We start from the raw sequence: 57,671 nt of genomic DNA, 5'->3' as shown, positions 1-57,671 counted from the left end.
TCTCAACAGCTCGGCGTTCAGCGCGGTGTCGCCATGCATTTCACCATCGACTTCCAGCTCCGGCGCCAATTCCTTGATGATACCCAGCGCACTCCGCATTTTCCGCGCAGAAGCGCTGTCGCTGGAACCGAAATTCGAATGCGACAGCAAGGCTGCGCGCGGCTTGATGCCGAAACGCAGCATTTCTTCCGCTGCCAGGATCGTGATTTCCGCCAGTTGCTCGGCAGTCGGATCTTCGTTGACATGGGTATCGACCAGCACCAGCTGGCGGTCGGCCAGGATCAAGGCATTCATCGCGGCGTAGACATTCACTCCTTCGCGGCGGCCCAGCACCTTGTCGATGTAGTTCAAATGCAGGCTGGTGGTGCCGTAAGTACCGCAGATCATGCCGTCGGCATCGCCTTTATGGATTGCCATCGAACCGATCAAAGTATGACGGCGACGCATTTCCAGCTTGGCGTATTGCTCTGTCACGCCCTGGCGCTTGGTCATTGCCAGGAAAGTCTGCCAGTAATCGCGATAACGCGCGTCGAATTCCGGATTGATGACTTCAAAATCGACACCAGCCTTCAGACGCAGGCCGAAACGCTCGATGCGCTGTTGCAGCACGGCTGGACGGCCCACCAGGATCGGCCGCGCCAGGTTTTCATCGACCACCACTTGCACTGCGCGCAGGATGCGTTCTTCTTCGCCTTCAGCGTAGACAATCCGCTTTTTCTCGGCCGCTGTCTTCTTGGCGACCTGGAACAGCGGCCGCATGAAGGTACCGCTGCGATAAACGAATTGCTGCAGCTTGTCGATATAAGCTTCCATATCCTTGATCGGACGGCTGGCGACGCCGGACGCTTCAGCGGCCTTGGCGACTGCCGGTGCAATCTTGATCATTAGACGCGGATCGAACGGCTTTGGAATGATGTATTCAGGTCCGAAAGACAGATTGGTGACGCCGTAGGTCGTGGCGACGATATCCGATTGCTCGGCTTGCGCCAGCTCGGCGATCGCATGCACCACCGCGATTTCCATCTCACGCGTGATAGTGGTGGCGCCGCAATCGAGTGCGCCGCGGAAAATGTAAGGGAAGCACAGAACATTGTTGACCTGGTTCGGATAGTCCGAACGGCCAGTCGCCATGACCGCATCATCGCGTACGGCCTTGACATCTTCCGGCAGGATTTCAGGCGTCGGATTAGCCAGCGCCAGCACCAGCGGCCGCGGCGCCATCGCCTTCACCATGTCTTGCTTGAGTACGCCGCCGGCCGACAGGCCGAGGAAAATGTCAGCGCCCGGGATCAGCTCGGCCAACGTACGCGCATCGGTCTCGCGCGCGAAACGCAGCTTGTCCGGATCCATCAGTTCAGTGCGGCCTTTATAAACCACGCCGGCCAGGTCGGTGACGAAAATGTTTTCAATCGGGAAGCCGAGATCGACGATCAGATCCAGACAGGCCAGCGCCGCGGCGCCAGCGCCGGAGACCACCAGCTTGCAGCTCTTGATGTCTTTGCCGACTACCTTGAGGCCATTCAGAATCGCCGCGCCGACGATGATCGCGGTACCGTGCTGGTCATCGTGGAAGACCGGGATCTTCATGCGGTCGCGCAATTTGCGCTCGATCTCGAAACACTCTGGCGCCTTGATGTCTTCCAGGTTGATACCGCCGAAAGTCGGCTCCAGCGAGGCGATGATGTCGCACAGTTTTTCCGGATCGTGTTCGTTGATTTCGATATCGAAGACATCGATGCCGGCGAATTTCTTGAACAGCACGCCCTTGCCTTCCATCACCGGCTTCGATGCCAGCGGGCCGATATTGCCGAGGCCGAGAACGGCGGTGCCGTTGGTGATAACCGCAACCAGGTTACCGCGCGCCGTGTAGCGGAAGGCGTTAGCCGGGTCGGCCACGATTTCTTCGCAAGCGGCAGCAACGCCCGGCGAGTACGCCAGCGCCAGATCGCGCTGGTTAGTCAACAATTTGGTCGGGGTTACGCTTATTTTCCCGGGGGTTGGAAACTCGTGATACTCAAGCGCCGCTTGACGCAATTGTTGGCGGAGCTCTTCTTTTTTATCGATCATCGAATCCATATGCCTCTGTCCCCAAGTCTAACAAGTGAAAGTCTTTGATTTTATCAGACTGCTCGCCGTCAACCATGCAAATTTCGCATTATGAATGAGGATTTCACGCAACAATTTAAAATAACTATCAATTTAATAAAATCGATTAATTTTAAATTTCAATTAATATGCACTGCAAATTGGAAATTGGAAATGCCCGGGAAATTGATCGAGATCAAGCCCGGCACTACTGATGTTGTAATAAAATTGCACCCCGCACGCATTGCGGCGACTTATCGCTCAATGCAAACAAGATTGAAGACCGCTTTTTCATCGCCGCCAACTCTGCCAATTCAGTTAATTATCGTTCAGGACACTCCATGAAACCCATCATCATCATCGGCGCCGGTATGGCCGCCTACAGTCTGGCGCGCGAAGTGCGCAAGCTGGACAAGACCGCCGAACTGCTGATCATTACGGCCGACGATGGCGGTTTCTATTCCAAGCCGATGCTTTCGAACGCCTTCGCCCAAAAGAAAGTGGCGGCGCAATTGATTTCGCAAAACTCGGCGCAAATGGCGGAACAGATCGGCGCCACTATCCTGACCAAAACCCGGGTCAACGGCATCGACACCGCACGCAAGATAGTTGACACCAGCAGCGGCGCTTTCGAATACCGGCAACTGGTGCTTGCCGTCGGCGCCCAGCCGATCCGGCTGAACCTTGCCGGCGACGCCAGCGACCGCGTGCTGTCCGTCAATCACATCGACGATTACGCCACCTTCCGCGCCAAGTTGCTGCCCGATCTGCAAGCATCGGCCCGCGTCGCCATTCTGGGCGCCGGTTTGATCGGTTGCGAATTTGCCGACGACCTTGCTGCGCACGGCCATACGGTTACGCTGATCGATCCCAATCAGTTGCCATTGGCAGCGCTGGCGCCGCAAGCTTTGTGCCAAGGTTTGCATGCGGCACTGACTGCGCGTGGCATCAACTTGCAACTTGGTACGACTGCCGCCAGCATCGACCATGCCGACAGTGCAATCAAGATTACCCTGTCGAATGGTGAAGTGGTCGTGGCAGATGTCGTCTTGTCGGCCGTCGGCCTGCGTCCCGACCTGGCTCTGGCGCAAGTAGCGCAATTGACCACCGGCCGCGGCATCATGGTCGATAGCCATGGCCGTACCAGCGCGGCCGACGTATATGCGCTCGGCGATTGCGCCGAGTACCGCGTCGACCGGGAGGGCCGCACCAGTCCCCTGCCATACATCGCACCGATTCTTACCGCCGCGCGTGCGATTGCCAAGACATTGACTGGTGAAGATACCGAAATCGATCTGAAACATTCGCCGGTGATCGTCAAGACACCGAGCTATCCGCTCGCGCTGATACCGCCGCCACCGCACACGGTGGCCGCCGGCCGCTGGGAAACCGAACTGGATGGCGCTACCACCATCTGCCGCTTCTTTGATGCGCAAGGTGTGATGGTAGGTTTCGGGGTAGCGCCGCAAGAAGCGAAAATCAGGCAAGCCTTGATGGCGGCTTTGGGGACGACGGCTTAAATGATTTGGCGTAGGGTGGGCATGAATGCCCACGCGTGACCGTGATAGCCGGAGTGCAAACGCACGCGTTACCAAAACAGGCATCTGCCACGAGTGAATTCCGCGTGGGCATTCGTGCCCACCCTACAATTACAGCATCACGCAAACTCGGCAATCAGCTCCACAATTTCTGCGCCATAGGTTTCCAGCTTCTTCTCGCCGACACCGCTGACGCCGCGCAAATCATCCAGAGAAGCTGGTTGCGCCTTGGCGATTTCGCGCATGGTGGCATCGTGGAAGATGACGTAAGCGGGCACGTTGTGTTTGCGCGCAGTCTCGACTCGCCACCAGCGCAATTTCTCGAAAATCGCCTGCTCCAGTGTCGACAGATCCGTTTCGACATAACCCTTCGGCTTGCTGCCGCTGCGTTTCTGCTTGACCGGCTTCTGGTATTCCCGCAACTGCACCGCTTGCTCGCCGCGCAGCACCGGCCGCGCCGCATCAGTCAGTTTGAGCGCGCTGTACGCCTCGTGGTCGACCGTGATCAGGCCAAGCGCAATCGACTGCCGCAAGATGGCCCGCCACTCAGCCTCGCTACGATCGCTGCCGATGCCAAACGTCGAAAGCTGATCGTGACGCCACTGCTTGATCTTGTCGGAATCTATGCCACGCAAGACATCCATCACATGCATCGCACCGAAGCGCTGGTCGACCCGGTAAATCGTCGACAGCAGCTTTTGCACCACCACCGTCGCATCGAATGATACCGGCGGACTCATGCAGGTGTCGCAATTGCCGCAACGCTCGGAGCCCTGACCGAAATAATCCAGCAAGCGCACGCGGCGGCAATGCAGGGTTTCACATAGCCCCAACATGGCATCCAGCTTGACGCCCAGCACCCGCTTGAAAACCTCACCGGCTTCCGACTCGTCGATCATGCGCCGTTGCTGCACCACGTCTTGCAAACCGTACGCCATCCAGGCATTGGCGGGGCCGCCGTCGCGGCCGGCGCGGCCGGTTTCCTGGTAATAACCTTCAATACTCTTGGGTAAATCCAGATGCGCGACAAAGCGCACATCGGGCTTGTCGATCCCCATGCCAAACGCGATGGTGGCCACCATCACGATCCCGTCTTCGCGCAGGAAGCGCCCTTGATTCCTGGTCCGTTGCGCGTAATCCATGCCGGCGTGATAGGGCAAGGCCTGGATCCCCTGCTGCCCCAGGAATTCGGCGGTTTCCTCAACCTTCTTGCGCGACAGGCAATACACAATGCCGGCGTCGCCGCCATGTTCGCTTTGAATAAAGTCGAGCAATTGTTTGCGGCCGTTGGCTTTTTCAACGATCTGATAACGGATGTTGGGACGATCGAAGGAAGAAACGAAACGCGCGCCTTGTTCAAGTTGCAGGCGCAGGGCAATTTCTTCCCGGGTCTGCTGGTCGGCAGTGGCTGTCAGCGCAATCCGCGGTACGTTCGGAAAACGCTCGTGCAGGATCGACAGCTTGATGTACTCGGGCCGGAAATCATGTCCCCATTGCGATACGCAGTGCGCTTCATCAATCGCAAACAAGGCAATCTTGGAGGATTCCAGCAAATCCAGGCAGCGCGGCGTCAGCAAACGTTCCGGCGCCACGTACACCAGATCAAGATCGCCGCTGCGCACGCGGCGTTCGATCTGCGATGCCTCTTCGTAGGTTTGCGTAGAATTCAGGAAAGCGGCGCGCACGCCGACTTCCGCCAGCGCATCGACCTGGTCTTGCATCAACGCGATCAACGGCGACACCACCACCCCGACCCCATCCCGCAGCAATGCCGGAATCTGGTAACACAGCGACTTGCCGCCGCCGGTCGGCATCAGCACCAGCGCATCGCCACCGTTGGCCACATGACTGACAATCTCAGCCTGCTGGCCACGAAAAGATGGATAGCCGAATACCGTTTGCAGTATATGAAGTGCTTGCGGGTCGGAACTGGCGGATGCTTCTGCTGAATCTGACGAATGTGGCGAATGTGGCATTAGTTACTTACGGAATCTTGTATTAGCTTAGAAAGCCGTTATGGACACCGACCAGGAGAAATACTCCCAAGGCGACGCGATAGATGATGAACGGCCAGGTTGAGAATTTCTCCAGGAATTTCATCAAACCCCAGATCGCGCCAAAAGCCGAAATACTGGCCACTACCAGACCGAAGATCAGCAACATCCAGGTCTCCAGCGGCATATGCAAATGGAACAGCACCAGCAACTCTTTCAAGCCGGCCAGCGCAATCGCCGGCAAACCGAGCAAGAAGGAGAAGCGCGCCGCTTCTTCACGCTTGAAATTAAGGAACAAGGCGGCAGTCAGCGTCGAACCGGAACGCGACACCCCCGGAATCAGCGCACCGACTTGCGCCAGGCCGACGATCACCGCATCACGCATACGCATCTCGCCGACGGTGCGGCGATGACGGCAACTGAGTTCGGCAAGCGCCAGCAGCACCCCCATGGCGATACACGCATAGCCAATCACGCTCAGGCTGCGCAACGGCGAGCCGCAGGCGTTCAGCACATGCGACAGCGACAATCCTGCAATTCCGATCGGGATCGTCGCCAGGATGATCGCCATCCCGAGGCGGAATGACGGGCTGCTGAAATTGCGCTCACGCACTGCTGTGATGCTACCGACAGTCACTTCGCGCACATCACGCCAGAAATAACTGACGACGGCCGCCAGCGCCGCCAGCTGCATCGCTGCGGAAAATGCGGAGCCCGGATCATGCCAGCCCAGTATGGCCGGAACGATGCGCATGTGCGCGGTGGAAGAAATAGGCAATAACTCAGAGATTCCCTGAATCACGCCAAGAATCGCAACCTGTAGATAGTCTAACGATGCAAACCCGATATCGGTACCAGCGGAACATACACTTGCCACAGCAATCTCCAGTTCAGGATTGAATGATTACAAATTCCAAAAAAACAATGACTCTTTTTCTGCAGTTCGGACGCGCGCTCAATGTGTCCAGCTCAATGCGTCCAACTAACCCAGCCGGTATATCCGGTCACGATCACCACCAGCCCAAACACAATCCGGTACCACGCAAACAGGGTGAAATCATGGCTGCTGATATAGCGCAGCAACCAGCGCACGCACAGGAATGCCGAGACAAATGCAGCTACGGTCCCGATCGAGAACAGCGGAATATCGGCCGCCGACAACAGCGCGCGATCTTTGTACAGGGAATAAATGGTGGCGGCAAACAGGGTAGGAATTGCCAGGAAAAATGAAAACTCGGTAGCCGCCTTGCGCGACAAGCCAAACATCATGCCGCCGATAATCGTTGCACCCGAACGGCTGGTGCCGGGAATCAGCGCGAACGCCTGGGCAATGCCGATCTTCAGCGCATCCAGCGCGCTCATGTCGTCGACCGATTCGACCCTGGCAACCTGGTCGCCGTTCTTGTTGCGGCGCTCAACCCAGAGGATCACAAAGCCGCCGATAATCAGCGCAATCGCCACCGGCAAAGGCGCGAACAACTTTTCCTTGATCATCTTGCTGAACAACAGCCCCAGTATTGCTGCCGGGATAAAAGCGATGATCAGGTTGATAACCAGCTTGCGTGCCTTGATATCGCTAGGCAGTCCGCGCAGGACCGCGCCGATACGGGCTCGATATTCCCAGCATACGGCGAAAATCGCACCGGCCTGGATGGCGATTTCGAACACTTCGGCTTTTTCACGCGTAATGTCGGCAGTAAAGTCCAGCAAGCTGCCTGCCAGAATCAGGTGGCCGGTCGACGAGATCGGTAAAAACTCGGTGAAACCCTCGACCAGGCCCATGATGAGCACTTTTAACGCGAGAACAATATCCATGTGGTTTGGGAGTAAAAAGAAAGGAAATCAAGCTCCGGGGCGAATGATACCGCCCTGGCCGTTGTAAAGTTGCGGGATATTTCTTAAAAACAGCCGTCTATTTTACCGGCTCGAATGTAACCACGAGGTTTTCGGGCTTGGTGCCGATTCTTGTCGGCATGAAAGCTACGCCGGCATAACGTAAATCTTCCGGCTTGAAGGTATACAACGGCACCCCGGCCAGCAGTTGACGCGCCAGCAAATTACCTATCTGCGTCACTTGCGCAGCGTAGGTATTGTCGAGGCCGTCCAGCATCAGGCTGTCCAGCTTGGGCTCTAGCAATGTCACTGCGTTGTGCGGGTTATCCAGGGTCAGCACACCCGAGATCGCCATCTTGCCGCTCCATGATTTACCTAGCAATGGCATGGCGACTGTCACATCGGTTGCCATCGACAAGCGATTCTGCTCCGGCGGCAAGCTTAGCAGGGCCTTGTTGGCGGTAATCTCGAACAGGCCCAGATAACGCTGCGAAAAAGGCAGACGCTTGTCGACCGATTGCTGCAGTTTAGTCAACGGAAATTCGACATCGCGCGGCCCGATAAGCGCGGCACAGGACGATAAGAGCAGCGTAGTACATAGCGCCAACAACGCCGGCATGACCTTGCTGGAAGTAAAGTTTCTATATTGCATTCAAATTTTCCCTTTTTCTTTTTGCCGCCAGTCAATAGACTGACCCTACGCTGCGGTCAATCGTTCCAACGTGGCCAGGTAATGCATCGCGTGCGCTTGAGAATTGCCGCACATATCCAACGCCGGCTGCAGGCTGGCGCAGACGGCAGGACGATCCGGGCTGCCGAAAATCCGGCAAAGATTGGCGGGATCCAGCTGAATGCAGCGAACACCCGCCGGCTTGCCGTTCGGCATGCCAGGGATCGGCGACGAGATCGACGGCGCAGTACAGCAGGCGCCGCAATCGGGACGGCAAAAGATGCCTTCCGCTTTCATACCGGTCCCTCGACAATTAGTGTGTATTTTGAAAACATTTTGCGATCTGCGGCATTGCAAATTGAAGCAAAGGCCAGATTCTACTTGCAATCACCTTCCCAACCGGCACCTCGATTGCGTTCAATCGTCGACATCAAGGCAAAAAAATATTTTTCATCGTATGGAATAAGCAGCCTGGATTTACGTTCACGTACATGAAGTTGCAATTTTTGCATCTCATTTAAATGAATCTCCAGGAGCCGTTGATATGAAACATTTAATTCTTACCGCGATCCTTGCCGTCGCATCGGGTTCTTACGGTGTTTTCTTAACTGTAGCCCTCTACCCGTCCGTAGCGGGTGCAACCCAAATACGTACCACTTTTGACGGCAATATCCGCAACAATTCTCTGGCGTTGAGCCCGGACGAAGCCACCGCCGTTGTGTCCAACAGCGAGCGGCCCGAGATTATCGTCTACGATCTTCCCAGCGGCTCGGTGCGGGGCGTGCTAAGTGGCTATGTAACACCGCGCAATATAGTATTCGCGCCTGACGGCAAGGCTTTCTTCATCTCCGATAGCAGTCTCGGTGAGATAGTAAAAGTAGATAGTGCAACGCTAGTGCCGCTTTCACGACTGGCGGCAGGTCCAGGGAGTTTCGGAACAACATTGACCAAGGATGGGAACGCGCTCTATATCAACAACCAGGCCGCGGACACAGTGACACGCTTCGACATCAATAGCGGGTTAGCCCAAACTGTAATCACCGGCTTCGCGCAACCGCGCCAAGGTATTCGCCTGAGCCCGGACAACGCCAAACTCTATGTCACCAACTTCCTTGGCGACAAGGTGACGATTGTCGACACCAAGACCAACAAAATCGATGGCGAAATCACCGGATTCAACAAGCTGCGCGCAATCTCGGTCACCGCCGATGGCAAGGTCATGTTTGCCGCCAACAGCGGCGCCGACAATATCGCTGTAGTCGATATCGCCAAGCGTCAGATTACCGGCACGGTGCCAGTCGGCAAAGAACCATATGGCGCGGCGCTAAGCCCCGACGGCAAATTTGTCTACAGCGGCAACCTGGCCGACGATAGCGTTTCAGTGATTGACGCAAAAACGTTGAAGGTCGTCGCCACCATCAAGGGTTTCAAGGGGCCGCGCCAAGCCATTGCTTTTACGCGGGACAGCAAGTTTGCTTACGTGTTGAACACGGATCTGAGCTTGTTCAAAGTTGATAGCGCCAGTCAGAAAATTGTCGCGGAAATTTCCTTTGAGCATTCAAGTAATGCTCTGATTAAGTAAACACGCGGCCAACTTATTCATGCTGCGCAGGAACCTGATTGTAAGACTTGTGCTTAGGAGTAACACCTGAGAATGAAGAAGGTAAATATCCTGGTTGCAGACGCTCACCCTGTCGTGGCAACTGCTGTAAAAGAACATCTGGGTCGGCATCCTGGCTTTAGTGTGCATCCCTCAGTTGCCAATTCCACCGAATTATTCGATCGATTGAGTTCTCAACAAGTTGATGTTCTTGTGACTGCCTACATCATGCCTGGCGGCGCATTCGGGGACGGTTTGACCATGCTCAAACGCGTGCGCAAGCACTACCCGACAGTTCGCATCATCGTATTTACCAGCCTCGACAGCCCGAGAATCCTCACTGCCCTGAAATCCTTAGGAATCAATTCGATCATTAGCAAACGCGACGCGATAACGGAACTTGTCGTTGCCATTGATCGCGCGCTACGGGGAACTGGATATCATGGCCGATGCATTCATGAAATAGTTGAAAGATCAAACTGCCTGAACATTGGTGGACATGAAGCGCTGTCCGTTCGCGAAGCCGAGGTCCTGCGCATGTATCTTGCTGGTCATTGCATAGCAGAAATCGCAAATTCCCTTAAGCGCAGCGTGAAGACTATCTACAATCAAAGGCGTGCTGCAATGGCGAAACTGTCATGCAAAACTGATGCTGAATTGTTTCAGCTTCAATCGATTCATGGCATCGTCACATAAGAACGTAGCCCAGCATTCCTGGATATCCCATCCTGAAGAAATATCCGCCAGCGGCGATGGCCTCAATGCTGCGCATCGTCAATGGTATCGGTGGTCTGCGACAACAGAAAACCGTCTTTTCCTTACGGCGTTCCTCAAGCGTCAAATTTAGCGAGGGGCCTCGCCTTTCATTGCAGGGCCCCATTTTGGGAATTCTCCCAAAATATCCGGTAACCCGCGCTGCCATAATAAATCCAACATTATGAGAACTCTGAACGTGTCGTACAAACGTATCTGCATCACATAATCCTTCAATTGCAGCAATGCGAAGAAAGTGAAATCTCCATGAGCTCACAAAAATTAGCCGTCGATTCGATTATTGCGTTAGCAGATATACCAAAATTCACTCTACAACTGCTCAGCGGAACGGCAAAAGGGGCAGTAAGGTCAAGCGGGATTTTTACTAAAGAAGACATCACCAGAATCAGAATATATGTCAGGAATGGAAATTCTCTTCCTTTTGATATTAATACAGTGAGAAATCAAATCGGCTATGACATTGGCATAGCTGGCTTGACTCCTGAAGATGTTTTTGAATTATTCAAGAATATCCGGTCTCATGCAATTTCTTGGTACAACGTTGAAACTCATCTTTGGGACCAAAGCCTGGATATGAATTCAACTGCAAAGTATCTGGTTGCAACCGGTGAAGAGATTCTCCGTATTATCAATGCAATGCCTATTCTTGAACGAGTAAAAAAAATAGTGGGCGACGTTTCGGACTTCCAATTATCAGAAATCATTTTGGAACCGGATGATGAAGTACAAATAGTTACTTTGCTGAGTGCTCTGAACAAGATAAAACGCCACATTTCCGAACAACAGGAAAAAAATAAAAAAATGAAAACCGTTGTTTATGATTTTAGAGTAGGAATGGCAGGCGGCCAATTGAGCAATGGAAAAAATACTGTGGGTGTGCAAGCGCAAGTCAAATCCAAATACGATTTGCTGAAAGCACACAAATTACTTGACTCCATCAAGGCTTTACAAGATGAGATAGACGAAAAATATAAGCAGATTGCGCAACTGGAAAAAGAGTATAAAAAATATACCGGATTAGCATTTTCGGGGGCGGCTCTTGGCTTTGTAGGTCTGGCTATCACTGGCGGAATATACGGAGCCAAAGCCGAAGCGGCTCGCAAAGCGAAAAATAAATTAATTAAAGATATACAGCAACTACAAAAGCAGAGTTCAGAGAAAAAGTTGTTGCAGAAATCCATAGAAACCCTATCCCGCAGTTTTAGCGATATCGCCATACGCATGTTAGATGCGGAAATTGGAATTAACAACTTGAATTATATGTGGGAAACCGTGCTCAATAATATAAGCGATTCGGAACTGCAAATGAGCCGTATCAATGATGCGCTCAAACTGACAACTTTCACCGTAAATTTTCGAAAAGTAATTGCGCCCTGGAATGATGTGGAAAATTTAGCATTATTACTTACCGGAGCAATTCTCGACGGCATAAAGGAATCTTTTGAAACTACAGACACACCAATTGCACCTTAAATAATTGAAGTCGGAATTCTTCGCTTCTGCATTCATTCAAGTTTTTAACCGTAGCTCATACATGGAGAATGTCGTTATGTTAGCAACTAAATCACCACCGGATCTCGTCATAGAAACAACAGAGATACCAAAAATGGCCCTGCAACTACTCAGCGGAAAAATGGAAGGAGTTGAAAGAACAGCTGGAATTTTTACGAAAGAAGACCTTATTAACATCAAACTATATGTTAGAGCTGGGCTTGCACTTCCTACCCAGCTTACAACAGTAGAAAGCTATCTTGGTTATAAGAATAGCGGCATTGCTGGATTGGAGCCGATAGATATTCTGCAGCAGTATATCTCTATTAATTCCCACGCCCTTACCTGGAATAATCTTGAAGGCCATGTATTGAAGCAAAGTATCGTACTGGATACCGTTGCCAACAACATTGTTGGAACCGGAAACGAGATCATCGCGATCATCAATCAGATGCCCATTTTGGAGCGCGTGAAACAAACGGTTGGCGACATTTCAGAGGAGGAGTTACGAGAAATTACCTACACGTCTGAAGATAGGGAAGTGGCCGGCGCGTTGCAAGAAATACTAGCTCAGATGAGGATTGACATAGCCAAACAACAGAGCGACACAAACGCAGTCAAAACTGCAGTTTCCGATTTTAGAATAAAAATAGTTGGCGGCACACTAAACAATCGGGAAATCACTCAGGGTCTGGAGCCACAAATCAAATTCAAATATGATTTAATGAGAAAAAGTGGCCTGTTGACTACAATCAAAAATTTGCAAGAGCAAATAGATGAAAAAAATCTGGAAATTGAACAATTAAAAAAAGATTACTCCAAATACGTCGCATTGGCTTTCTCCGGTGTTGCCTTAATTCCTGTAATAATTACCGGCAGTATTTTCGGTGATAAAGCGGAAAAAGCACGCAAGGCTAAAAATAGGCTGATTATCGAAGTGAAGGAATTGCAAAATCAGGTAGCCGAAAAAAAAGCACTGCAAGCGGCTCTGGAAAATCTGACTGGAATTTTCTCTGACCTGGGGATTCGCATGCTTGATGCGGAATCTGCTCTTAATCATTTGGACTATGTATGGGCAAACTTATTAAGCCATATCGATGCCTCAAATCAGGAAATGGAAAACATCAACGATGCCCTCAAATTGACCAGCTTTATCGTCAACTTTAAGAAAGTGATTAATCCCTGGGGGAGCGTTGGCGGCATGGCCCAAGACCTGGTTATTTCCATCAATGAGGCATTAGAAGAGTACAAGCGCCTATATCAATAATTCACAATACAACAGAATCTAAAAAAGGAAAACATGATGGCAACCATTAATTCATTACCGCGTAGTGTCACCTACCCTGAATGCGATATTACAGTTCTAAACCGATCACTAAAGAATATACATGGTTTAGTAGTCAAAAATAGGCTCGAGGGAGTCGTGAAAGAGAAGATCGATCGAGTGAGCTTATACGCGCTCGATCTGGACAAGCTGCTAAGAGAGAATGTGCCAAAATTAAAAAATGTATTAACGAATACAGTCGTTGAGTCCATTTGCGAAATTATCGATGAAATTGATGCAGCCCTGACCGATAAAAACCTGGACACCTCTGCAATCGCGGAGCTGAACACAGCGCGTGCCGAAGTGTTGGCAGGTTTACGAGCCGACATAGACAAGATTCGTTCCCAGTTCCGCATGGCCTCCAATACAGTGGAAAAAAAGACGACAGATCTGCGCAATGTTATTCTAACGGAACGTTTGAGCGAACAGCAGGAAGATGTACAACGGCAGAAAAACCAGTTGGAAAAAGATATTGTGGAACAAGACAAAAAAAAGCAGGAAAAAATTGCTGATCGGACCATCATAATTCAAAGCCAGAATATTATCCGTGAAAGAAATTTGGCGGATATATTCAAAGATTTTATTCCTAACGCCAGTGAACTGGAAAAATTGAATCTAACTAAGCCGGAGATAGCGGCTATTCAGCTGGCAGTAGAGACCTACAAAAAAATACTGGGAAATATCTCTGATGGAATAAAATATTCCAATTTAGCGGACGCCAGAATTCTGCTGAGCAATCAAATTACTCAGATCCTTCAAGAGATCGCCACTCTTAATGCTAAATTGGCATCAATAGAACAGCAGATTATGGATCTGTCAAATGTTGTGGAAATTGATGTGGAACGAGCAATTGCATTGAAAGAAAGTGATAATTTATTCGAGGCCTTGAGTATATTCCTCAATAAATTGACCGCCCTGTTCGAACAAGAAGTAAATACCCGGGATTTGAGTATTCTGTTACAAGAAAAAAAATTGTACTTGGAAAAGCTAGATAGGCAATATCGTCTTTCATGAAATCAAACAGCAACATCCTGTCCTGATCTTGATCTGATCTGATAAATACCTTTCATTTTCACAAAAGATAATTTGAATGAAAGCAAAATATCGATCTTGATCATGCCGTATCGCCAACTCCGGCAACTTGCCGAAGTTGGCGAACTCCAAAAAATAAAACTATTGCACAACGTACATATTGGCGATGGATGACCATGGGCCAAATCGCATTGCCGATAAATGCGGACCACCGGCTTTTGATTCAATATATAAATATTGGCACAATGGTTTTTCTGAAACTTTAAAGGACTGGCAGATGTCCATTCCACAACTCTCTAAAACCTCGTTTGATTGATACCATGCAAGACGCTCGTGCTCAATTGCTTGCCTGTATTCCCCGCCTGCGCCGCTATGCCCGTGCCTTGGTAGGAGGTATGGGTGCCGACGACCTGGTGCAGGATACGATTGAACGTGGCTTGGTAAAACTGCCATTGCGGCCATTTAGTGGCAACATGCGTGCCTGGCTGTTCAGCATCATGCATAACCTGCACATAGACCAAATCCGGAAAGCGCGGTTGCCGACCGAGGTATTTGACGATGACGCACCGGCATTATCCGTCGCAGCCGCACAAACGGATGGACTGGAAATACGTGATCTGGAATCAAGCCTGCGTCTGCTGCCGACCGAGCAGCGTGAAGTTCTGCTTCTGGTGGCATTGGAAGAAATGACTTACGACGAAGTCGCCGCCACCTTGCAAATCCCGCTGGGAACCGTCATGTCGCGACTGTCTCGTGCGCGCGAAAAAATGCGCGCCCTGATGGATGGCCGCACCGTCGTATCGCCATTGAAGGTAGTTAAATGAATCACTTACCTGTTACTGAAGCAGACTTGCATGCCTATGTGGATGGTTTGCTGCCGCAATCCAGAAGAGCGGAGATCGATTCGTATCTGGCGGCGAGGCCGGTCGAAGCAGAACGGATAAATGTCTACCGTGAACAGTCTGCCAGACTGCGCGCGCTGTTCGAACCAGTGCTGGATGAGCCGATACCGCCGCAACTGTCGACACTATCGGCACAGCCTGCGGCAGCGCACAGACAATTATGGCGCCTGCAACGCTACACCGCCGGTCTGGCCATCGCCCTTGCTGGTGGCGCGGCAGGATGGGGGCTGCACGGACAAACGCAATCCAGTCCGATGTTTTTGCCGTCGTCAGCTACGGCGCCGGCACCCGCCAGGAATGTGGCGGCACTGGCGCACCAGGCGGCAATCGCCCATGCCGTCTATAGCCCGGATGTGCGACGTCCGGTAGAGATCAGCGCGGATCAGGAAGAGCAGTTGGTTGCCTGGCTATCGAAACGCATCGGCACCCCGATTCGTCCACCCAGGCTCGGCAAACAGGGATACGAATTAATTGGCGGCCGCCTGTTGCCTGGAGAAAGCGGCCCGGTGGCCCAATTCATGTATCACGACGCCACAGGCCGTCGTCTCACCTTGTACGTCTCCACTGAACAGACCCACAACAAGGACACCGGCTTCCGCTTTGCGCAAGAAGGACCGATCAACGTTTTCTATTGGATTGACAGCAAGTTTGGCTATGCGCTGTCTGCAGGCATGGATAGAGGCGAACTTGCCCGTGTCGCCGGTGCTGTCTATGAACAGCTGGAGAAAACTGAATGAAACGGGTATCGCATGGATCTATGCGCAGGACCGCCTTGACACTCCAAAGGTTGCCGCTTACATTACTGACTCCAAAGTCAGTAAATATCCAGCCTGAGTAGACAATCCTAGCATTCATGAACTGCCCTTTCAGCTCCAAACCCCGTTGGGCCCGACGCAAAGAAGCACGTCCGCAGGAATTGCTGGCGGCCGCGCTGGATTTGTTCGTCGAACGCGGATTTGCCGCCACCCGGCTGGGCGATGTTGCGGCCCGGGCCGGCGTCTCCAAAGGAACGCTGTACCTGTACTTTGAGAACAAGGAAGAATTGTTCAAGGCGGTAGTGCGCGAAAACATGCTGCCGCTGCTGGATGAAGCTGACGACATCATTGGCAGCTACGACGGCTCCAGTGCCGATCTGTTCCGCCACATCATCCTGGTCTGGTGGGAGCGTATCGGCGCCACCAAACTGGCCGGGATTACCAAACTGATGATGGCCGAATCAGGTAATTTCCCCGAGCTGGCGGCCTTTCATCGCGAAGAAATCAGCATGCGCTGCGATGCCATGCTGGTGGGCCTGCTGCAGCGTGGCATCGAGCGTGGCGAATTTCGTGCGATCGATGTCCACCAGACCGCCAATGTACTGGTCGCACCGGTGATCATGCTGATGATGTGGCAGCAACCTCTCAATCCCTGCCACGTCGAAGCAGTCAACCCGGAAACTTATCTGAGCAGTTTTATCGACCTCTGCCTGCATGGCTTGCTGAGCAAGCCAATCCCGCAGCCAACCCGGCCAACACCTGTTCCAGCTGCTCAATGACTATGTCGAGACGCCATAAACGCTGGATCGTCATCGCTGTTGTCGGTATTGCAGCAGTGCTGGGGATGATTCTCATGGCGCAACGCAAGACACCCCCGCCGGCGCCGCAAAAAACCGCAGCAGCCACCCCTAGCCTGGAATTCCTGGAAAGCGATGTGATGCAGGTAGCGCCACACGATCTGCGTGAAGTGTTACCGCTTTCGGGCGCACTGCGCGCTGTCAATCAAGCCCAGGTCAAAGCCAGGGTCAGCGGCGAAGTAAGGGAAGTGCTGGTGAGAGAAGGTGCAAGCGTTACCAGCGGCCAGGTAATCGTCACGATGGACAGCAGCGATTATCAGGCACGTGTCAATCAAGCGCTGGGATCGCAAGTGGCGGCGCAAGGCCAGCTCGACATCGCCAGCAAGACCCGCGCCAACAACAAGATCCTGGTGGAAAAAGGCTTCATTTCGAAAAACGCCTTCGACAATGCCGCCAGCCAGTACGACATCGCCAAAGCCAACGTCGACTCTGCCGCCGGCGCGCTGGATGTAGCGCGCAAGGCGCTCTCGGATACGGTGATCCGGGCGCCGATCAACGGCTTGATCAGCCGCCGTTCGGTGGAGCCCGGCGAGAAGGTATCGCCCGACAACAACCTGCTTGAAATCGTCGATTTGCGGCAAATGGAAATGGCGGCAGCGGTGCCGACTTCGAACATCCTGAGCGTGGCATTGGGCCAGGAAGTCCGGTTGACGCTCGACGGATTGCCTACTCCTGTGATCGGCAAAGTAGCCCGCATCAATCCATCGACTGAAACCGGTTCGCGCTCGATCATGGTGTATATCCAGATCGATAATCCCCGGGGCTTGCTGCGGGCCGGAATGTTTGGCGAAGCGCAGCTGACCTTGTCGCGGAAAAACGGCGTGCTGACTGCACCGCAATCGGCAATCCAGAGCGACGCCAGCGACAACTATGTGTATCTCATAGAAAACGGCAAGGTTCATCGCCGCAGCGTCACTTTAGGGTTGCGCGGCAACGACGGCGATAGCAGCAATGCAGTGGAAATCCTGAGCGGCGTCAGCAATGGCGCCCGCATCGTCAAGGTTAATCTCGGCAACCTGCCGGATGGCGCCAGCGTCAAGGTACTTGCCGCCAAACCCGCCGGCAGCAAAGGCTAGGCCATGTGGTTCACGCGCATCAGCATTGGCAATCCGGTACTGGCCACCATGATGATGATGGCCTTTGTGGTGTTGGGGTTGTTCTCCTACGATCGGCTGCGGGTGGACCAGTTTCCGGATATCACGTTCCCGGTGGTGGTGGTGCAAACCTTGTATCCCGGCGCATCGCCGGAAACGGTGGAATCGGATGTCAGCCGCCCGATTGAAGAAGCGGTCAACACCATCAATGGCATCGACACCCTGACATCGCGCTCTTATGAAGGGCAGTCGGTGGTCATCGTTCAATTCAACCTGAATGTCGATCCGACCCAGGGGGCGCAAGACGTGCGCGAAAAAGTGGCCGCGGTCAAAGCCGCCTTCCGCAAGGAGATCAAGGAGCCGCTGATCACGCGCTACGATCCGGCGGATGCGCCGATTTTTTCGATCTCGGTCACCAACGATCCCAAGGCCAAGCCGCGCGACTTGCGCGAGCTGACCACCATCGCCGATCAAATCGTCAAGAAGCGTCTGGAGAATGTACGTGGCGTCGGTTCGGTGACGCTGGTGGGCGGCGTCAAGCGGCAAATCAATATCTACGTCAAACCGGTGGAGATGGAATCGCTGGGGATCGGGATCAATCAAGTCGAAGATGCCATCCGCAATGAAAACCAGGAACTGCCGACCGGTGCGATCCGCAGCGCCGACAGTGAAAAAGTGGTGCAAGTCCTGGGCAAATTCAAGGACCCGCAGCACTTCAACGATATCGTAGTGGCGATACGCGGCGGCCACAGTGTCAAGCTGTCGCAAATCGCTACCGTGGTCGATGGCCAGGAAGAGCAGGAAAACCTGGCGCTCTACAATGGCCAGCGCACCCTGGCGCTGGATATCCTGAAAGCGCAAGGACAAAACACGATCGAAGTGGCGGACGGCTTGATGCATGCCATGCAAGAGCTGCAAACCACTATCCAGACCCTGCATCCCGGCATCAAGATCCAGGCGATCCACGATGGCTCGCGGCAAATCCGGGTGGGCGTCCACAATGTCCGGCAAACCCTGCTGGAAGGCGCCGCACTGACGATCCTGATCGTATTCCTGTTCCTCAATTCATGGCGCTCGACCATCATCACCGGGCTGACTTTGCCGGTGGCGTTGATCGGCACGTTCCTGTTCATGAACGTGTTCGGCTTCACCATCAACATGATTACGCTGATGGCGCTGTCGCTGTGCGTCGGCTTGCTGATCGACGACGCTATCGTGGTGCGTGAAAATATCGTACGCCATGCGGGCATGAGGCTTGATGGCCACCCTGATGGACGCTTCAAGAGCCACAAACTGGCAGCGCTCGACGGCACCGCTGAAATCGGCCTGGCGGTATTGGCCACCACCTTTTCCATCGTCGCCGTGTTCTTGCCGGTCGGCTTCATGGGCGGCATCATAGGGCGCTTCTTCCACCAGTTCGGCATCACGGTGACGGCGGCGGTCTTGATCTCCATGTTTGTCTCGTTCACGCTGGATCCGATGCTGTCTTCCATCTGGCCCGATCCGGCACTGCATACCGACGAAACCGGCCACAAGCAGCGCCGTGGCATCTACGCCAACACCATCGGCCGTGTGCTGGAAGTGTTCGAGCGCCTGGTGCAATGGCTGTCGGACGGCTACCAGGTGCTGCTCAAGTGGTCTCTCGGGCATCGCAAAATGACGGTAGGCATTGCCATACTGGCCTTCGTCGCCGGCCTGGCGCTGCCGGCTGCCGGACTGGTCGGTACCGAATTTATTCCGAATGCCGATTACTCCGAAAGCGGCGTCACCTTCTATACGCCGGTTGGTTCTTCACTGGAGCTGACTGAGACCAAGGTCCATCAGGTCGAAAGCATCCTGCGCGAATTCCCCGAAGTGCAAGATATCTACACCACCGTCAATACCGGCGTATCGCAAGGTAAGAATTACGCCTCCATCTTTATCCGCCTGACCCCGCGCCAGCAGCGCAAACGCAGTAATGCCGAACTGACGCCGTTGCTGCGCGAGCGCCTGTCGCAGGTGGCCGGTATCACCGTGACCCAGGTTGGATCGCTGGCGGCGGCGGGCGGCGATAGCAAGCAAGTAAGGCTGAGCCTGCTCGGCCACGACCTGAAGGAACTGGAGCGCTTGTCGGCCGAAGCGCAACGCCGCATGCGTGCGGTGCCGGGCCTGGTCGATCTCGACTCCAGCCTGAAAGACAACAAACCCAACATCGCGGTGACGCCGAAACGCGATATCGGCGCCGACCTCGGTATCGGCGTGGCGCAAATCGGCAATGCCTTGCGGCCTTTGCTGGCGGGTGAGGCGGTCAGCAGCTGGCGCGGCCCGGACGATGAAAATTACGACGTCAACGTGCGCCTGGCGCCCTCTGACCGCAATGCCAGCGAGGATTTATCACGCCTGATGCTGGCCAGCACCCAGCTCAACAGCGATGGCTCGGCCAAGATGGTGCCGTTGCGCCAGGTCGCCGACATCACCGCTTCCACCGGTGCCAACCAGATCAACCGGCGCGATCTGAATCGCGAGATCGAGTTGTCGGCTGACGCTGTCGGCCGTTCCGCAGGCCAGGTCAATGCCGATGTCAAAACAGCGCTGGATGGCATGCACTGGCCCGCCGGCTATCGTTACCAGGTCGGAGGCACCACCAAAAGCATGCAAGAATCGTTTAACTACGCGTTGGCTGCCCTGGGGCTGGCGATCATTTTCATCTACATGATCCTGGCTTCGCAATTTGCCAGCTTCTTGCAGCCGCTGGCGATCATGTCGGCGCTGCCGCTGACCTTGATCGGGGTGTTCCTGTCGCTGATGATTTTCCGCTCGACCCTGAACATGTTTTCCATCATCGGTTTCATCATGCTGATGGGCCTGGTGACCAAGAATGCCATCTTGCTGGTCGATTTCGCCAACCAGGCGCGCAGAGCCGGCACCGAACGCGGTGCCGCCCTGCTGGAAGCGGCGCACGTCCGCCTGCGCCCTATCCTGATGACGACCTTGGCGATGGTGTTCGGCATGGTGCCGCTGGCCTTTGGCGTGGCCGAAGGCTCTGAACAGCGCGCCCCGATGGGACAGGCTGTCATCGGCGGAATTATCACTTCGTCACTATTGACGCTGGTGGTAGTGCCGGTGATCTATACCTATCTGGATGATTTTGGCAGTTGGGTCAAACGTAAATGGCGAGGTAATGCCGCAGTAACCGATGTCGATGATGATCAGGATCAGCAGCAGCAGCTGTCATGACACTTGCTTTGAGACCCGCCTTGAAAGCAATTATCGGCTGCGCAGCCTGGGATTGCTGTAGTTGCCGTACCGCGCAATAGGTTTTTGAGGGTGGCCTTTGATAGAATGAGCCCTTTATTTTCACTACCGAGCCTTAACCATGAATATCGAACAAGCCCGCTTCAACATGATCGAACAGCAAATTCGCCCTTGGAATGTGCTGGACCTGGACGTCCTGGAGCTGCTGACGGTAGTACGACGCGAAGAATTCGTCCCTGCCGCCTACAAGAGCCTGGCGTTTTCCGACACTGAAATCCCGTTGCCAGGCGGCGAAAGCATGCTGGCGCCTAAGGTTGAAGCACGTCTGCTGCAGGAAGCTGCCGTAAAGAAACATGAGCAAGTGCTGGAAATCGGCGCCGGCTCCGGTTACATGGCCGCGTTGCTGTGCTACAAGGCTCGCCATGTTACGACGGTTGAAATCGATCCAGAGCTGAAAACATTGGCGGCAAAGAACCTGGCTGCGTACGGCATTACCAATGTCGAGGTTGCACTTGGCAGCGGCGCCCAGGGTTGGGACCAAAGCGAAACCAAGAGCTACGACGTCATCGTGATCTCCGGTTCGCTCTCCACTTTGCCGGACGCTTTCCTGAAGCAGCTCAATGTCGGCGGCCGGATTGTGGCGATCCTCGGCGACGCACCCGTGATGACGGCACAAATCATTACCCGTACTGCGGACAGTAGCTACAGCACGCGCCATCTGTTTGAAACCGATGTCAAGCCGTTGCGTGACGCCGCTGTTCACTCCCATTTCAAGTTCTAAGCCAGCATATGCAACATCTCACAGCCTCAGAACTGGCCGCCTGGATCGCCGATCCGCAACGTCCGACGCCGTTGTTGCTGGACGTGCGCGAACCGTGGGAATACGAGACTTGCCACATAGATGCGGCGCGCCTGATGCCGATGCAAACAGTGCCCGCGCATCTGAATGACCTGGAAGAGGATCAGGCGATCGTCTGCATCTGTCATCACGGTGCGCGCAGCATGCAGGTCGCGGCATTTCTCGAGCGTCACGGATTTTCTGCCGTCAGCAACCTGACCGGCGGCGTCCATGCATGGGCGCAGCAGGTGGACCCGGGCATGCCGACCTACTAAGCATAGAGACATCGCTATCTAGATATATGCATCGACCTGCCGTTTTATTCCGGAGAATGTAATGCGCAATACCCTGATGGTTTCGTTGGCCGCTAGCGCATTGCTGGCCATGAATGCGCACGCAGTCGATCTGGTACAGACGTATCAGCAAGCGTTGGCCAATGATCCCACGTATACCAGCGCGCGCTATGCGCTGAGCGCCAGCAACGAAGCTGGCGTACAGGGGCGCGCCGTCCTGTTGCCGACGGTCGGCTTCGGCGGCAATTACAGCCGCGCCGGAGAATCCTGGAAGACCATCACCAACAATTACAACTTGCAGCTTACCCAGCCGTTGTTTCGTCCGGCCTATTGGCAGCAATACCAGGAAGGCAAATTATCGGTGGCCGCCGGTGAAGTCCGCTTTGCCCAGGCTGAACAGGATTTGATATTGCGTGTCAGCCAGGCTTATTTCGACATCTTGACAGCGCAAGACGTTTTGGCATCTCTGCAAGCCCAGGAAAGTGCGATTGCCGAGCAGCTGGCTTCCGCCAAACGCAATTTCGACGTCGGCACCGCTACCATTACCGATACCAACGAGGCGCAAGCCAGCTACGATCTGGTGATAGCGCAGGAAATCGCGGCCAAAAACAATCTGGAAGTCGCCCGCAACGTGCTGCAACAGATTATCGGCAAGCCGCCGGCGCCGCTGGCGACTTTGCGCCCCGGTGTCCAGCTGAGCACACCGCAACCGGCTGCGATTGAAACCTGGGTCAGCAGCGCCGAGCAACAGAATTTCGGTGTAATCGGCCAGGAAATTGCGCTGGATACCGCGAAGCATGAAATCAAGAAAAGCCGTGCCGGCCATCTGCCTACGGTCGATCTGGTGGCCAGCCGTTCGCACTCCGATGTCAGCGGCAGCCCTGTTCCTTTTTACAATATCTCGCAAATGTCCAACTCGATCGGCGTGCAATGGACCATTCCGTTGTATGCCGGCGGCGCTGTCAACAGTAGTGTGCGGCAGGCGGTGGCATTAGAAAACAAGGCGCGCTCCGATCTTGAAAATGCGCGCAGGACTGCGGCGCTGAATGCGCGCCAGGCCTATGTCGGCGTCAGCAGCGGTTTAGCTCAGATCAAGGCGTTGGAGGCTGCCGAGATTTCCAGCCAGTCATCGCTGGATTCGAATCGGCTGGGTTATCAGGTTGGCGTGCGCATCAATATCGACGTACTGAACGCGCAACAGCAGCTGTATTCCACCCGCAGGGATTTGGCAAAGGCGCGTTACGACACGCTGATGAATAGCCTGAAACTCAAGTCCGCAGTGGGGACATTGAAAGAAGAAGACCTGCAGCAAATCAATGGCATGCTGGTGCCGGCGGTATACTAAGGACAGCTCGAATAACCCTGTTACGTCATTGGCGACCCCGTCTCGGCGACCCCGTCTCGGCGACCCCGTCTCGGCGACCCCGTCTCGGCGACCCCGTCATTCCCGCGAACGCGGGAATCCATTTTAATCACCATGTTCTGCAACATGGATTTCCGCGTTCGCGGGAATGACGGAGTTTTCAGAGCTCGCCTTAAATCAAACTTCGTTGTTTTTGAGCATGAACGGCGAAGTCTTGAACATGTGGATGCAGTTATCGACCACTTTCGAAGCATGTTCCGCGAGATCGAAGCTGTGCGGACTGAAGGTCCAGTTGCTCAATATGCCAACCAGCAGCCCCTGCACCATGACCGCAGCCAGGACCGGGTCCAGTTCGCGCGGCAACTGCCCTTTTGCAACTGCAAATCGCAGCAGACGCTCTACATCGGTACGGCCCTGCAAGAAACATTCGTGCTGACGGATAAAAATAGGATCTTCCGGATCAACCAGTTCGCACTTGTGAAAAACGATCTCAAACACCTTGCGCGACTGCGAATTCAGCGTCGCTTCCTGCAAGGCAAACAAACATCTGTTGCGAAATTGGTTTAAAGGATCGTACGCATTTTCGTCGGCGGCCTTTTCAATCATCGCTTCCATCGGCAAGCGCACCCGCTCGCACATGGCATCGAATAAATCGCTCTTGTTCTTGAAGTGCCAATAGATAGCGCCACGCGTTACGTCAGCGGCAGCGGCAACATCGGCCAGCGTGGTACGCGATACGCCGTTCTGGTGAAACACCTCCGCGGCGGCATCAAGGATGCGGCCACGGGTTTCCAGTGCTTCTTCTTTTGTACTTCTAGCCATTTTGAGCCGACCTCCAAACTGATACGGTGCTGTGCATGTTCGTTGTGCATTCGCAGCAAATAATGAAACAACAACAAAGCGCAACATATGCACGGCACATACATTCGTGCATGTATGTATAATAGCAGCATTCCGGCTGTTCCACCCGCTTTCTGGCAATGCATCCGGTGCAATAAAGCAATTAGTTATATATCCTATGTCAATTCCAGAAGCAGAGTTACCTGTCAGATTTGCAGTCTTTCCCAGACTTTCTTCAATTACCGTGCGAGAATTTTATGAATTCAGTTAGCTCCATCAATCGTCTCACGCGTATCACCCTGGCTATCGCGGTCTTGTCCGCTGTCGCCGCCTGCGGCAAAAAGCCTGACGCCAAAGGCGCGCCTCCGCCAGCCGGTGTTTCCGTCATCACTATCGCGCCAGAACGCCTGGCGCTCACAACTGAATTGCCTGGCCGGCTGGAAGCCACCCGTATCGCCCAGATCGGCGCACGTGCAGCCGGCATCGTGCTCAAGCGTGACTTCCGCGAAGGCAGCGATGTGAAAGCTGGTCAGGTTTTGTATCAGATTGATCCGGCGCCATTGCGAGCCGCTTACGACAGCGCGCAAGCAACATTGGCTAGAGCCGAAGCGAACCTGACTACTGCAACGCTGAAAGCACAACGCTACAAGCCACTGGTGGAAGTCAACGCGGTCAGCAAGCAAGAGTACGACGACACCGTTGCCGCGCAGAAGCAAGCTGCGGCAGATGTTGCATCGGCCAAGGCTGCGCGCCAGACCGCTAGCCTCAATCTCGGTTATGCGACTGTGACCTCGCCAATTTCCGGCCGCATCGGCAAGGCATTGGTTACCGAGGGTGCACTGGTAGGCCAGGGTGAAGTGACTCAACTGGCAGTCGTACAGCAAATCGATCCGATCTACGTCAACCTGACCCAGTCCAGCACTGACATTCTCAAATTGCAGCAAGCGATGAAAAGCGGCCAGTTGCAAAGCGCCGGTCAAGGCCAGGCTAAGGTGACGCTGGTAACCGAAGATGGCCGCCCGTATCCGCAATCGGGCAAATTGCTGTTTTCCGATTTGACGGTCGACCCTACCACCGGTTCTGTTACCCTGCGCGCCGAATTTCCGAATCCCGACCGCAGCCTGTTGCCCGGCATGTATGTACGCGCAAAACTGGAACAAGCAGTGAATACCGCGGCCCTGACAGTACCGCAACAAGCAGTCCAGCGCGACCTCAACGGTTCTTCTGTGTTTGTGGTCGGCGCTGGCAACAAGGTGGAAGTACGGTCGGTAAAAGCCGATACGGCACAGGGTGACAAATGGATCGTTACCGATGGTTTGAAGAGCGGCGATAAAGTGATCGTCGATGGTTTGCAAAAAGTCAAACCGGGCGCGGTGGTTAATCCGTCGCCATGGAATTCGACTGCTGCAGCCGCACCAGCAGCTGCAAGCACCGGCGCCAGCGCCGCCGCAGCTGCCTCAACTGCTAAATAAGGAGCCTATTAATGGGCAAGTTTTTCATCGACCGCCCCGTATTTGCGTGGGTGCTCGCCATCTTCATCCTGCTCGGGGGTGCTTTGGCGATCACGCAATTACCGGTGGCGCAGTATCCTTCGATTGCACCGCCAACGATTGTCGTTAGCGCATCATACCCAGGCGCTACCGCGCAAACTATTGACGATAGCGTTACCAGCCTGATCGAACAGGAAATGAACGGCGCCGACGGCTTGCAATACATCGAGTCGCAAAGCCAGGCCGACGGTTCGGTAGCTATCACCGTTACGTTTACACCGGAAACCAATGCCGACCTGGCAGCGGTGGACGTGCAAAACCGTTTGAAACGGGTTGAGGCACGCCTGCCGGCGGTGGTGACGAAAAACGGTGTGCAAGTCACCAAATCGCGTAGTAACTTCCTGATGTTTATCGGTCTTTCATCGACCGATGGCAAGCTTGATCCGATCGCGCTGGGTGACTATTTGTCACGCAACGTGCTCAATGAAATCAAACGCGTGCCAGGCGTCGGCCAGGCGCAGCTGTTCGGTACTGAACGCGCCATGCGGATCTGGATCGATCCAGTCAAACTGGTTGGCCTCAGCCTGACGCCTGCCGATGTGACGGCGGCAATCACAGCGCAAAATGCACTGGTCGCCGGCGGTACGCTTGGCGATCTGCCTAGCCCCGGGACACAGCAGATTTCTGCAACCGTGGTGGCAACCGGGCAACTGACTACCGTCGAACAGTTCGGCAATATCCAGTTGCGCGCCAATGCGAACGGTTCGATCGTGCGTCTGCGCGACGTCGCTCGTATCGAAATCGGCGGGCAGTCATATGCGACTGCCGGCCGGCTCGACGGCAAACCGACGTCCTTCGTCGGCGTGCAATTGTCGCCAACCGCCAACGCGCTGGGCACTGCTACCGCAGTCCACGCCAAGATGGCAGAACTGTCTAAGTACTTCCCTGCCGGCGTGACATACACCATTCCTTACGATACCTCGAAATTCGTCAAGATTTCGATCGAAGAAGTGGTCAAGACCTTGGTAGAGGCAATCATCCTGGTGTTCCTGGTGATGTACCTGTTCCTGCAAAACATCCGCTATACCTTGATTCCGACGCTGGTCGTACCGGTCGCGCTGATGGGTACTTTCGCCACCTTGCTGCTGTTTGGCTTCTCGATCAACGTGCTGACCATGTTCGGTATGGTGCTGGCGATCGGTATCCTGATTGACGATGCGATCGTGGTGGTGGAAAACGTCGAGCGCATCATGAGCGAAGAAGGCTTGTCGCCGCGCGATGCAACCCGCAAGGCGATGGGCCAGATTACCGGCGCACTGATCGGTATCACCCTGGTGCTGATCGCGGTGTTCATCCCGATGGCATTCTTTAGCGGTGCGGTTGGCGCCATCTATCGTCAGTTCTCGCTGTCGATGGTAGCTTCGATGGTGTTCTCGGTATTGATGGCATTTACGCTGACGCCGGCGCTGTGCGCCACTATCCTGAAACCGGTGGAAGCAGGACATCACCATGAGAAAACAGGGTTCTTCGGCTGGTTCAACCGCAAGTTCAACGCTACCACCAACAGTTATCAAGGCTTTGTCGCCAAGATGCTGACCAAGACCGGGCGCTACCTGTTCATCTATGGCGGGATTCTGGTGTGCGTCGGCTTGCTGTATGCACGCTTGCCAGCATCGTTCCTGCCGGCTGAAGATCAGGGCTACATCATCACCAACGTCCAATTGCCTGCCGGCGCCAGCAGCAACCGTACCCTGGAAGTGATCAAGACGATTGAAGACTATTACGCGAAATTGCCTGGTGTCGCCCACGTGGTTGCCATTACCGGTTTCAGTTTCTCCGGTAACGGTCAGAATGCCGGTCTGGTATTCACACCGCTCAAGGACTGGAGCGAACGTGGTCCGGATCAGTCCGCCGACGCGATTGCAGGCAAGGCATTCGGTGTGTTCTCGCAGATCAAGGACGCCATCGTCTATCCGCTGAACCCGCCGCCGATCCCTGAACTGGGTAACGCCACCGGCTTTACCTTCCGCCTGCAAGACCGTTCGGGGCAAGGACATGCGGCATTGACTGCAGCACGTAACCAATTGCTCGGCATGGCTTCGCAAAGCAAGATCCTGGCTGGTGTCCGACCTGAAGGCCTGGAAGATTCACCGCAGTTGCAACTGGAAATCGACCGCGACAAGGCCGATGCGCTGGGCGTATCGTTTAGCGCCATCAACAGCACGCTGTCGACCGCGCTCGGTTCTTCCTACGTGAATGACTTCCCTAACCAGGGCCGTCAACAACGGGTGATTGTGCAGGCCGACGCACCGCAGCGGCTGCAACCGGAAGACCTGGCCAGGTTGTATGTCAAGAACACCCAAGGAACCATGGTGCCGTTCTCGTCATTCACCACCTCGCGCTGGATCAAAGGCCCGGTACAACTGTCACGTTATAACGGCTATCCGGCGATGAAAATCTCCGGCGGCGCAGCACCTGGCCATAGCACCGGCGAAGCAATGGATGAGATGGAAGCACTGACTGCGAAACTCCCTCCTGGCTTCGGCTTTGAATGGACCGGCCAGTCGCTGGAAGAAAAGACTTCCGGCGCGCAAGCACCGTTGCTCTACGCATTGTCGCTGCTGGCGGTGTTCCTGGTGTTGGCAGCCTTGTACGAAAGTACTTCCATCCCGCTGGCGGTGATGCTGGTGGTGCCGCTGGGTATTCTCGGCGCGTTGCTGGGCGTAACCTTGCGCGGCATGCCTAACGACGTCTACTTCAAGGTGGGGATGATTACCGTGGTCGGTTTGTCGGCGAAGAACGCGATTCTGATTATCGAATTCGCGAAAGACCTGCAGGCGCAAGGCAAGGGTCTGATCGAAGCAACGCTGGAAGCGGTGCATCTGCGGTTCCGACCGATTCTGATGACCTCGTTCGCGTTCATCCTGGGCGTGTTGCCGCTGGCAATCAAGACCGGCGCCGGCTCAGGCAGCCAACGCGCAATCGGTACCGGCGTGATGGGCGGCATGATCACAGCGACAGCCTTGGCGGTATTCCTGGTGCCGGTGTTCTTCGTGGTGGTACGCAAGATCTTCAAAGGCAGCGAACGCCAACGCAAGCTGCATGCGGCCGGTCAGAAAATAGATTTGGAGAATCAGCATGTTTAATATGGCATCTACGGCGACGGCAATTACGGCGTACTTACCCAAGCAACTGACTGGCGCCCTGCTGTTGGCAGGGGTCCTCTCAGGTTGCACCATGGCGCCGACCTACGTACGGCCGGAAGCGCCGGTGGCCGGCAGCTATCCGGCTGCTGCCGGCGGCCAGGCGCAACTGGATGCGGCGGCGCTCGGCTGGCGCCAGTTTTTCCCTGACCAACGCCTGCAGGCGCTGATCGCGTCGGCGCTTGAAAACAACCGCGACCTGCGCACTGCAGCTCTGAACATCGAGCAAGCGCGTGCCCAGTACGACATCACCGCGTCTGATGCACTGCCACACTTGAACGGCAACTTCAGCCGCACTCGCGGTCGTACTGCTGCCGATCAATTGGTTCCAGGCCAGCCTGCTGTCGGCACTGCCTATTCGGTGGGGTTGAACATGACCTCGTTCGAACTGGACTTCTTTGGCCGCGTCCGCAGCTTGAAAGATGCCGCGCTGGCCAGCTACCTGGCGACCGAGGAAGCACGTCAGGCAGCGCAAATCAGCCTGATTTCGCAGGTTGCGCAAGCGTACCTGACCGAGCAGTCGTTCGCCGAACAGCAACGGTTGGCGCAACAAACCCTGGATAGCCGGCTAGACGACTACAAGCGGGACAAGCTGCGCTTTGATGTCGGCGCATCGTCCGAGCTTGATCTGCGCAATTCCGAAACATTGGTGCAAGCGGCCCGCGTGTCGTTGACTACGCTGGTGCGCCAGCGCGGCCAGGCCACCAACGCACTGGAACTGCTGGTGGGCAAGCCATTAGGCGAGCTGCCGGCGCCGAAATCGCTGTCGGATGAACAAATCGTCACTGACATTCCGGCCGGCCTGCCTTCCGATCTGCTGAACCGCCGTCCTGACATCCGTGAAGCAGAACAGCAACTGCGCTCCGCCAATGCCAACATCGGTGCGGCGCGTGCAGCCTTCTTCCCGACTATTTCGCTGACGGCCGGAATCGGCAATTCCAGCACATCGCTCGGCAACCTGTTCTCGGCAGGTAGCCGTACCTGGTCGTTCGTGCCGCAGTTGACCTTGCCGATTTTCGAGGGTGGACGCAACCGCGCCAATCTGTCGCTGAGCGAGATCCGCAAGAATCTGGCGATCGCCAACTACGAGAAAACCATACAGAGCGCATTCAGGGAAGTTTCCGATGCGCTGGTTGCCCGTGGCACGCTGGAAGATCAGCTGGCAGCGCAGGATGCTTTCGTCAAAGCGCAGGAACAACGGGTAAAGCTGACCGATCTGCGTTACAAGAATGGCATCGCCAGTTCCACCGATCGCCTCAACGCGGAGCGTGATCTGTTCTCTGCACAGCAGGCGCTGATCCAGACGCGGCAATTGCGTTTGAATAACGCGATTGATCTGTATCGTTCGTTGGGTGGCGGGTTGAATGAAAATACGGTGACAGCTAAATCGTAATTCCTTATCGCGTCAATCTGAGCAATAAAAACGCCGCACTTGTGCGGTAATGCCGTTCAGTTAAGACGCCAGAGATATCTCCCTCATGCGTCGTTCCCGCGAACGCGGGAATCCATTTTCATTGTTTCACTCGGTAATTTGGATCCCCGCGTTCGCGGGGATGACGGAGCCGCCGTGGCGGCTGGCCACGTCATATCACTTAACTGAACGGCATTGCGCACTTGTGCGGCGTTTTTATTTCCTCACTAGCTTCAAATCACCTCGTAACCGACACAGTGCCAGCTTGTTGAGAATCACCATGGCGAGCCTTGTACCAGAATACTCCCAGCCACTCATGCAAAGCGTACCCGCTACGACGCATGCCCTCGCCCGACGGCAAAAAACTTAACAAGGTAAGCCGGTCCCGGCTAAAAAAAACGGTCGGCGCGATCACCACTTCCAATCCAGTCCGGGCAAACATCATCTGAGATCGCGGCATATGCAAGGCATCGGTCACCAGTATGATTTTCTTCACGCCCGCCTGCGCCAGAATCGCGGCTGAGAATTTTGCATTTTGCTCAGTATCGTCGGAAGCTCCTTCGATCCATTTTACCGGCGTAGAAAAATCCTCGCGTAAGCTGCGAGCCATCACTGCCGCCTCCGACATTTTCGAACCGTCAGGCATGCCGCCTGAAACCAATATGGGCAGCCCGGTCTGGCGATGCATCTTGGCGCCATAACGCAAACGCGCCAGGGTCAAATAACTTGCAACATCTTCGCCGTCATATTCTGGCGCATTTGCCAATTTGCCCATACCCAATATGACAATCGCCTGCGCGCCGTTAGTCGCACCGGCCACATCTACCGCCAGCGGTAACACACGCTGCTCCAGTGGCGCCACCAGCAACAAAGCACCTGCCTTGGTGCTTAACACGGCCAACAGCAACAATGACGTCAGGCTGACGACCATGCCGGTACTTGGATAAGCACGCCGCAGCAGCATGCCGGCGATGCACAACAAGATAAGATTAGCCGGCAAAAGTAATAAGGCGCTCACCACCTTGGTGATAATGAAAGTTGCGTGCATGGTAAAAAATTAAATAAACGGCGCCAGCAGGGCCATGGTCCGCGCGGTAGCGCCACGATGCTGTTGCGCAAATTGGGTGGCTTGCTCGCTCATCACCTGGCGTTGCTGATCCGCCTGCAATAGCTGCTGTGCCATATCCAGCATGGTGTCGACGTCGCTCACTCGTTGCGCAGCGCCGGCGGCAATCGCCTGTTCGGTAATATCTGAAAAATTGAACGTATGCGGTCCGATCAATACCGGCTTGCCAACCGCAAACGCCTCGATCAGGTTTTGCCCGCCCATCGGCAGCAGACTGCCGCCGATGAACGCCACATCGCACATTGCGTAATAGGCGAACATTTCACCCATCGAATCGCCGATCAGCACCTTTACTTGCGGCGGTACCGGCTCATCCGCCAGGCGGGTGCGGCGCAACGGCGGCAATCCCTTTGCTGCCGCCATGTCGGCCACTTCATCGAACCGCTGCGGATGGCGTGGCACAATGATGGTCAACAAATCTGCAAAGGCAGGATCCCGGCCGCGCCTGGACAAAGCATCGAGAATCAACTCTTCTTCGCCATCGCGCGTGCTGGCACACAGCAGCACCGGGCGACTGCCGATCTGCTCCCGCATCGCAGCGCCGACTGCCAATAAGGCAGGAGAAGGCGTAACGTCAAACTTGAGGTTGCCGGTCACGTGCACGTTGTTGCCGCCGAGTTGCTGCAAACGTCCCGCGTCTGCTTCGGTTTGTGCGCCAACGCAGGACATGCCGCTGGCAGCCTCGGTCATCAATGTGGAGAAGCGCTTGCCGCGACGCAGGGAGCGCGCCGACAAACGTGCATTCACCAGCGCCACCGGCACCTTGTAACGCCCGCACTGGACGATCAGGTTCGGCCACACTTCGGTTTCCATCAGCACGCACAGACCAGGTGAGAAATGGCGCAGGAAGCGTCCCACCATCCAGCCGGTATCGTAGGGGAGAAAACATTGCAGCACCCGCGGCGATTTGCCAAACAAAGCCTGTCCGGTAGCGCGCCCGGTCGCCGTCATATGCGTCAACAAAATAGCGTGCTCTGGGTAGGCATCCAGCATGGCTGCAATCAACGGCTCGGCAGCGCGCGTTTCACCAACCGAGACCGCATGCACCCACAAGAATTTGCGCGATGCCAGCGACGGCGCCAGCGGCGGATAAAAGCCGATGCGCTCCGGTACATGCTGGCGGTAACCAGGCTCCTTGCCGCCGCGGCGCCACAAGCGCAGCAATACGAAAGGCATCGCCAGCCACCATACTGCGGAATACAACAAGCGGATGCGCCAGGCGCGCCCTGCATCAAAACCCGATGCAGCGTTCATTCGGTCAGCGCACGGCCGGTCAGGCGACGCAAAATTGCCAGCGGACTGGCGCCCGGATCGTATTGCCTGGCTGCCGGCAGATGCAAGGTTTGCTCCATCATGTACTGGCCCGACATGACGGCATGCGGTGTCTGGTCGGAAAAACAAACCCAAACCGATCCGGCGGCAAATGGCTGCGTCACCTGCGGACCATCTTTTTGATATGCCGGATCTGATTTCATGGCGTCATGCAATTGCAGCATCAGATGATCGTATTCGCTGCGCAAGGACTTGGTGACATGCAAGGCGTTCAATGCCTGCGCCTGCCAGCGCGAGTATGCTTTCACCCTAGGCAAGAACCGTTGCGCCACATCTTCGAACGGTTCGCCAACCCGCCATACGCGCGGCACGCCGTCCGGATTCACATTGGCAAATACGCGCAAGATGCGTTCGCCGTAATTGGGACGCGACGGGAATGCATCAACGTGCAGGCGGCGATCATCGGCACGCCAGGATTGGGCGCGGCTTTCCACCTGCATCGGCCGATAACTGGTCGGCGCCATGCGCAGTTCGCTGCGCGTGTCTGCATAAGCGGGCAGCAAGGAATAAATCAGTTGCTGCGCTTGCGCCCGAAAGCGCCCGATCATGTTGGCCAGTGCCGCCTGATCAGCCGCGTCGCCCAGCGCGCCTTTCAGCTTGCCATTGGCATCCAGGCTGATATTGCGACTCTTGGGATCGCGCACCGCCGGCGTCAGGAAGCGCCGTTCGTCGGCCGTAAACGTAAAGCTGAGATGCGGAAAATACAGGACTTTTCCCGCTTCAAGCGCAGAAATCCACGCCGAATTCGGGGTGCTGATCTGCCAGTCGGCAATATCGATTTCGAGAATTTGTTGTTCCATGGCCGTATTATGCCGCGTTGCGATGATGGCGGGAACAGCGCGATAGATTCGCCTGGCAAATAGTTGCCAATTAGAAAACAAACAAGGCAGTCTGATTTGGTTCTGTTGACAAACAAGAATCCAATCTATAATGAAAACCAGCAGGTTCCTCAAGTGGTTTGGCATGAATACATACAGGGAGGTATCCCCATGGTTCAAATGTCGCGGCGCCAGTTTCTTAAAACGACTGGCGCTACCCTGGCAGGTTCGAGTCTGGCGCTGATGGGATTTTCGCCGGCGCCCGCGCTGGCGGAAGTACGTAGCTATAAATTGACGCGCACCGTCGAAACCCGCAACACCTGCCCCTACTGCTCCGTCAGTTGCGGAGTCCTGATGTACAGCCTCGGCGATGGCGCCAAGAATGCCAAAGCCAGCATCATTCACATCGAGGGCGATCCGGATCACCCGGTCAATCGCGGCACGCTCTGTCCCAAAGGCGCGGCTTTGCTCGATTTCGTACACAGTCCGAGCCGTCTCCAGTTCCCCGAATATCGCGCACCGGGTTCCAAGGAATGGAAACGCATGTCTTGGGACGATGCGCTGAGCCGCATCGCCACCTTGATGAAGCAGGACCGGGATGCGAATTTCGTCGAAAAGACGCCGGAGGGCTTAACCGTCAACCGCTGGCTGACCACCGGCATGCTGGCGGCATCGGCCAGCAGCAATGAAGTCGGCTACCTGACGCATAAAACCATACGCAGTCTTGGCATTCTGGGATTCGATAACCAGGCGCGTGTCTGACACGGTCCGACGGTGGCAGGTCTTGCCCCGACGTTTGGCCGTGGAGCGATGACGAATCATTGGGTCGACATCAAGAATGCGGACGTTATTCTCATCATGGGCGGCAATGCAGCCGAGGCGCACCCGTGCGGCTTCAAATGGGTGACAGAAGCCAAGGCGCATAACAAGGCGAAACTGATCGTGGTAGATCCGCGCTTTACGCGCTCGGCCTCGGTGGCGGATTTCTACGCGCCGATCCGTACCGGCACGGATATCATTTTCCTCGGCGGTGTCATCCGCTACCTGCTGGAGAAGGATAAGATCCAACACGAGTACGTCAAGAATTACACTGACTTCACCTTTATCGTGCGGGAAGATTTCACTTTCGACGACGGGATTTTCTCAGGCTACAACGCGGAAAAGCACAACTACAGCAAGACCACCTGGGACTACGAACTCGGCGACGACGGTTTTGTAAAAACCGATCCAACCCTGGCCCATCCGCGCTGCGTATTCAACCTGATGAAACAGCACTACGATCGCTATACGCCGGAGATGGTGGAGAGCGTGTGCGGCACGCCCAAGGAGAAATTCCTGAAAGTGTGCGAGATGCTGGCATCCACCGCATCGCCGACGCGTGCCGGCACCATCTTGTACGCACTCGGCTGGACCCAGCATTCGATCGGCTCGCAAATCATCCGCACAGGCGCAATGGTGCAACTGCTGCTAGGTAATATCGGGATTGCCGGCGGCGGCATGAATGCCCTGCGCGGCCACTCGAACATTCAGGGGCTGACCGATCTGGGGCTGATGACCAATCTGCTGCCAGGTTATATGACGCTGCCGTCGGAATCCGAGCAAGACTACGGCAAATATATCGCCGCGCGCGCCAGCAAGCCATTGCGCCCCAATCAGCTGAGTTATTGGCAGAACTACGGCAAGTTCCATGTCAGCCTGATGAAATCATGGTGGGGCGATGCCGCCACGGCAGACAACAACTGGGGCTATGACTATCTGCCCAAGCTGGACAAGCCGTACGACATGCTACAAGTGTTCGAGCTGATGAAACAAGGCAAGGTCAACGGCTATATCGCCCAGGGTTTCAATCCGCTGGCGGCGGCGCCGGACAAGGGAAAAATCGGCGCCAGCCTGGCCAATCTGAAGTTCCTGGTCATCATGGATCCGCTGGCCACCGAGACCTCAGAGTTCTGGCAGAACCATGGCGTGTTCAATGACGTCGATCCGAGCAAGATACAAACTGAAGTATTCCGCCTGCCGACCACCTGCTTTGCCGAAGAGGATGGTTCGCTGGTGAATTCCGGCCGCTGGCTGCAATGGCACTGGAAAGGCGCACCGCCTCCGGGCGAGGCGCGCAGCGATCTGGAAATCATGTCGACGCTGTTCCTGAAGATTCGCAAGATGTACGCCGCGGACGGCGGCAAATATCCGGATCCGATCCTCAACCTGTCATGGCCGTACGCTAATCCGGAAAGCCCGACCGCGGAAGAACTGGCCAAGGAATACAACGGCCGCGCGCTCAGCGACCTGGCGGATCCCAAGGATGCTACCAAGATCATCCGCAAGAAAAACGAGCAAGTGGCTGGCTTTGCCGAACTGCGCGATGACGGCAGCACGGCCAGCGGCTGCTGGATTTTCGCCGGCAGCTGGACCGAAGCCGGCAACCAGATGGCGCGGCGCGACAATTCCGATCCGACCGGCATCGGGCAAACCCTGAACTGGGCATGGGCATGGCCGGCCAACCGGCGCATCCTGTATAACCGCGCATCATGCGATCTCAACGGCAAACCGTTCGATCCAAAACGCAAGGTGATCGGCTGGAACGGCCAGAAATGGGGCGGCGTCGATGTACCCGATTTCAAGGTGGACGAAGCGCCTGCCGGCGGCATGGGACCGTTCATCATGAATCCGGAAGGGGTGGCGCGTTTCTTTGCCAGGGCAGGCATGGCCGAAGGACCGTTCCCGGTGCATTACGAACCGTTCGAAACGCCGGTCGGCTATAACCCGTTGTTTCCAAAAAATCCGGCGGCAACCAGCAATCCGGGCGCGCGGGTATTCCCCGACGACCGCGCCATGTTCGGCAAGGCCGATGCATTCCCCCATGTCGGCACCACCTATCGGCTCACCGAACATTTCCATTACTGGACTAAACATGCGCGTCTCAACGCCATTCTCCAACCCGAACAGTTTGTCGAGATTGGCGAAGAGCTGGCGAAGGAAGTCGGCGTGGTCGCCGGTGAGCGCGTCAAGGTCAGTTCCAAGCGCGGTCATATCGTTGCGGTAGCTGTGGTGACCAAACGCATCAAGAAGATGACGATTGAAGGCAAACCGGTGCATCACGTCGGGATCCCGATCCATTGGGGTTTCAAGGGTTTGACCAAACCTGGCTACCTGGCCAACACGCTGACACCTGGCGTGGGCGACGGCAATTCGCAGACGCCGGAATTCAAGTCGTTCCTGGTCAAGGTTGAGAAGGCATAGGAGAAACCATGGCCCTGCAATCACTCGATGTCAAACGCGTTTCCGCCACCACGACGCCGCCGCCCGGTGTACGTGAGCCGGTGACCGGCACTGTCGCCAAGCTGATCGATGTCACCAAATGCATAGGCTGCAAAGCCTGCCAGACCGCTTGCATGGAATGGAACGATCTGCGCGACGAGGTCGGCGTCAACGTCGGCGTGCTGGATAATCCGCCTGACATGACGGAACATTCATGGACCGTCATGCGATTCTCGGAATACGAAAATCCGGACGGTAATCTCGAATGGCTGATCCGCAAGGATGGCTGCATGCACTGCGAAGATCCGGGATGTCTCAAGGCTTGTCCATCCCCCGGCGCAATCGTCCAATACAACAACGGGATTGTCGATTTTCACGAAGAAAACTGCATCGGCTGCGGCTATTGCGTCACCGGTTGCCCGTTCGACGTGCCGCGCATTTCAAAGAAGGACAACAAAGCCTATAAGTGCACGCTCTGCTCAGATCGGGTCGCCGTGGGCCAGGAACCGGCCTGCGTCAAGACTTGCCCTACCGGCGCGATTGTATTTGGCACCAAAGAGGATATGAAGGCGCACGCGGAAGAGCGCATAGTCGATCTCAAGGAGCGCGGCTTCGGACAGGCTGGCCTGTACGACCCGCCGGGTGTCGGCGGCACGCATGTCATGTACGTATTGCATCATGCGGATAAGCCTTCGCTCTATCATGGCCTGCCAGACAACCCGCACATCAGCCCGTTGGTCGGTTTGTGGAAAGGCGCCGCCAAGCCGCTGGCGCTGGCAGGCATCGCGTTGACGGCGCTGGCGGGATTTTTCCACTATATCAAGATCGGACCGAGTGAGGTCTCGGAGGATGACGAGGCGGCAGAGGCGGAGGAATCCAGAACGGCGAAGCGTTCCGCACTACTCACTGCACCGGATGTCAACACGAATGATCCCCACGATCCCAACATCAACGCGCAGGATCTGCCGCCATGAACAACGCCGAACGAGACGTGGAAAAAGACAGCATCGTACGTTACAACGCCAAGGAGCGTATCAACCACTGGCTGGTTGCCATCACGTTTGTGGTGCTGGCGCTATCCGGACTGGCGTTGTTCCATCCAGCGATGTTCTGGCTCACCTTTGTATTGGGCGGCGGTACCTGGACGCGCATCTTGCATCCGTTCATCGGGTTGGTGATGTTTGTCAGTTTTGCGATATTAGCGGTCGGTTTCTGGCGTTACAATCTGATCGAAAAGAATGATGTCGACTGGTTAAAAGATATCCGCGACGTGGTCAGCAATCGCGAAGAAAACCTTCCGCCGGTGGGCCGCTACAACGCTGGCCAGAAGTTGCTGTTCTGGACCATGATCGCCTGTATGATAGGATTGCTGCTGTCCGGCATTGTCATCTGGCGCGCCTGGTTTTCCTGGATGTTCCCGATATTTGTGATCCGGGTTGCGGTTGTGCTGCATGCCTTTTGCGGTTTCGTGCTTATTGTTGGCATCGTCGTGCATATTTATGCTGCCATCTGGATCAAGGGAACGGTAGGCGCCATGACACGCGGCACGGTCAGCCGCGCCTGGGCGCGCAAGCATCATCCGGCCTGGTACCGGAAAATGACAGACGAATGAAGGAATCAACTTGCAACGTATCCTCGAACCGGGTGAAATCGAAGCACTTGATCACAATGCCATTCCACGCATTCGCATGCCGGAGCGCGCCAGCGTATTCAGCAATCGCGCGCAACGCCTGAAACAACTCGCAACGGGAAATGCCATCGGTGGCTACCTGAGCCTGATGGCGGTATTGGCGGAGGCGCAACAGCAAGCATTGAACAAATTGGCCGGCGAGCCGGACAATCATGCCCAGGACCAGGCCCGCATCAACCTGGCACACGCGCATTTGATGCCATTGATTCTGGCTACAGATCAAGTGCGCAGCCCGCATTGGCAAGCTGTCTTGAATCAATTACTCGAACACGTCGCAGAAGCCGCCAATATCCCGGCAGCCGTAACACAACTGGTAACGCGCCTTCAACAAACCGGCGCTAACGAACGTGACAGCCAGGCCGAAGCGATCCTGCGCAACAATCATGAGATTGTCGATCCTGCCAGCGCCCCGTTTTACGCTGCGGCCTTGCAAGTGGTCTGCTGCGATCTTGTGACCCGCTTTAGCGAACGCGACGTACCGCTGCTGGATACGCCAGGCCTGTGCCCATGCTGCGGCTCGCTGCCGGTTGCCAGCGTGGTACGCATGGATGGACAATCGCAGGGGCATCGCTACCTGCAATGCAGCATGTGCGCGGCCGAGTGGCATATGGTACGTATCAAATGCAGCTATTGCGACTCCACTAAAGGCATCGCCTATCAGGCCATAGAGGATGGTTCAGCGGCCATCAAGGCCGAGACCTGCGATGAATGCCACAGCTGGCTGAAAATCTTCTACCAGGAAAAAGATCCTTACCTCGAACCGCTGGCAGACGACCTTGCCAGCGTAGCCTTGGATCTGCTGATGGGAGAAACCGTTTACGCACGCCGCCATGGCAATCCCTTGCTCTGGCAATCCACGGAGAATTGAATGGCTGGTGCAATCACGCAAGCTGAGGCAACCACTACCCCGATCGCCTCTGCCAGTGACATTCCCGCCGTCGACCGTGTTCTGAATCTGACGGAAACCCAGCCGTTGCTGGCGCAATACGGACGCACTCAGCTAACCGCAGCGGTGCGAAAACATCTGGATAAGCTGAGGGTCGATGCTCTTGCCGGCAAACTGGTGCAGGCAGATGTGGATGATTCGCAGCTAATAGATATTCTCGGAAAGCAGCTTGCGGCCGCCAGCCGACTGCACCTGCGCGCATTGTTCAATCTTACCGGCACCGTTCTGCATACCAATCTTGGCCGCGCACTGCTGCCGGATGAAGCGGTGCAAGCGGTCATCAGTGCGCTGACATCTCCCGGCAATCTTGAATTCGATCTCGAAACCGGCGGCCGCGGCGACCGTGACAGCCTAGTTGAAGACGTATTGTGCGAACTCACCGGCGCCGAGGCAGCTACCGTTGTCAACAACAACGCCGCCGCCGTGCTGCTGATGCTTAATTCACTGGCGCAGCGGAAAGAAGTCATCGTCTCGCGCGGCGAACTGGTTGAAATCGGCGGCGCATTCCGCATCCCCGACATCATGCAGCGCGCCGGAGCAAAACTGGTGGAAATCGGCACCACCAACCGTACCCATCCGTCGGATTACGCCAACGCCATCACGCCGCGCAGCGCGATGCTGATGAAGGTTCATTGCAGTAATTACGCCATCAGCGGCTTCACGCGTAGCGTCGACGTCTCCACGCTGGCAGAGCTGGCGCGGCCACAGGGACTGCCTGTTACGGTTGATCTTGGCAGCGGCACGCTGGTCGACCTGACGCAGTGGGGCTTGCCCGGGGAGACCACGGTACGGGAGACCATACGGCAAGGCGCTGATCTGGTGACGTTCAGCGGCGACAAGCTGCTGGGCGGGCCGCAGGCGGGACTTATCGTCGGCCGTGCGGACCTGATACAGCGCATCAAGAAAAATCCGCTGAAGCGCGCACTGCGCGTCGGCAAACTCACCTTGGCCGCGCTGGAGCCGGTGTTAAGACTTTATCTGGCGCCGGAATTTCTGGCGGAACGCCTCACAACCTTGCGCCTGCTCACCCGTAACCAGCTGCAGATACATGCCCAGGCCGAACGCCTGCTGGGCGTATTGCAGACCGCGCTGGGAACCCGCTATACCGTCACCGCAGAGGCAATGTTCAGCCAGATTGGCAGCGGCGCATTGCCAGTTGACCAGCTGCCGAGTTACGGCCTGGTGGTGCGCGCCGGGAACGTCGCCAATGGCGGCAAGCGCCATGGCCGCGCGCTAGATAGACTGGAAAAAGCACTTCGCCAGTTGCCACGCCCAGTCATCGGACGAATCGCCAGCGACGCGCTGTGGCTGGATTGCCGCTGCCTGGAAGAACGCGATGAAACCTTGTTCCGCACTCAGTTGCAGGATCTGTCCCTATGATCGTCGGCACCGCCGGGCATATCGATCACGGCAAGACCACACTCATCAAGGCGCTGACAGGCGTCAATACCGATCGTCTAAAGGAAGAGCAGGTCCGAGGCATTTCGATTGAGCTTGGCTATGCCTACACCCCGCTGCCGAACGGCGAAGTATTGGGATTTATCGACGTGCCGGGACATGAGCACCTGGTGCATACGATGGTGGCGGGCGCTTCCGGCATCGACTTTGCGTTGCTGGTGATTGCTGCCGATGATGGCGTCATGCCGCAAACACGCGAGCATCTGGAAATCCTGCAATGGCTGGGAGTCAATAGCGGCGCCGTGGCACTGACCAAAATCGACCGCGTCGATCAAGCACGTATTGCCGAGGTCACCCGCGAAATTCAACAGCTGTTGGCAAGCACCATGCTGGCAGACGTGCCGATCTTTCCAGTCGCGGCACATGACTTGGAAGATGTTGGAACCGCCGCCCTACAGCAGCATTTACACGAGGTCGCACAGCGCATGCAGCCGCGTCGCGACGACGGGCTATTCAGGCTGGCGATTGACCGCGTGTTCACCCTTGCGGGGCACGGCACAGTGGCGACCGGAACCATTTTCTCCGGCCAGGTCCACGTTGGCGATCACGTCGCGTTGATGCCAGCCGGCGACATGGCGCGGGTACGCAGCCTGCATGTGCAAAATCGCTCTGCCCCCGGTGGCCACGCCGGACAGCGTTGCGCACTCAACCTGACCGGCATCGACAAGGATGCCATCAAGCGCGGCGACTGGCTGGCCGATCCACGCGCGATGACACCGTCGACACGGATTGATGTGGAACTTCAACTATCAGCCAATGCGGGAGTATTGTTACGCAACCGCTCGCCCCTGCATGTACACGTGGGCACCTTGCATCAAGTTGCCCGTGTCACGCTCCTGGAAGGAAACACGCTGTCCCCCGGCTGTCGCAGCAGAGTGCAGCTGCAATTTGAATCACCTGTCTGCACGATTCCAGGTGACCGGCTTATCGTCCGCAATGCGCAGGCAAGCATGACCATCGGCGGCGGTCACGTACTGGACCCGCTAGCTCCTGCACGCAAGCGTCGCACACCGGAACGCCACGCGTGGCTGGGTGCGATCGAACACATGCTGAATGGCGCCGGCATCAGCGCGCTACTGCAAGCCGTTGCGCCTGGCGGCTTGCGCCTCTCCATGCTGATGCAGCTTAGTGGATTGCCATCCGCCGCATTGCAATTGCCGGCAGATGCACAATCCATTGCGACCGGTTCGCACGCGCAAGATACTTTTATCATGCTGCCGGCCCAGTGGCAGTCTCTAAGAACGCTGGCAGTTGCCGCACTTACGGAGTTTCATGCACGCTTTCCTGACGAACAGGGCGTGGATGCCGCACGTCTGCGACGGATGACGTTGCCGGCACTGGACAACGCGCTGTGGTTGGCAGTCGTAGATTCCCTCACTGGCGATGCGACGATTCTGCGCAGCGGACCGTGGCTGCATCTGCCGCAACATACGGTAACACTGTCAGAAGATGAACAGGCGCTGGCGCAACAGCTGTTGTCAACGCTGGCCGCAGCTGGATTCGATCCTCCCTGGGTGCGCGAACTGGCGCAAGCGCACAAGATTCCAGAGGAACCGGTACGGCAGCTGCTGCGTAAATTACTGCGGCAAGGGCTGGTATATCAAATCGAGCGCGACCTGTTTTATCACCATGGCCGCATGCGTGAATTAGCGGTGCTGCTGGCGAGCCTGGCGGCCGAACAAAGGCCAGAGCATGGCTCCGCAGCTGCGGCAGGTGTAAACGCCGCACGCTGGCGCGATGCCACAGGACTGGGCCGCAAGCGCGCCATCCAGATTCTGGAATTTTTTGATCGCATAGGTTATACCCGTCGCGTGCGTGATGCGCACGTATTGCGCGGCGGCGACCTGAACTGGTTCTGATGGCGCGGGAATCGCGAATCAGGATAAGATGGCACACGATAGCGCACGTAGCGCACGATAGCGTACGATAACGCACAATAACGCACCAAGGAAGGCACACGTATCCGGTGATGCGGCCGGGCTTCAAACCCGGTGGGGGGTGCCAGTCACTCCCGGGTAGGTTCGACTCCTGCTGCCTTCCGCCAATCGACTTATGGGCAGCTCGAGTAATCCTGTTACGTCATTGGCGACCCCGTCTCGGCGACCCCAGCTCGGCGCCCCCGTCCTTCCCGCGAACGCGGGAATCTATTTTAAATCAGTAAACTGGATCTCCGCGTTCGCGGGGATGACGGAGTTTTTAGAGGTCGCCTTATGGCGCCAACGTGCTCACCGCTAGCGCGACCTGCTCCACGGTAGGAGCCGCGCCAAGTTCACCCAGGTTGATAATTTGCGATGACCAGTTGCCCTCGGTTTTCCAGCGGGGCGAATCGCAATACAGCTCGATGGTCGGACGGTTGAATGCAGCGGCGATGTGCGTCAGGCCGGTATCGACACCGATCACCAATGCAGCACGCTGGGCCAGCATTACTGCTTCCATCAATGGCAACTTGGGGAGTACCCGCGCATTGCTCATTTGGCTCGCCAACTGCTCTGCAGTGTTTTTCTCAGCATCGCTCCCCCAGGGCAGCAATACCGGCAGGCCGCGTTCAGCGAGCAACGCCGCAATCCGCACCCAACTAGCATTCGGCCACTGCTTGGCAGCGCGCGCCGTGCCATGGAAAAAAACTGCATATGGCGCATCCGGCAGCCATGCGGGCGTCATGGCAGGAGGATGCAGATTGAAATCTGCAACACCATCAACGCTATAGCCGAGCGCCTTTGCCGCTACTTCGCGGGCACGCAATACAGCGTGCGTATGCAAGCCCACCTCGACACTCTTGGTATGAAATATGCGCGACAGCGGCTCATAACCGGAGCCCTCAGTCGCATTCGCCAATCCGACCCGTCGACCACCGGGAGCAAGCCGCGCCATTCGCATGACTACACTGGTTTTCAGCAAGCCTTGCGTATCGAACACGATATCGTAAGCATCCTGGTTGAGCTGCTGTCTGAAATTCGAAATTTCCGCCCGCGTGGCCGCGGACAACAGACTCTTACGCCAGCGGCGCAGCGCAATCGGGATGATGCGGCGCACATCTGGATTCATGCGCACCAGGCCGACGTAGCCCTCTTCCACGACCCAGTCGATATTCGCATCGGGATAATGGTGTCGGATATCCGACACCATCGGCATGTTATGCACCACATCGCCCAAAGAGGAGACGCGGACGATCAGGATGTTCAAATCGCAGCCGTTTCGACAGGTTGATTAGAAAGGCAGCGACGCATCGGGCTTGGCAGCCAGAATCACGCGCTTGAATTCAGACTGGATCCGGGCCAGTGCCTGTTCCGATTCGGCCTCAAAACGCATCACGACAACCGGAGTGGTATTGGATGAACGCGCCAGGCCGAAACCATCTGCATATTCAACACGCAAGCCGTCAATCTTGATAGTTTCGTCAGATCCGGGAAAATTCGCCTCACGCTGCAATTTCTCGATCAGGGCGAAATTCTCTCCTTCTTCCAGCTTCAATTGCAATTCTGGTGTGCTGGAGGATTGCGGTAATGCATTCAATACCGCTGAAGGATCGCTTTCACGGCTCAGCAATTCCAGCAAACGCACGCCGGCGTACAGTCCGTCATCGAAGCCGTACCAGCGGTCTTTGAAGAAAACATGGCCGCTCATTTCACCGCCCAGCGGCGCGCCGGTTTCACGCATCTTGGCCTTGACCAGCGAGTGACCGGTTTTCCACATCAGAGGCTTACCGCCATGCTTGGTAATCCATGGCGCCAGGTGGCGAGTACATTTGACATCGTACAAGATCTCACGGCCTGGATGACGCGTCAGCACATCGGCGGCAAACAGCATCAGTTGCCGGTCGGGATAGATGATCTGGCCATCCTTGGTAACGACACCGAGACGATCGCCGTCGCCGTCGAATGCCAATCCCAGCTCGGCGTCAGAGTTTTGCAAGGCACGAATCACGTCCTGCAGGTTTTCCGGGTGCGCCGGATCGGGATGGTGGTTAGGGAAAGTGCCGTCCACTTCACAAAACAGTTCCTGCACCTCGCACCCTAGTGCGCGATACAACTCGCCGGCAAAAGCGCCAGCCACACCGTTACCGCAATCGACCACGATCTTCATTGGCCGGGCCAGCTTGGTATCGTTTACAATCCGCTGCAGATAGGCATCCTTGATGTCATGCTGACGATAGCTGCCGGCCGGCGCCGACACGGTAGCCTTGACGCTGCCATTCGCGATAGCCTGATACAGCTGCTGGATGGTGTCGCCGTATATCGCCTCGCCGGCCAGCACCATCTTGAAGCCGTTGTAATCGGGTGGATTGTGGCTGCCTGTGACCATAATCCCGGATTGCGCTCCAAGTATATGGGTCGCGAAATACACCATAGGCGTCACGACGATCCCGAGATCCACCACATCCACGCCAGCGTCCTGCAAACCGGTTGCCAGGGCAGCGGTCAGTTCGGGTCCGGATAAACGGCCGTCGCGGCCGATAATCACGGTTTGTTCGCCTTTAGCGCGCGCGGCGACGCCGAATGCCTGGCCGATTTGGCGAGCAATGCCGGCGTCTAACGTGGTGCCGACGACACCGCGGATGTCATAGGCCTTGAATATCGATTTGGAGAGTGGGAGCATGGTTTTATCAAATGAGAATGCGGCGTTCCGTGGCAAGAAAACTGCAGCGGATTCAGGTTCGCATGCCACGACGGGCAAGGATGGAATGTTTAACTGAATCGAAAGACGGGTGCCTGGTGTCGAGCACGCATCTTCGATTCAATCGCCGGTCATCAGGCCGGCGCTATTTTGCGGAAAACAGAAACAACGATGATTGTTATACGCGTATGGCGTCTAGCGACTTACCGGAGGCGACCCAGTCCTGAACCCATTTGGGCTGACGACCACGGCCGGTCCATTGCAACAATGCATCCGATGGGTGGCGATAACGGACCGCTACCTTTGCCTTGGGTGCAGTGCTCTTGCCACGCGACTGGGCGCCTAGTAAATCCTGCAGAGAGATTCCAGCGCTTTGCGCAATAGCTAAAATCTGTTCGCGCGCCTTGACCTGCTCCTGATGTTCGCGATCTTTCAACGCTTGCTTGACTTGATCCTGCAATGCGCGTAATTCAGCTACTGTTAATCCTGACAAATCCATGCTACCCCCGATAAATGAAATTCAATCAAAATATTGTTACGTCAATTAATGCAGCGTCGTATCACCAACCTCAGACAAGCGACGTTTGGCGCGCCATATAAAATCTTCAATTCCACATTGTGGTGCATACTCGGCGACTGTACGCAGCAGTAATTCACGCACTTCCTCATAAGCAAACCTGGAACACGCGTCTTCCAATTTTCCCAACAGCTCTTCCAACAGCACCCACGGTATCTCTACTTCTTGCGCACGCATGATCAGCGGATGTTCTGTGCCTTCGACATTTTCGCCAATTAACAACTCTTCGTATAATTTTTCACCAGGACGTAAACCTACGTGATTGATTTCTATCGTACCGTCTGGCGTTGCATCCGATAATACGTCCAGCCCACTTAGATGCACCATCCGTGTCGCCAGATCGATGATCTTTATCGGATCACCCATGTCCAGGACAAACACATCTCCGCCCTGCCCCATCGCTCCTGCTTGCAGCACCAGTTGCGCCGCTTCGGGAATGGTCATGAAATATCGGGTGATTTCGGGGTGGGTCAAGGTAATCGGTCCACCGGCCATGATCTGCTTACGAAACAAAGGAACAACCGAACCTGATGAGCCGAGTACGTTACCAAAGCGCACCATGCAAAATCTCGTCGTTGACCCACCTTTAACTTGCGCTCGTGAAAATGCTTGCAAAATCAACTCGGCAAATCGTTTGGTTGACCCCATTACATTGGTCGGCCGCACTGCTTTGTCCGTGGAAATCAATACGAATGATTTGACGCCGGCAGCCATGGCAGCTTTGGCTACGCTCAGCGTACCGAACACATTATTCCGGATACCTTCGATCGGATTGTGCTCAACCAGAGGCACGTGTTTGTAAGCGGCAGCGTGGTATACCGTTTCAACTGAAAACGTCCGCATGATACGCGTACATTTTTCGGTTTCCAGTACGGATCCTAGAAATGGCAGTAATTCAATGTTCAGACCAAGACGCCGTTGCAATTCGCTTAGTTCTTGCTCTATCGCGTACAAGCCGAATTCAGACATTTCCAGCAAAATCAGCCGGGAAGGCCGTTGCCGGATAATCTGACGACAAAGCTCTGATCCAATGGAGCCACCTGCACCAGTTACAAGTACTGATTTGTCTACAATACATGCTGAAATCAATTCCGGATTTGGTTCCACCGGATCGCGTCCCAGCAAATCCTCGATTTCGACTTCGCGAATATCCTGCACGCGTAACTCACCGTTAATCAGGCTTTTGATGGGCGGCGTTACCTTGATTTTGACTTTGAGTGGCTCTAATTTATCGAGAATATGTTTCTGCTGAAGCTTACTCAAGGATGGCATTGCCAGCAAAATCTCTTTGAAATTGTAGCGTGCAATCAGGTTAGATAAATCGTCGGCCGAATAGACTTTGATGCCGGCGATGGAAGCCTTGTTCAATTCCTTCTTGTCATCGATGAAAACAACGGGTAAATATTCATGTCCCGCGCGAAGTGCGCTCGCCAACTGTGTACCGGCCTGACCGGCACCATAAATCGCAACTCGCACAGCCCCCTCTATTCCGCTGGCGTGCAGCAGGTATCCTCGCGCCAGGAAGCGGCTTGCGGTCACATATAGGATCGCACTAATCCAGTAAATTCCAAAAACTGCACGTGAATATCCAGCAGTTTGCGTAAAAGTCCCAAGAGCGCCTAACGCAATCACCGATAACGTTACACCAAACACTACAACGTAAACAATCTTATGATCGATAAAGCGAATGACAGCCCTGTACAGTCCTAACTTGATAAAAATAGGGATCGATATCAAAGGCAGCGCCACGATCAATAAACCATATTGATGCAACAACCAGCTATTAAGACCGTCGTGACGTAACCATATCGCCATACAAAACGTTAATGGCAACAGAATGATATCTGCAGAGGCTGCAACTATTTGCTTATGAAGACGCGATAGACTTAAAAAAGGAATCATGTGGATAATTCAGCGATTAGCGACCATAAGAAAATTTAACGACCTTCGGAATAAAATTTTGGACCTTCGCCGACAATCAATGCGTAACTCCATCTCTTCGGACAACTTTCAAAAAGGTGAGAAATATAATTTTCATATCAAGAAAAAAAGATTGTCGCTGCAGATATTCAACATCCAACTTTACTTTTTCCGGAATAGGCAATTCATCCCGCCCATTGATCTGCGCCCATCCCGTCAAGCCTGGCAGTAACTGCTCAATACCGTATGTAGTGCGCAACGCTATCAAGTCATCTTGATTGTACAGTGCGGGCCTTGGGCCAACAAAACTCATATCCCCTTTAATGATGCTCCACAGTTGCGGTAACTCGTCCAGGCTCGATTTACGCAAAAAGGAACCAATTGGAGTCAGAAACTTGCCGGGGTCGACCAGCAAATGAGTCGCCACCGCAGGCGTTTCGACCAGCATTGTGCGAAACTTGGGCATCAAAAAAATAGTGTTATTTCGACCGACCCTATCAGACCAATATAAAATTGGGCCAGTCGATGTTAATTTAACGAAAAAAGCAACAATCAAAAGTGGAAAAGCAAAAATCAACAATAACAGAAGACTTAAAAATAGGTCAAAAATACGCTTCATATGAAATCACTTACCCTTGTCCGAGAAAATGCGATACCGTTTTCTGAATCGCTGCATCTGCACTAATGACAGGCTGCCAATTCAAAGTCTCTTTGGTATGCAAAATATCAACCTGCAACGATCCTAATAATCGATCAGCGACTGCCGATTTACCTAATATACCCGCACACACTTCAATCAAGCGAGAGGGAATTGGCAATAATATTAAATGTTTACCCATGGATTTCGCTATTCGGCCGATCAGGCTGGAAATACTCAAATCGTCGTCGTCGGATACCATAAAAATCTGTCCTGCAGCTTTAGGATGATGTACGCATAAGATCAGTAAATCCACTAAATTATCCAAAGCGACCATGCTTCTACGATTCTGTATATTTCCAAACGGTAGTGGCAAACCAAGTTTTACCAATTGCATTAATCTGAGGAAATTGGCTCGTACACCCGGCCCATAAACCAGAGGTGGCCTAACAATCACCACCTCCATACCGGTCCGCCGCGACAATTCTTGCAATGCTGATTCCGCCTCGAACTTGGATTGCCCATAGGGGTCAACAGGTGCGGGTACATCGAGTGAAGTAAAAGGCCGATCTTTCGTCGCCTCGCCATTAACCTTGACACTGCTAACGAATACAAAACGTTTGATGCCTGATTCAACTGCCTGCCTAGCCAGATTCATTGTGGCATCAACATTGACTTCGCGATAAGCAACAAGAGGATCATTAACTTTATCGCTCATTACATGAACACGGGCTGCCAAATGGATAATTGCGTCGCATCCGGACAGCGCATCTGACCAATCCATCGTTCCCGTCAAATTTCCGACTTGAAATTGAGATTGCATCGCATTTTTCCGGACAGATCCGACAAATGGTATTTCACGATCAGTTAATACATCGCATAACGCCGACCCGACAAAGCCATTTGCCCCCGTAACAAGTATTTTATGCATTATTTTTTACAATATTATTATTAAAATCCATGCTATAGAAATAACTTTCTAGTTTATCGATCAAAAGCTTCTTTTCAAATTGTGCAAGATAATAAGTTTTCCCAGCTGCGCCCATAACATTGCGTTTTTCAGCACTTAAGGCTGCCATCTTGGCAACGGCTATGGACAAACCTTCCGCATCACCAGCATTACAGGTAAATCCAGCTCCCGCCTCGCGTACAACCTCGGCCCCCTCACCATCTAACGCACCGACGATTGGCAATCCGGACGAAAGATAAGTTTGTACTTTTCCAGGAATCGTCATGGCAAAGATATCATTCGCTTTAAGCGACACCAGCAAGGCGTCAGCATGGGCAAAAAAAGAAGGCATTCTTTCCAAGGGAAAACGACCTGTCATTACTACATTGTTTTGCAAATTTCTTTTCTCTATCTGTTCTCGGACCCAACCCGCCATCCGTCCATCCCCGACGATAATCCATCGTATGTCATTTCGATCACGAAGACATTCGGCCGCGCTTAAAATAGTTGGAAAATCTTGTGCATCGCCAATATTTCCTGAAAACAATATATTAAATACATCTTTCTTCTTTTCTACTTCAGGAGCCATCACAACCAATTCTTTATTAAATAAATCCTCAGACCAATTAGGGAAATATTTTATCTTGTCGCTTTCGTTACAGTATTTCTCAATACCGCCTATGAAAGATTTAGATTGAGCCAGAATCAAGTCACAATTTTTGTAAATAAATCTCACCAACATTCCAACTGCATTAAGTGCTCTTTTAGATTTCACAACACCTACTGCGCTAAGCGATTCTGGCCACAAATCCAATACCCAAAATGCAATTGGAGTTTTTTTTATAAATTTCAGAAAAATTGCAGGTAAGCCAACAGTAATGGGAGACGGCTCATATACAAAAATAAGATCGTATTTCTTCCCAATCAACTTTAAAGAACCCAAAAGTGATGCTGAAAACACGAAACTAATATAATTAACAACCAGTCGGAGCGCGCTTTGCCCTCGAGGTGCTAAAGGTACCCGTATTACGTTCACACCATTAAAATCTGCGTATTTTTTGGGATGTTTATCAAAATCTTCATAAATTTTCCCCTCGGGATAATTTGGCCATCCAGTCAATACAGTAATTTCATGGCCTCGACCTGCCAATGCCGTCGCCAAATCATTAATGCGAAAATTCTCAGGCCAGAAATATTGGCTAACAATTAGTATTTTCACAATTCAAATTAGCCTACTTTGTGCCATACCTTACGATTCACATAATCGGTATAGCTATGAATAATTCTCACAACTTTGTCGGATACGTTCGGCACGCTGTAGTCAGCTACGAGCTTTAAATCTCGCTCTTCACTGCGGTTTTGACTCTCCAATATCTTCAAACTTTGCAACACACGATCGACTTCCAGCCCCGACATCATAACGGCGGCCTCTTCCATGCCTTCTGGCCGCTCGTGCGCTTCACGGATGTTAAGCGCCGGGAAATTAAGGATGGAAGACTCTTCCGTTATCGTACCGCTATCAGACAGGACAGCCCGGGAACAGGCTTGCAGCTTCACATAATCCTTGAACCCGAGCGGTTTAAGTAATCTGACTAACGGATGGAAGGTAATAGCTTTTGCATCAACCTTTTTTTGCGTACGAGGATGAGTCGATACGATGACCGGCTCACCATATGCCTCAGCGACAGCATTTAAGGTATTCACCAACTTAGCGAAATTGGTGTCCGAATCGATATTTTCCTCGCGATGTGCGCTGACGACGAAATATTTGCCTTCCGTCAATCCTAAGCGGCTCACGGCATCCGACGCATCGATCCCTGCCTTGTAGTGATTTAACACCTCAAACATAGGGCTGCCTGTCTTGATGATACGATCAGGTGGCAAGCCTTCTCGCAAAAGGTATTCCCGGGCTATAGCGCTATATGTCAAATTCATATCGGCGGTGTGATCAACAATCTTGCGATTAGTCTCTTCCGGCACTCGTTGATCAAAGCAGCGATTACCTGCCTCCATATGAAAGATCGGAATTTTCCGACGTTTAGCGGGAATCGCCGCTAAGCAGCTATTGGTATCTCCCAGTATAAGCAACGCGTCAGGCTGGACCTGTGCGAGGACGGCATCCACGGCAATAATCACTTTCCCGATAGTCTCCGCGGCATTCGCACCTGCGGCATTCAGGAAATGGTCCGGCTTACGAACTTCCAGATCCTGGAAAAAAATCTCATTTAATTCGTAATCGTAGTTTTGTCCGGTATGTGCTATCACGTGATCGCAATACTCATCCAACTTCGCCATCACGCGGGACAAACGGATAATTTCCGGTCTCGTTCCGACGACCGTCATAACTTTTAATTTTTTCATGGTTAAACCTTGTACGTAATCGTATCTGGATGTTGGCGGTCGAATATCTCGTTCGCCCATAGCATGACAATCATTTCCTCGTCTCCGGTATTTGTGATGTCGTGTGACCAACCTGGAATGGTCTCCACCACCTCGGGCGAGCTGGCGCTAGTATGATGCTCATGGGTCGCGCCAGTATCAATATGACGGAAGCGGAAACACGCTTCGCCCTTTATGACCAAGAATTTCTCAGTCTTCGTATGGTGATAATGTCCGCCGCGCGTGATACCTGGGTGCGCGGTAAAGTATGAAAACTGACCGGAATCATGTGTTTTCAACATCTCGACAAAGACACCGCGCGGATCTTCATGTCTGGTCAATGGATAAGCAAACTGATCCGGTGTGAAATAGGTGATGAAAGTCGAATACAGCGCCCGCGTTAAGCCTGCGCCAACCGGCTCAATCACGAGCGATTTCCTGCTTTCCTTGAATGCACGCAACTGCTCCGCCAAGTCGCCAACCGTTATGCTGTAGACCGGTTGCACGTCTTCGCAATCTTCGCTTTGCGGCCGGCTATCCATAACACGCAAAAAATCGGCGATAACATCATCCACATAGACCAACCGGATTTCGGCCCCGGGGTCATTGATCTGTATGGGTAAATCGTGAACGATATTGTGACAGAAGGTCGCCACCGCAGAATTGTAATTAGGTCGGCACCATTTACCGAATACGTTAGGCAAACGGTAAATATAGGTGGGCGCACCGGTCGCTGTACTAAGTACGCGCAGAGCTTCCTCAGCCATACGCTTGCTGGTGCCGTAAGCATTGTTGCGGTTCGCCTGGATGGAGGATGTATAAACAATCGGCACTGACCGGCCATTGGTCTGCACCGCGTCACACAAAGCTCGCGTCAAATCAACATTACCCTCGGTGAACTCTTCTTCCGTTAGCGGGCGATTAATCCCGGCAAGGTGAAAAATAAAATCTGCCGTAGCCACTTTCTCGGCCAGTGCTTCAAGAGAATCTCCCTTCAAAAACGTGACGACCTCAACGTCCGTCCGTTCACGTAGGTGAATCAGCAAATTTTTGCCAATGAAGCCATTAGCCCCTGTCACTAGCACCTTCATCAAGTCACCCTTCCGCGACAGCGTTCTCGCCGCGCTCTATGGCACGAATAAAGTCCAGTTTCATGAGCAACGCCTGCATACCAGCGGCGTCCAGGCGCTCAGTGTTATGCGAGTTATAGTCATCGCAATTGGAGATTTTTTGCTCGCCCTCTTCCACAAATTTGCCATAATTCAGATCGCGCAAATCCGGTGGTACGCGGAAATAGCCGCCGCGGTCCTCCGCGGCCGCCATTTCCTCTCGGCTTAATAAAGTCTCATACAGTTTCTCGCCATGACGAGTACCGATGATGTTTACTGGATGTGACGCTTTATTCATTACCGACAATAAAGCGTCCACTAAGACTGCAACCGTTGCTGCAGGAGCTTTTTGGACGAAAATATCACCGTTGGTACCGTGCTCAAAGGCATACAACACCAAATCAACAGCATCTTCCAACGTCATCATAAAGCGCGTCATAGCCGGATCGGTGATTGTAATGGGCTGCCCCGCTCGTACCTGATCCACGAACAATGGAATCACAGAACCGCGTGATGCCATCACGTTACCGTAACGCGTACCGCAAATAACGGTTTTGGCATCATCCACATTGCGTGACTTTGCGACCATGACTTTTTCCATCATCGCCTTGGAGATACCCATAGCATTGATGGGGTATGCCGCTTTGTCGGTACTCAAGCACACTACTCGACGGACACTATTCTGAATTGCCGCCTCGAGAAGATTATCTGTACCTATAATATTCGTCTTCACCGCTTCCATCGGATGGAATTCACAAGAGGGCACCTGTTTGAGCGCAGCCGCATGAAAAATGTAATCCACTCCACGCGTAGCATTCAGGACGCTCTGATAATCGCGTACATCCCCAATGTAGAACTTCAATTTAGGACTATTATATTTTTTCCGCATATCATCTTGTTTCTTCTCATCGCGACTAAATATGCGAATCTCACCAATGTCAGTATTTAAAAACCGCTTCAATACGGCATTCCCGAAGGAGCCAGTACCACCGGTAATAAGTAAAACTTTATGCTCAAACATATTTATCATCCTTGCCAATAATTAAATCTATAAATTTAGAAATTTGAATTTTTGAATTTTTTTTTGAAAGAACAAAATCTCTGCCACGGCTCGCTTTTTGCAGCAAATATTCGTCATTCTGTTGTAGGATTTTCATAACACCCTCAACAATACAGCCAGAGTCAGAACCATCTAGATAATTTAAATACTCATCATATTCATTTGGTACACCAGGAAGTTTAGTGGTCAGAATAGGTATCCCAGAAACGAGATACTCAAGTAACTTGGATGGAAACGAATACTTAACAAAATCATCATTTGGATTTCTGCAATTCATCAAGCAAAAAACGTCGCCCATTAATCTATCGATATCAGGTTGAGATAAATATCCAAAATATCTAATATTTTTATATTTATTTGTCAATATTTCAATATCAGAAACCAACTCACCTTTACCACAAAGCCAAAGTTCGACATCTTCGTCAACTTCAGATAACACTTGAAATGCAGATAAAAGGGATTGGACACCATATTCGGCATTCAATCCTCCAGCGTAGAAAAACACTTTCTTTTCGACAATATTTTTTGCTATGGCTCCTGCGCTAGCATCAATCATGCCCTCGATCACCAGATAAGGGAGAGTGCGCCACTTTACATTTTCAACAACCATACTTCTACTCACCACAGAAATTCCAGAGGTTCGAGAAATCAAAAAATCGATGAATTTTGAATCAAGCTTCTTCAAAAGGCCCCATATCTTGCTTCTCTTCCCACCAAAATTCATATGTGTCGGCAAATCAGGAATTATCACATATGTCGAGGTATGAAATAGAAATTTAAAGATAAGTGCTGCCAATACAAATGGGCTGTGAACCGAGTAAATAACAATTTTCTTAATTGAATTTCTATTTTCAAAATGCCAAAGAGCAAGAAATAGAAGACAGGAAAAAAATCTTGTTATATGTTTAATTCCGATTATATTAATAAAAGGATATGAATAATTTAATATCCCGTTAGCGATTCCACACTTGTAGCCAAAAAAAACCCTCTTATTCCCAGGGAAGTTTGAAGCCGGAAAAAATGACAGTAAGGTTAAAAATATATTATTTTTTTTAAAACCATCAACAAATCGCCCCTCTAATTTTCTGGCTGCTACTTGAGGGTAAATATCATTTTTTGTATTTTCCTTGAAATCATCATCGCCTACAAAAAAACCAATTTGTAAAAAACTGTATTTATTCATTTTTTTTAAATTTTTCGACGGAGGCCGATTTTATAATTGCCCCCCAGAAAAAAAACAATAAGGCAGAAAAATTCGGGATTATCAATACATCCCAGACGTTTGCCAATATAAAAAACACCACAAATAACAATATAGATATAAATTTATATTTTACGGTCCCTCTTAGAGGGGTAGTCATTTTGTATAAGGTTATTAAAGCTAAAAAATATGGAATAGCGGCAAGCAATCCCATTTTCCAGATTGTTGTTATATATTGATTATGAGGACTTAAACCCTCTACAGTATCAAATCCTTCAATCGTGTCTGTATAAAGTTGGAATCCATGAAAGCCATTTCCAAATATAATATTGTGTGAAAATTGATTCAATGCGACGAGATACAAACCTATCCTACCACTAGATAACCGATCAAGATCACCTTGCTGAATTGATTCAACAATTTGATCTGTTTTGCTTTGCCACATATCTGAAGTGGAATCTAGCGATAGCACAAATAAGAGCCCAGCTATTGCGATTAAGCCTATCATAATTTTTTTAATATGGCCAGAATTATTCTGCAAAAAATACCAAATAATTAAGGCGGCAAATCCCAGAATGGCTTCTCTGGAAAGAGAAAAAAATATCAGATACGATAAAATACACAAACTAATAAGGCGAATTATTTTTAGGTAATTTCCTAAATCTTCATCTATATATTTTAAAAATAAAATTAAGAAATACAATAATAAATAATAAACGGCCAAAGAATTTACGCCGTAAGAACCATATAAAGGCAAGCCAAAAATTTCACCATTGAGATCACTCTCATTACGCACTAAACCGTTATGCAAAAAAAAGATCGAACATATAATTGGAAATAATGCAAAAAATACAAAATATCCGGTGGATTTACAAAATATATTAAAATCATTTTTTGTTCGAATCACGTAAAAAGCAACGAATATAGAAAAATATGGCTTAAAGAAATATATTATTGAATAGAGTGGTCTAAAATCGAAATCTTGCGCAATAAATATAGCAACAAATAAAGAAGATATTAATGACAAACCTATTGCCAAATATAATAATTTTGTAAATAGAAAATTGGCATATTTAATTGATAAAAAAATTCCAACAACACAAATTAAATCGGAAAGAGGAAGATCTACACCATTAAAAGAAAAAATTGTCAATGGCAGACACAGAGTCAATACCGCAAGGTAAATCCATATTTTTTTTATTGCCATCATGCTGTAGTTTTTTCTTTCCTATAGTACATTATAGCAGTCACGCCGATGACTGACATGAAGAGCGCTAACCAAATCCCTCTCACCCAGTATGATTCACTTTCATGAAACATCCCTTTAAGAACAATATTAATCGAGACACCAACGAGCCAAATTAATACTGGATAAACTAAATCAACAGGGATTATTATTATTCGCAAGCCTTTGTTTGGATTTATTAAAATACATAACAAATAAAAAAGATTTGACAAAGAGAAGCCAATTGCTGCCCCTAAAATGCCAAATCTAGGAACCAATATCAAATTCAAAACAACTGCAATCATTGCAGAAAATCCAGCCATAATGGCCATCAAGCTGGTTTTCTTTCCAACCTCAAGACCTTTTTGTGCGTAAATCGATATGCATGAAAAATATATTCCAAACAAAACAATCAACAAAACATCTATATTCATTAAATATTTATTTCCAAACATTAATTTTAGAAAAAACAATCCAGAAAACTGAAGTAATGTGAAATATATCGAGAATAAGATCGTTAATATTTTAATGTTATTTCTAATTATTTTTTCCGCATCTTCCTGTTTATTCTCGAATACCTTCATGAGTATTCGAGGATGCGATGCCATCAGCAGAGGCATAGTAATCAATCCAGACGCTCCTACGAGCAAGTCTTTAGACGAAAGGTAGCTCGCGGCAACGACTCCATCAGCTATGTTTTTCAAAAAAAATCTGTCAACAGAATTTATCATCAGCATTGCACATGTCCAAA

Annotated in this window: 46 protein-coding genes and 1 tRNA gene (2 of these 47 running past the window's edge); 24 read left to right on the top strand and 23 right to left on the bottom strand. The window is 53.2% G+C overall.

What is annotated here, in order from left to right; genetic code table 11:
* A protein-coding gene (locus KHU29_RS06000) for an NADP-dependent malic enzyme (protein WP_211451802.1) crosses the window boundary here: on the bottom strand, nt 1-2,076 show its 5' portion. 237 nt of this gene lie to the left of the window's left edge; only the first 2,076 of its 2,313 coding nucleotides appear in the window; its start codon is at nt 2,074-2,076; the stop codon falls past the left edge of the window.
* A gap of 350 nt (nt 2,077-2,426) precedes the next feature.
* On the opposite strand from KHU29_RS06000, the gene KHU29_RS05995 reads away from it, so the two are divergent.
* Nucleotides 2,427-3,605 (top strand): FAD-dependent oxidoreductase, encoded by a 1,179-nt coding sequence (locus tag KHU29_RS05995; protein WP_211451800.1) that lies wholly within the window; start codon nt 2,427-2,429, stop codon nt 3,603-3,605.
* Nucleotides 3,606-3,742: 137 nt separating this feature from the next.
* On the opposite strand, the gene recQ is transcribed toward KHU29_RS05995, so the two are convergent.
* From recQ to KHU29_RS05970, 5 genes are all read right to left on the bottom strand, one after another.
* A complete protein-coding gene (recQ, locus tag KHU29_RS05990) occupies nt 3,743-5,599 on the bottom strand; it encodes a DNA helicase RecQ (RefSeq protein WP_211451798.1) in 1,857 nt (618 codons plus the stop codon).
* Between the two features lie 22 nt (nt 5,600-5,621).
* Complete coding sequence (locus KHU29_RS05985) at nt 5,622-6,494, bottom strand: undecaprenyl-diphosphate phosphatase (protein WP_211451796.1); 873 nt, start codon at nt 6,492-6,494, stop codon at nt 5,622-5,624.
* Nucleotides 6,495-6,586: 92 nt separating this feature from the next.
* Nucleotides 6,587-7,432 (bottom strand): undecaprenyl-diphosphate phosphatase, encoded by an 846-nt coding sequence (locus KHU29_RS05980; RefSeq protein ID WP_211451794.1) that lies wholly within the window; start codon nt 7,430-7,432, stop codon nt 6,587-6,589.
* Nucleotides 7,433-7,529: 97 nt separating this feature from the next.
* Nucleotides 7,530-8,102, bottom strand: coding sequence for a DUF1439 domain-containing protein (locus KHU29_RS05975; RefSeq protein ID WP_211451792.1), 573 nt, complete (start codon nt 8,100-8,102; stop codon nt 7,530-7,532).
* A gap of 45 nt (nt 8,103-8,147) precedes the next feature.
* Entirely contained in the window at nt 8,148-8,417 is a 270-nt protein-coding gene (locus tag KHU29_RS05970; protein WP_246541552.1) for a YkgJ family cysteine cluster protein, read from the bottom strand.
* Between the two features lie 247 nt (nt 8,418-8,664).
* Between KHU29_RS05970 and KHU29_RS05965 the strand changes: the two genes are divergently transcribed.
* From KHU29_RS05965 to KHU29_RS05905, 13 genes are all read left to right on the top strand, one after another.
* Nucleotides 8,665-9,702 carry a YncE family protein gene (locus KHU29_RS05965; RefSeq protein ID WP_211451790.1) on the top strand — a complete coding sequence of 346 codons (1,038 nt, stop codon included), beginning with the start codon at nt 8,665-8,667 and terminating at the stop codon, nt 9,700-9,702.
* Nucleotides 9,703-9,774: 72 nt separating this feature from the next.
* Nucleotides 9,775-10,416 carry a response regulator gene (locus KHU29_RS05960; RefSeq protein ID WP_211451788.1) on the top strand — a complete coding sequence of 214 codons (642 nt, stop codon included), beginning with the start codon at nt 9,775-9,777 and terminating at the stop codon, nt 10,414-10,416.
* A gap of 324 nt (nt 10,417-10,740) precedes the next feature.
* Nucleotides 10,741-11,967, top strand: a complete 1,227-nt coding sequence (locus KHU29_RS05955) for an alpha-xenorhabdolysin family binary toxin subunit A (protein ID WP_211451786.1) — start codon at nt 10,741-10,743, stop codon at nt 11,965-11,967.
* 76 nt (nt 11,968-12,043) lie between these two features.
* On the top strand, nt 12,044-13,252 hold the full coding sequence (locus KHU29_RS05950; protein WP_281416080.1) for an alpha-xenorhabdolysin family binary toxin subunit A: 1,209 nt from the start codon (nt 12,044-12,046) through the stop codon (nt 13,250-13,252).
* A 156-nt stretch (nt 13,253-13,408) separates the two neighbouring features.
* A complete protein-coding gene (locus KHU29_RS22320; protein ID WP_211451782.1) occupies nt 13,409-14,323 on the top strand; it encodes an alpha-xenorhabdolysin family binary toxin subunit B in 915 nt (304 codons plus the stop codon).
* A 338-nt stretch (nt 14,324-14,661) separates the two neighbouring features.
* Complete coding sequence (locus KHU29_RS05940; RefSeq protein WP_211451781.1) at nt 14,662-15,165, top strand: RNA polymerase sigma factor; 504 nt, start codon at nt 14,662-14,664, stop codon at nt 15,163-15,165.
* Entirely contained in the window at nt 15,162-15,980 is an 819-nt protein-coding gene (locus KHU29_RS05935) for an anti-sigma factor family protein (RefSeq protein WP_211451779.1), read from the top strand. The genes KHU29_RS05940 and KHU29_RS05935 overlap by 4 nt, the downstream gene beginning before the upstream one ends.
* A gap of 116 nt (nt 15,981-16,096) precedes the next feature.
* Nucleotides 16,097-16,777 carry a TetR/AcrR family transcriptional regulator gene (locus KHU29_RS05930; protein ID WP_211451777.1) on the top strand — a complete coding sequence of 227 codons (681 nt, stop codon included), beginning with the start codon at nt 16,097-16,099 and terminating at the stop codon, nt 16,775-16,777.
* Complete coding sequence (locus tag KHU29_RS05925; protein ID WP_211451776.1) at nt 16,774-17,931, top strand: efflux RND transporter periplasmic adaptor subunit; 1,158 nt, start codon at nt 16,774-16,776, stop codon at nt 17,929-17,931. Before KHU29_RS05930 ends, KHU29_RS05925 begins: the two co-directional genes overlap by 4 nt.
* 3 nt (nt 17,932-17,934) lie before the next feature.
* Nucleotides 17,935-21,165, top strand: coding sequence for an efflux RND transporter permease subunit (locus tag KHU29_RS05920; protein WP_211451774.1), 3,231 nt, complete (start codon nt 17,935-17,937; stop codon nt 21,163-21,165).
* 139 nt (nt 21,166-21,304) lie between these two features.
* Nucleotides 21,305-21,964, top strand: coding sequence for a protein-L-isoaspartate O-methyltransferase family protein (locus KHU29_RS05915; RefSeq protein WP_211451772.1), 660 nt, complete (start codon nt 21,305-21,307; stop codon nt 21,962-21,964).
* 8 nt (nt 21,965-21,972) lie between these two features.
* Nucleotides 21,973-22,296 carry a rhodanese-like domain-containing protein gene (locus KHU29_RS05910; protein WP_211451771.1) on the top strand — a complete coding sequence of 108 codons (324 nt, stop codon included), beginning with the start codon at nt 21,973-21,975 and terminating at the stop codon, nt 22,294-22,296.
* Between the two features lie 61 nt (nt 22,297-22,357).
* Entirely contained in the window at nt 22,358-23,659 is a 1,302-nt protein-coding gene (locus KHU29_RS05905) for a TolC family outer membrane protein (RefSeq protein WP_211451770.1), read from the top strand.
* A gap of 195 nt (nt 23,660-23,854) precedes the next feature.
* Here the strand turns inward: KHU29_RS05905 and KHU29_RS05900 are convergent, their stop codons facing one another.
* Nucleotides 23,855-24,499, bottom strand: coding sequence for a TetR family transcriptional regulator (locus KHU29_RS05900; RefSeq protein WP_211451769.1), 645 nt, complete (start codon nt 24,497-24,499; stop codon nt 23,855-23,857).
* Nucleotides 24,500-24,774: 275 nt separating this feature from the next.
* Between KHU29_RS05900 and KHU29_RS05895 the strand changes: the two genes are divergently transcribed.
* Genes KHU29_RS05895 through KHU29_RS05885 form a run of 3 tightly spaced genes read left to right on the top strand, consistent with a single transcriptional unit; the run spans nt 24,775 to nt 30,603 of the window.
* The gene (locus tag KHU29_RS05895) at nt 24,775-25,989 is read left to right on the top strand and encodes an efflux RND transporter periplasmic adaptor subunit (protein ID WP_211451768.1); all 1,215 of its coding nucleotides are present in this window, start codon (nt 24,775-24,777) and stop codon (nt 25,987-25,989) included.
* Between the two features lie 11 nt (nt 25,990-26,000).
* Nucleotides 26,001-29,153 carry an efflux RND transporter permease subunit gene (locus KHU29_RS05890; RefSeq protein ID WP_211451767.1) on the top strand — a complete coding sequence of 1,051 codons (3,153 nt, stop codon included), beginning with the start codon at nt 26,001-26,003 and terminating at the stop codon, nt 29,151-29,153.
* The gene (locus tag KHU29_RS05885) at nt 29,146-30,603 is read left to right on the top strand and encodes an efflux transporter outer membrane subunit (protein ID WP_425514449.1); all 1,458 of its coding nucleotides are present in this window, start codon (nt 29,146-29,148) and stop codon (nt 30,601-30,603) included. Before KHU29_RS05890 ends, KHU29_RS05885 begins: the two co-directional genes overlap by 8 nt.
* A 256-nt stretch (nt 30,604-30,859) precedes the next feature.
* Here the strand turns inward: KHU29_RS05885 and KHU29_RS05880 are convergent, their stop codons facing one another.
* From KHU29_RS05880 to kdoO, 3 genes are read right to left on the bottom strand one after another with little or no spacing between them, the layout of a single operon-like run.
* Nucleotides 30,860-31,669, bottom strand: a complete 810-nt coding sequence (locus KHU29_RS05880; RefSeq protein WP_211451766.1) for a YdcF family protein — start codon at nt 31,667-31,669, stop codon at nt 30,860-30,862.
* A 9-nt stretch (nt 31,670-31,678) separates the two neighbouring features.
* Nucleotides 31,679-33,001, bottom strand: coding sequence for a lipid IV(A) 3-deoxy-D-manno-octulosonic acid transferase (gene waaA, locus KHU29_RS05875; protein ID WP_246541550.1), 1,323 nt, complete (start codon nt 32,999-33,001; stop codon nt 31,679-31,681).
* Entirely contained in the window at nt 32,998-33,879 is an 882-nt protein-coding gene (gene kdoO, locus KHU29_RS05870; RefSeq protein WP_211451763.1) for a Kdo hydroxylase KdoO, read from the bottom strand. Before kdoO ends, waaA begins: the two co-directional genes overlap by 4 nt.
* 189 nt (nt 33,880-34,068) lie before the next feature.
* On the opposite strand from kdoO, the gene fdnG reads away from it, so the two are divergent.
* The 7 genes from fdnG to KHU29_RS05835 all read left to right on the top strand — a co-directional run bounded on the left by fdnG (nt 34,069) and on the right by KHU29_RS05835 (nt 43,293).
* On the top strand, nt 34,069-37,137 hold the full coding sequence (gene fdnG / locus KHU29_RS05865) for a formate dehydrogenase-N subunit alpha (RefSeq protein ID WP_211451761.1): 3,069 nt from the start codon (nt 34,069-34,071) through the stop codon (nt 37,135-37,137).
* A gap of 8 nt (nt 37,138-37,145) precedes the next feature.
* On the top strand, nt 37,146-38,129 hold the full coding sequence (fdxH, locus tag KHU29_RS05860; protein WP_211451759.1) for a formate dehydrogenase subunit beta: 984 nt from the start codon (nt 37,146-37,148) through the stop codon (nt 38,127-38,129).
* The gene (locus KHU29_RS05855) at nt 38,126-38,767 is read left to right on the top strand and encodes a formate dehydrogenase subunit gamma (protein WP_211451757.1); all 642 of its coding nucleotides are present in this window, start codon (nt 38,126-38,128) and stop codon (nt 38,765-38,767) included. The genes fdxH and KHU29_RS05855 overlap by 4 nt, the downstream gene beginning before the upstream one ends.
* Before the next feature lie 10 nt (nt 38,768-38,777).
* Nucleotides 38,778-39,713: a formate dehydrogenase accessory protein FdhE gene (gene fdhE, locus KHU29_RS05850; protein ID WP_211451755.1), complete on the top strand. Its 936-nt coding sequence runs from the start codon at nt 38,778-38,780 to the stop codon at nt 39,711-39,713.
* Complete coding sequence (selA, locus tag KHU29_RS05845) at nt 39,714-41,171, top strand: L-seryl-tRNA(Sec) selenium transferase (protein ID WP_211451753.1); 1,458 nt, start codon at nt 39,714-39,716, stop codon at nt 41,169-41,171. It begins immediately after the preceding gene.
* Nucleotides 41,168-43,108, top strand: coding sequence for a selenocysteine-specific translation elongation factor (gene selB, locus KHU29_RS05840; protein WP_211451751.1), 1,941 nt, complete (start codon nt 41,168-41,170; stop codon nt 43,106-43,108). Before selA ends, selB begins: the two co-directional genes overlap by 4 nt.
* An 89-nt stretch (nt 43,109-43,197) precedes the next feature.
* Nucleotides 43,198-43,293, top strand: a tRNA-Sec gene (locus tag KHU29_RS05835).
* Between the two features lie 164 nt (nt 43,294-43,457).
* Here the strand turns inward: KHU29_RS05835 and waaC are convergent.
* The 13 genes from waaC to KHU29_RS05770 form a co-directional block, all read right to left on the bottom strand.
* Nucleotides 43,458-44,432: a lipopolysaccharide heptosyltransferase I gene (gene waaC, locus KHU29_RS05830; protein WP_211451749.1), complete on the bottom strand. Its 975-nt coding sequence runs from the start codon at nt 44,430-44,432 to the stop codon at nt 43,458-43,460.
* A gap of 24 nt (nt 44,433-44,456) precedes the next feature.
* Nucleotides 44,457-45,845 (bottom strand): phosphomannomutase/phosphoglucomutase, encoded by a 1,389-nt coding sequence (locus tag KHU29_RS05825; protein ID WP_211451747.1) that lies wholly within the window; start codon nt 45,843-45,845, stop codon nt 44,457-44,459.
* A 196-nt stretch (nt 45,846-46,041) separates the two neighbouring features.
* Entirely contained in the window at nt 46,042-46,362 is a 321-nt protein-coding gene (locus KHU29_RS05820) for an H-NS histone family protein (RefSeq protein ID WP_211451745.1), read from the bottom strand.
* Between the two features lie 45 nt (nt 46,363-46,407).
* Nucleotides 46,408-48,342: a polysaccharide biosynthesis protein gene (locus tag KHU29_RS05815; RefSeq protein WP_211451743.1), complete on the bottom strand. Its 1,935-nt coding sequence runs from the start codon at nt 48,340-48,342 to the stop codon at nt 46,408-46,410.
* Between the two features lie 76 nt (nt 48,343-48,418).
* The gene (locus tag KHU29_RS05810; RefSeq protein ID WP_211451741.1) at nt 48,419-48,979 is read right to left on the bottom strand and encodes a sugar transferase; all 561 of its coding nucleotides are present in this window, start codon (nt 48,977-48,979) and stop codon (nt 48,419-48,421) included.
* A gap of 10 nt (nt 48,980-48,989) precedes the next feature.
* Complete coding sequence (locus tag KHU29_RS05805; protein ID WP_211451739.1) at nt 48,990-49,928, bottom strand: UDP-glucose 4-epimerase family protein; 939 nt, start codon at nt 49,926-49,928, stop codon at nt 48,990-48,992.
* Entirely contained in the window at nt 49,921-51,165 is a 1,245-nt protein-coding gene (locus KHU29_RS05800; RefSeq protein WP_211451737.1) for a glycosyltransferase family 4 protein, read from the bottom strand. Before KHU29_RS05800 ends, KHU29_RS05805 begins: the two co-directional genes overlap by 8 nt.
* 8 nt (nt 51,166-51,173) lie before the next feature.
* Entirely contained in the window at nt 51,174-52,307 is a 1,134-nt protein-coding gene (gene wecB / locus KHU29_RS05795) for a non-hydrolyzing UDP-N-acetylglucosamine 2-epimerase (protein ID WP_211451735.1), read from the bottom strand.
* A 2-nt stretch (nt 52,308-52,309) separates the two neighbouring features.
* Nucleotides 52,310-53,416 (bottom strand): UDP-2-acetamido-2,6-beta-L-arabino-hexul-4-ose reductase, encoded by a 1,107-nt coding sequence (gene wbjC, locus KHU29_RS05790; RefSeq protein ID WP_211451921.1) that lies wholly within the window; start codon nt 53,414-53,416, stop codon nt 52,310-52,312.
* A gap of 4 nt (nt 53,417-53,420) precedes the next feature.
* A complete protein-coding gene (locus KHU29_RS05785; RefSeq protein WP_211451733.1) occupies nt 53,421-54,455 on the bottom strand; it encodes a polysaccharide biosynthesis protein in 1,035 nt (344 codons plus the stop codon).
* On the bottom strand, nt 54,448-55,677 hold the full coding sequence (locus tag KHU29_RS05780) for a glycosyltransferase (RefSeq protein ID WP_211451731.1): 1,230 nt from the start codon (nt 55,675-55,677) through the stop codon (nt 54,448-54,450). Before KHU29_RS05780 ends, KHU29_RS05785 begins: the two co-directional genes overlap by 8 nt.
* On the bottom strand, nt 55,670-56,905 hold the full coding sequence (locus KHU29_RS05775) for an O-antigen ligase family protein (RefSeq protein WP_211451729.1): 1,236 nt from the start codon (nt 56,903-56,905) through the stop codon (nt 55,670-55,672). The genes KHU29_RS05780 and KHU29_RS05775 overlap by 8 nt, the downstream gene beginning before the upstream one ends.
* On the bottom strand, nt 56,902-57,671 hold the 3' portion of the coding sequence (locus KHU29_RS05770) for an oligosaccharide flippase family protein (RefSeq protein WP_211451727.1). The gene runs 667 nt beyond the window's last position; 770 of the gene's 1,437 nt are visible here — the last part of the coding sequence; its start codon lies beyond the right edge, outside the window — the gene reads right to left on this strand; the stop codon is at nt 56,902-56,904. Before KHU29_RS05770 ends, KHU29_RS05775 begins: the two co-directional genes overlap by 4 nt.

It is taken from the genome of Collimonas antrihumi (assembly GCF_018304965.1).
GTDB classification, from domain to species: domain Bacteria; phylum Pseudomonadota; class Gammaproteobacteria; order Burkholderiales; family Burkholderiaceae_D; genus Collimonas; species Collimonas antrihumi.
Note: the sequence above shows the minus strand (reverse complement) of the source record. Positions and strands in the feature narration are given on the sequence as shown.

Coding starts and splice junctions, on each gene's coding strand:
- KHU29_RS05995 (WP_211451800.1), top strand. CDS start 2,427: ATGAAACCCATCATCATCATCGGCGCCGGTATGGCCGCCTACAGTCTG.
- recQ (WP_211451798.1), bottom strand. CDS start 5,599: ATGCCACATTCGCCACATTCGTCAGATTCAGCAGAAGCATCCGCCAGT.
- KHU29_RS05980 (WP_211451794.1), bottom strand. CDS start 7,432: ATGGATATTGTTCTCGCGTTAAAAGTGCTCATCATGGGCCTGGTCGAG.
- KHU29_RS05975 (WP_211451792.1), bottom strand. CDS start 8,102: ATGCAATATAGAAACTTTACTTCCAGCAAGGTCATGCCGGCGTTGTTG.
- KHU29_RS05970 (WP_246541552.1), bottom strand. CDS start 8,417: ATGAAAGCGGAAGGCATCTTTTGCCGTCCCGATTGCGGCGCCTGCTGT.
- KHU29_RS05965 (WP_211451790.1), top strand. CDS start 8,665: ATGAAACATTTAATTCTTACCGCGATCCTTGCCGTCGCATCGGGTTCT.
- KHU29_RS05960 (WP_211451788.1), top strand. CDS start 9,775: ATGAAGAAGGTAAATATCCTGGTTGCAGACGCTCACCCTGTCGTGGCA.
- KHU29_RS05955 (WP_211451786.1), top strand. CDS start 10,741: ATGAGCTCACAAAAATTAGCCGTCGATTCGATTATTGCGTTAGCAGAT.
- KHU29_RS05950 (WP_281416080.1), top strand. CDS start 12,044: ATGTTAGCAACTAAATCACCACCGGATCTCGTCATAGAAACAACAGAG.
- KHU29_RS05940 (WP_211451781.1), top strand. CDS start 14,662: ATGCAAGACGCTCGTGCTCAATTGCTTGCCTGTATTCCCCGCCTGCGC.
- KHU29_RS05935 (WP_211451779.1), top strand. CDS start 15,162: ATGAATCACTTACCTGTTACTGAAGCAGACTTGCATGCCTATGTGGAT.
- KHU29_RS05930 (WP_211451777.1), top strand. CDS start 16,097: ATGAACTGCCCTTTCAGCTCCAAACCCCGTTGGGCCCGACGCAAAGAA.
- KHU29_RS05925 (WP_211451776.1), top strand. CDS start 16,774: ATGACTATGTCGAGACGCCATAAACGCTGGATCGTCATCGCTGTTGTC.
- KHU29_RS05920 (WP_211451774.1), top strand. CDS start 17,935: ATGTGGTTCACGCGCATCAGCATTGGCAATCCGGTACTGGCCACCATG.
- KHU29_RS05915 (WP_211451772.1), top strand. CDS start 21,305: ATGAATATCGAACAAGCCCGCTTCAACATGATCGAACAGCAAATTCGC.
- KHU29_RS05910 (WP_211451771.1), top strand. CDS start 21,973: ATGCAACATCTCACAGCCTCAGAACTGGCCGCCTGGATCGCCGATCCG.
- KHU29_RS05905 (WP_211451770.1), top strand. CDS start 22,358: ATGCGCAATACCCTGATGGTTTCGTTGGCCGCTAGCGCATTGCTGGCC.
- KHU29_RS05900 (WP_211451769.1), bottom strand. CDS start 24,499: ATGGCTAGAAGTACAAAAGAAGAAGCACTGGAAACCCGTGGCCGCATC.
- KHU29_RS05895 (WP_211451768.1), top strand. CDS start 24,775: ATGAATTCAGTTAGCTCCATCAATCGTCTCACGCGTATCACCCTGGCT.
- KHU29_RS05890 (WP_211451767.1), top strand. CDS start 26,001: ATGGGCAAGTTTTTCATCGACCGCCCCGTATTTGCGTGGGTGCTCGCC.
- KHU29_RS05885 (WP_425514449.1), top strand. CDS start 29,146: ATGTTTAATATGGCATCTACGGCGACGGCAATTACGGCGTACTTACCC.
- KHU29_RS05880 (WP_211451766.1), bottom strand. CDS start 31,669: ATGCACGCAACTTTCATTATCACCAAGGTGGTGAGCGCCTTATTACTT.
- waaA (WP_246541550.1), bottom strand. CDS start 33,001: ATGAACGCTGCATCGGGTTTTGATGCAGGGCGCGCCTGGCGCATCCGC.
- kdoO (WP_211451763.1), bottom strand. CDS start 33,879: ATGGAACAACAAATTCTCGAAATCGATATTGCCGACTGGCAGATCAGC.
- fdxH (WP_211451759.1), top strand. CDS start 37,146: ATGGCCCTGCAATCACTCGATGTCAAACGCGTTTCCGCCACCACGACG.
- KHU29_RS05855 (WP_211451757.1), top strand. CDS start 38,126: ATGAACAACGCCGAACGAGACGTGGAAAAAGACAGCATCGTACGTTAC.
- selA (WP_211451753.1), top strand. CDS start 39,714: ATGGCTGGTGCAATCACGCAAGCTGAGGCAACCACTACCCCGATCGCC.
- selB (WP_211451751.1), top strand. CDS start 41,168: ATGATCGTCGGCACCGCCGGGCATATCGATCACGGCAAGACCACACTC.
- KHU29_RS05825 (WP_211451747.1), bottom strand. CDS start 45,845: ATGCTCCCACTCTCCAAATCGATATTCAAGGCCTATGACATCCGCGGT.
- KHU29_RS05820 (WP_211451745.1), bottom strand. CDS start 46,362: ATGGATTTGTCAGGATTAACAGTAGCTGAATTACGCGCATTGCAGGAT.
- KHU29_RS05815 (WP_211451743.1), bottom strand. CDS start 48,342: ATGATTCCTTTTTTAAGTCTATCGCGTCTTCATAAGCAAATAGTTGCA.
- KHU29_RS05810 (WP_211451741.1), bottom strand. CDS start 48,979: ATGAAGCGTATTTTTGACCTATTTTTAAGTCTTCTGTTATTGTTGATT.
- KHU29_RS05805 (WP_211451739.1), bottom strand. CDS start 49,928: ATGCATAAAATACTTGTTACGGGGGCAAATGGCTTTGTCGGGTCGGCG.
- wecB (WP_211451735.1), bottom strand. CDS start 52,307: ATGAAAAAATTAAAAGTTATGACGGTCGTCGGAACGAGACCGGAAATT.
- wbjC (WP_211451921.1), bottom strand. CDS start 53,416: ATGAAGGTGCTAGTGACAGGGGCTAATGGCTTCATTGGCAAAAATTTG.
- KHU29_RS05785 (WP_211451733.1), bottom strand. CDS start 54,455: ATGTTTGAGCATAAAGTTTTACTTATTACCGGTGGTACTGGCTCCTTC.
- KHU29_RS05780 (WP_211451731.1), bottom strand. CDS start 55,677: ATGAATAAATACAGTTTTTTACAAATTGGTTTTTTTGTAGGCGATGAT.
- KHU29_RS05775 (WP_211451729.1), bottom strand. CDS start 56,905: ATGATGGCAATAAAAAAAATATGGATTTACCTTGCGGTATTGACTCTG.